This is a genomic window from Enterobacter cloacae complex sp. SYL003 (assembly GCF_049236925.1).
GTDB classification, from domain to species: Bacteria; Pseudomonadota; Gammaproteobacteria; order Enterobacterales; family Enterobacteriaceae; genus Enterobacter; species Enterobacter intestinihominis.
Genome location: NZ_JBMKJK010000002.1, coordinates 343,474 through 400,094, shown reverse-complemented (window position 1 = coordinate 400,094; position 56,621 = coordinate 343,474). Strand labels below are relative to the sequence as shown.

Genomic DNA, 56,621 nt, shown 5'->3' with positions numbered 1-56,621 from the left:
CGAACGTCGATGACGTGGAGGCTGATTTCCCGCGCATCCGCGTGATGGGCACCATCGGCTGGATTGCATCCGGCCTGGCGTGCGGCTTCCTGCCCCAGATGATGGGCTATAGCGACATCTCTGACACCAATATCCCGCTGCTGATGACCGCTGTCAGCTCCCTTCTGCTCGGCGTCTTCGCACTTTTCCTGCCGAATACCCCGCCGAAGAGCACCGGCAAGCTGGATATCAAAGTGATGCTGGGGCTGGATGCGCTGATCCTGCTGCGCGATAAAAACTTCCTGGTGTTCTTCTTCTGCTCATTCCTGTTCGCCATGCCGCTGGCTTTCTACTACATCTTTGCCAACGGCTATCTCACCGAAGTGGGGATGAAAAACGCCACCGGCTGGATGACCCTCGGCCAGTTCTCTGAAATCTTCTTCATGCTCGCTCTGCCGTTCTTTACCAAACGCTTTGGTATTAAGAAGGTCTTGCTGCTGGGCCTGATCACCGCCGCCATTCGCTACGGCTTCTTTGTTTACGGCGGTGCCGAACAATACTTCACCTACGCCCTGCTGTTCCTCGGCATTCTGCTGCACGGCGTAAGCTATGACTTCTATTACGTCACCGCGTACATCTACGTGGATAAAAAAGCGCCCGTGCATATGCGCAACGCGGCGCAGGGCTTGATCACGCTGTGCTGTCAGGGCTTTGGTAGCCTGCTGGGTTACCGTCTCGGCGGCGTGATGATGGAAAAAATGTTCGCCTATAAAGAGCCGGTGAATGGGCTGACCTTCAACTGGGCCGGAATGTGGACGTTTGGTGCAATCATGATTGTAGTGATTGCCGTGCTGTTTATGCTGTTTTTCCGCGAATCGGATAAAGAGATCACCGCAATTGAGGTGGTTGATGGCGATACCGCGCTGACACGAGGGGAAGTTAAATGAAACAAGACCGTATTCTCGGTGCTCTTTACGGGCAGGCGTTAGGGGATGCGATGGGGATGCCGTCTGAACTGTGGCCGCGCAAGCGGGTGAAAGCGCACTTCGGCTGGATCGACCGTTTCTTACCCGGCCCGGCTGAGAATAATGCCGCCTGCTACTTTAATCAGGCCGAATTTACGGATGATACGTCGATGGCGCTGTGCCTGGCCGACGCGATTATCGAATGCGACGGGGAAATTAATCCTGACGTTATCGGTAAGCATATTCTGGACTGGGCGCTGGATTTTGACGCGTTCAATAAGAATGTGCTCGGCCCGACCTCCAAAATTGCCCTGAACGCCATCCGTGACGGCAAGCCGGTGAGCGAGCTGGAAAATAACGGCGTCACCAACGGGGCGGCGATGCGCGCCTCCCCGCTGGGATGCCTGCTACCGGCCACGCGTCTGGCACATTTTGTTGAACAGGTTGCGTTAGCCTCCAGCCCGACCCATAAATCGGATCTCGCCATCGCCGGTGCGGTGGTCATCGCGTGGGCGGTTTCACGCGCTATCGACGGCGAGCGCTGGCAGAACATCGCCGATGCCCTGCCGGGTATTGCCCGTGCGGCACAGGAGGCGAACACCACCACCTTCAGCGCATCGCTTTCCGCTCGTATTGAGCTGGCCCTGAAAACCGTGCGCGAAGCCAACGGTACGGAGACCGCCAGCGAGCAGATCTATCAGCTTATTGGCGCGGGCACGAGCACACTGGAGTCCGTTCCGGCGGCGATTGCGATGGTCGAACTCGCGGGCACCGATCCGAACCGCTGCGCGGTGTTATGCGCCAACCTGGGCGGTGATACTGACACTATCGGCGCGATGGCAACGGCCATCTGTGGCGCGCTGCACGGTGTACAGGCCATTGATCCGGCGCTTAAAAGCGAACTTGATGCCGTAAACCAGCTTGATTTCGGACGCTACTGCGAAAAACTGCTGCACTTCCGGGAGCAAAGGGAGGGCGTATGAGTGCTTTTGCCCGCCGTCTCGAAACCCTTCACGCTACGCGCCCCGTAACGGTGCTCGGCGCGGCGGTCATCGACGTGATTGCCGACGCCTACGCCCTGCCCTGGCGCGGGTGTGATATCGAGCTGAAGCAACAGGGAGTGAATATTGGCGGCTGCGCGCTGAATATCGCCATCGCCCTCAAGCGGCTCGGCATTGCAGCGCAAAACGCGCTTCCCGTTGGCCACGGCGTGTGGGCCGATATTATCCGTAATGCCATGGCGAAGCAGGATCTGCACAGCGCCGTGGAAGCGGAAACGGGCGATAACGGCTGGTGCCTGGCGCTGGTGGAGCCTGATGGTGAACGGACCTTCATGTCGTTTAGCGGTGTGGAGAATCAGTGGCAGCAACGCTGGCTGGATGGGTTGAGCGTGCCGGAGAAAAGCCTGATCTATTTGTCCGGCTACCAGTTGGCGTCGCCCAGCGGCGAGCTGCTGACGGCCTGGGTGGAACGTCTTCAGGATGTGACGCTCTTTATCGATTTCGGTCCGCGCATCGCGGATATTCCCGACCCGCTGATGGCGCGGATTATGGCCCGTAAACCGGTTGTCTCGCTCAATCGGCAGGAGGCGGAACTTGCCGCCGAATGGCTTGGCGTGAACGTGGAACAGCTCGGCACTCAGTGGCAGCAACGGTTTGGCGCTGCGCTAATCGTACGCCATGATAAAGACGGGGCGGTCTGGTACGACGCTGACGCTTCCGGACACGTTCCGGCGTTTCCTGCTACCGTCGTCGATACCATCGGTGCCGGTGACAGCCATGCGGGAGGTACCCTTGCCGGGCTGGCTGCGGGATGGTCACTGCCAGAGTCGGTACAGCTTGGCAATGCCGTGGCCGCCTGGGTAGTCAGCCATCGCGGTGGAGACTGCGCCCCCACGCGCGAGGCCCTACTCCTCGCACACAAAGACGTATAGGTCGCTGCGGCAGTAGCTGATGCTGTACTCAATTGGCCGCTGCTGTTGATCGAGCGCGACTTGCTTGATCACCAGCACCGGTATCTTATCGTCCATCTTGATATGCGCCTGAAACTCGCTGTCCGGCATCCGGGCGCTGACGCGGGAACGGGTGCGCTGCGGAAAGATATTCTGGCTGCGGAAGTAATCATAAAGCGAGACGCCAATGTCGTCCGGGTTGGGAATTAATCCTACCGGTACCCAGGACTCCTCTATCGATACCGCATCGTCATCCACGTAACGGATGCGCTTAAGCAAAAACACATCGCTTTCCGGCGCAAGGGAAAGATGGCGGGCGATCTCTTCCGGGCACTTCACGATGCGTTTATTGACCCACAGGGTGTTGGGCGTTTTGCCACGCAGCACCACCTGCTGAGAAAAGCCGCGCGCCTCTTTCAGCGAATATTCAAAGATATTGTTGATTTGCGTCCCGTATCCACGCGCGCGGGTAACGACGCCAGCCTCTTCCAGCGCCTGCATGGCTTTACGCACCGTAATACGCGACACTCCGGCCAGCTGGCTCAGATCGCGCTCGCCGGGCAAAATATTACCGTGCGCGAGCACACCGCTGCGCACCGCGTTCTTGACCGTTTCGGCAAATTTCAGATACAGCGGCGTGTTGTCCGGTGCGGCAATTCGTTCCTTGAGTTGAGCAATTAACCGGGTATGCGCTTGTTCCATCTCTGTTTTTCTCTGGCATGAGTTTCATGCCAGTATACGGCTTACCACCATGCATGAAAATGGTGAACCGGACCAATACCGTGACCCACTTCCAGAGAATCGGCTTTTGCCAGCGCGCCCGAGAGCCAGACCTTCGCCTCCTGCACCGTATCCGCCCATGTGGCGTGACGAGGACGCAGCGCCGCCAGCGCCGCCGAGAGCGTACAGCCCGTGCCATGGGTGTTTTTGGTCTGGACACGTGGCGCGGTGAAACGTTGCGTGCCATCGTGGGTGAAAAGCCAGTCCGGGCTTTCTGCATCATCAAGATGGCCGCCTTTCATCAGCACCGCGCGACACCCCATCGCCAGCAGCGCATTCCCCTGCTCTTTCATCTCACGTTCGTTTTGCGCGTGTGGCGCATCCAGCAGCGCGGCGGCTTCAGGCAGGTTTGGCGTGATCAGCGCAACCTGCGGCAGCAGCTTTTTACGCAGGGTGTCGACAGCCGAGGCGGAGAGCAGCGGATCGCCGCTTTTGGCCAGCATCACGGTATCAAGCACCACGTTTTTTATCTGGTAGTGTTTGAGACGTTCAGCGACCGCTTCAACAATGTCCGCCTCTGCCAGCATGCCGATCTTGGTGGTGTCGATACGTACGTCGCTGAATACCGAATCCAGCTGCGCGGCGACAAAATCCGGGTCAATGCGATACACCGACTGTACGCCGCGCGTGTTTTGCGCAACCAGCGCGGTGATAACCGAGCACCCGTATGCGCCGAGCGCAGAGAAGGTTTTCAGGTCTGCCTGGATCCCCGCTCCGCCGCTGGGATCGGTTCCCGCTATAGTCAGGGCATTAATGCGCGTCATACCTGTTCCTCCAGCGCGTAAAGCGCGTCCAGAAACGCGGAGACAAAGCTGCCAGGCCCCCGGCTTTGAGTCAGGGCAACTGACCCTGCGCGCTTCATAAAGCCGCAGGCTGCCGCCGCGTTATCAAGCCTGTCGCCAGGCAGCGAGCAGCAGGCGGCGACGACCGCCGAGAGCGCACAGCCAGTTCCTACCACGCGGGTCATCAGCGGGTCGCCCCCCGCGACCGTACGGGTTCGCTGGCCGTCGGTGATGTGATCCACTTCCCCTGTGACGACTACAACGGCGTGGGTCTGGCGGGCAAGCGCCTGCGCAGCGGTCAACGCGCTCGCTGCCGTATCGGTGGAATCGACCCCACGTCCGCCCGCACTCATTCCGGCAAGGGCGAGGATTTCGGAGGCGTTGCCACGAATGGCCGCAGGTTTAAGGGATAATATTTGCTGGCAAAAACGGGTGCGGAACGCCAGCGCGCCAACCGCGACGGGGTCCAGAACCCAGGGTGTGCCCGCGGCTACCGCGCTCTCAATAGCCCGACGCATCGACTGGGCGCGCGGCGCGGTGAGCGTGCCAACGTTGACGAGCAGGGCATCGGCAAGCGCGGCAAACTGTTCCGCTTCCTCGGCTTCGATCACCATTGCCGGGGAAGCACCGAGCGCGAGCAGAACGTTGGCGGTGAAGGTCTGCACGACATCGTTGGTCATACAGTGCGTGAGCGGGGAACGGGTTCGGAATTGATGTAAAACGTGTGAGTCGAGCAGGTCAGGCTGCATGGTTTCGCTCCTGCCGTGCGGAAAGAAGCGATGACCGGGTAGGCATCTGACTTCCCTACGCTGGCATTATCCAGATCAGGTAATACGGGTATTTCTCAGCCTTCACAAGGAAGGGCACCCCGAGTCAAATAAAACAAAATCAAAATCTTGCGATTAATGCTCCTCATTAATCCCTGGTCAGGATAGTAATGCCAGCGGGAAGACTTGTAAACGGCAAAAGCGGCCCTTTAGAGCCGTGAGTGACAGGATGAGTGACAGTTTGTGTGACACAAGTATCCATCCCTTTCTTAGACTCAAGCCGTCTCGAGTATAAGAATATGCAGGTACACTGAGGATCGCAGGAAGTGCAGCCCCGGTATTACTGACTAATGCTATTTGCCACTATTACGGAATACCGGTTTAAGGTACAAAAAAGCCGGGATGCACGTAAAATGACCAGACACATTTTGGGAAGGAGTCTTCAATGGATATCGCGCTGCTCGACAGGGGCTGGAACAGAACATGGTCAGATACAATGGTGAATCTGGAAGCCCGTAAACTCGTCGAAACAGCAAACCGGCTGTCAGCATTCTATTTGGAAAATGGTCTTACACGTATCAAGTTTGTCGAAGAGATAAGGCAGGTCGTAGAGAAAGAATTTGAAACTGCACGACGGGCCAAAACCGATGAAGAATGCATTGCATGCATCAAAAATCTGCGTGCCGAAAGAGATAATCTACAAGAACAAGAACGCCTGTTAAGAACCAGAGCCGCACAACTTTATGCAAAGGTCGAGTTTGTCAGGGAAAATAACAAGATAGTCGGGTATGTGATTTCGGCTGTGAATGTGGTGCTTTCAGGGATGGTTTTCTACGGCGGAATGATCATGATCTCGACGATGACCCCTATTGGAGTCCTCGCTGGTGCACTCTTAGTTGCAGATGGCGCTAACGGTATAACTAAAGAAGTGAATAAATTTTTATCTGAATGACAATCTAACTCTGAAGGTGTGGTCGCTGACAAAGTGATTAATATTGCTCAGTTTATGGGGTTTAAGGCTGAATCTGGTCTGGCTTTTTATAACACTCTAACACTAAGCGCAAACATCTACAGCATTGTTGGATTAGCGCGAAAAGCAGGTGCCTGGCGATTGTTCCGTTGGCTTCCCCACGATTACTACCGTCAAGTCAACACAATGAGCCGCCCCAAGTTAACTATGAAAATAGTAGGCTACGGTATCAACGCTAAGGTTATTTTTGACCTGCTTTCCACCGAATCACCGAATCATTAGCCCCTGTATTTTCTCCAGAACCGCCAGGATTTGTAAGAAAGGACTGGCGGTTGAACAAAAACAGCAATCAGCATTGCTATGAATAAACCGATCCCGGTTGATATGATATATTCTATTTCATTTGAAATAATTACCCAAAGAAACATTGCTGTGAAAGCGCAAAAGATCCAAAGAACTATCCTGAATCGATTAGCTAGATCCTGAATCGCCTCTCCCAACGTGCCGCCATAGCTTTCAACGTTGTTTTTTATCTTCTGTACATCAGATTGAGTAAAGCCAGAACGTAGTAAGGCGTCTTCTGTAACATCCATATTATCTCTCAGCATTTCTTAACTGGCGATGGTATACACAATCATACTGATCAACTTTACAGCAATCCAGCCGAAACTTTGCGGCAGACTCTACCGCCCTTTCCTTAGTCCTGGTAATACCAAGACGTTACAACCAAGCCAAACCATCTATCACGTAACAAACTGATCATAACGGAAAGGTGTGCAAATAGCGTCTGGTAATACCAGAGCCGCTCTTCTCATGACCGACCATCTGTTGCAGATGTGCCAAGTTACCCACCCAGCCAGCTAAACAGGTTGAAATCATGGTGTGCCGGACACTGTGAACTAGCCGCCGCTGTCCATAATCATCACGGTACGGAATACCAAGCTGATCGCGGACATCGGCTAAAATTTTGCCGATCTTCGGCATATTCTTGCCAGACACAGGCGAGAAAATCTTCTCTTTCCATTGATGATTTACAAAATCGAGGAAACCCCACTCGATCAGTTTGGGATGGATCGGCACCTGCCTTGTAACGTACTCGGTTTTACCCTGTCCTCCTTCAGCGATCAGGAGATAGTGCCGCTGGCTAACTTCATCAAATTTGATTTGTGATTTCTCCAGCTTGACGATCTCCCCTCTTCTGGCTCCCGTGTACGCCAACAGCAAGGTGATCCACTTCTGCCACCCGTCAGGCTGCTTGAGCGCCCACCCTACAAACTTTCTCATTTCCGCTGCACTGTAAGCTCCAAACCTCGCTTTCGACGGTGCGGCGACTACTCCATCTGTCGGAGACTTCTCCAGAATATCTTTATTATCAGTCAGGAAGGTTTTGAAGAGCGATTTATAAATCTTCAAATGCTTGTGGATAGACTCAGCGACAACCAAATCTTCAGGCGGGACATCATCACACTCGATCAGTTGCTGAACAGTCATTGACCGATAAGGCTGCACTACACGCTTAGGCAAGTTTTCAACAACTTCCATAAAGCGCTCATTGGCCTGTGAAATTGCCTTCATCCAGTTTTGGGCTTTCTCTTTTTTGTACATATTCCAGGCGCCAGCCAGTGTTAACACATCCTTTGACTGTGCTTCTGTTTGTTCTTCCTCATCTTCTGAAGGCGCAACAAGCTCGCGGTATTCCTGGACAACTATCGGCTGAAGAGTGCGACGTTCTTCACTGAGAAATTGGTGCGCCAGCCAATGTTCATTCTGCTGCTTCAGGCTAGTGCCATACTCGGAAAGACGCTTACCGAAGTGATCCGGTTGGATGGTTCCACGTTGAACCAGTGGAATTACAGGAGAAGCAAAAGACACGAGCAACTGCGCCTGGGTGTGGCTGTCAGTCTCTAACGACTTACGGAAAAACTTATTATCAGGCAGGCGAAAACGAACGTAATAAACCCCGTTACGTTTAATGGTGTAGCGTATGGTCTGGTGTCCCATTTCGTGAGCCTCGATGTGATCGGCTAAACAAAACGGTTCGAAAATCGCAGATAAGCCTTTGATTTTACCTTGGATAATTGCCAGGACTACGCTGGCATTATCCAGATCAGGTAATACGGGTATTTCTCAGCCTTCACAAGGAAGGGCACCCCGAGTCAAATCATCTATAAAACAAAAGCTTAAACAATACTTTGTTATTTAGTGTACCCGCGGTTGAGCCTGCTGACAACCATTTTCACTTTATCTCACTGCCTTATAAGGTACAGACGGGTTCAGGTTACACAAAAAATGAGAAATTCTATTGTTCATTTTCCGGTATTATTTGTACTGAATAAATAACTAACATTGAATTCACATTAAAAATATCTTTATTTAATGTCTACATTGAAAATCTTACGGAAGAATATCTTGCCCTTTATTTAAACACACCCACTCGATAATGTTTACTTTCAGCTTTAAAGGTCGTGATTTTCATTTGAAAACCCCCGTGTAAACCTTAATTTCCATCTCTTAAATAAAAACCGCATAAGTGTTAAAATAAAATTTCATAAAAATCATAAGGTTAAATTAAGCCACCTCGCAAGCGTATCACAACAAATTGATTTTAAAGAAGAAACAATGCAAGAGCATAATTTCTCATCATTCTTATCATTAATAAGAAACATGATCAAAATCAATATTTCTCGTCGCGAAATATCTATAGTTTCGCTCCGTTACCAACATAAATATTAAATACAACTATAAAATTCGACACACTTAAACTTACCCATTCAGCTCTGCTTAAACAAACGTTAGCAATATCGCTAGCGTATATTTTATCTGCCAAACACTGTGAGTCATTTCAAATGAAACCTGTTAGTGAAACCGTCATCGCTGTCGCTATTATCGGTGCTCTTTTTGCTGGTACAATGAACGTAGCTAAAGCTGCTGATGTAAATGTAAATCTTAACGATAATGTTACCAATTCAGGTACTTTTATTCAGGTTCAAGGGACTAACAACACCGCATATAACCTTGATAACATCAAGGCTAGCAACACTCAACAAGACGGACAAATCTATAATCTGCAAGGGGATGTTGAGAAGGCAAACATTGCTATCAATAATGCGCAAGATACTGCTAACACTGCTGTAAATAAAGCTGATGCTGCTCAAGCTGGTGTTAATGCTAATGCACAATTTAACTCTACTTTGAATCAGAAAGTAGATGACAACAAAGCTGATCAGACCTCCACCGACAACAAACAAAATATTTTGATTAATGACATTAAAAACAAAGCAGACACTGCTTTACAAGGTGTTGTTAACAATGGTTCCGATATTAAATCATTGCAAGATGAAAGCGCGTTACAAGGTTCTGTATTGATTAACCATGATCAACGGATCACCGCTTTAGAGAACCAAACACCACCTAAAGACGGTGTTAATGGTAAAGATGGTGTTGACGGTAAAGACGGGGCAACGGGTGCTACAGGCGCTGCAGGTGCAACAGGTGCGCAAGGTTTAAAAGGTGATACAGGCGCACAAGGTATAGCTGGGAAAGATGGTGCTCCAGGTGTTAAGGGTGAGAAAGGAGATAAAGGAGATTCCATCAAAGGTGATAAGGGCGACACTGGCGCTAAAGGTGATAAAGGGGATGCAGGTAAAGCTGGCTCTAACGGAATCACAACTACCATCACTAAGAAAGAAGTTGATACTAAAACTATCAATCTGGTTAAGTCACTCAATACCCAAACTACAGCACAAGCTAAAGATCTGAAAGCTGCTCAACAAGTGTTCGCACAAGCGCAAGCTAACACTAACTCTCAATTCAAGAGCCTGAAAGATGAAGTTGATAGCAATAAGAAAGAAGCCCGTTCAGGTGCTGCTAGCGCTGTAGCTATCGCCTCTATGCCTCAAGTAGAGAAAGAACAGGCTGTCATGTTCTCTGCTGGTGTAGGTAGCTTTAAAGACGAGCAAGCTGTTAGTGTGGGTGCATCCTTCCACGTTGGTAGCAACACCATCGTTAAAGCTGGCGTAAGCGATTCTACAAATAATGATCTTGCTATGGGCGCAGGCATCGGGATTGGCTTTTAAGAAAAACACGTAACTCGACTACATTCATAATAGAGGAAGCTTTTCAGGGCGACAGTACTTCGCTGATGGAAAGTATGATGATGGCCAATAACATGCTCAAACACATTTTTATTTCAGCTGCCCTGTATCTATTGCTTATTTCGGTCGGGGTCTGGATCGGCATTATGTACGTTTCTTATTATTTGTGTCGTTTTTAAGGTGATAAAATGAAAAAATCAATGATGCTAGTGTTAAGCGCTGCCGTACTTGCTGGGTGTATTTCGCCTGCACACGCCATTAGCGCACACTATCGTGCTCAGTTAGAGCGCTCGGGATGCACGCAAATTAGCGCTGGCGATGGATCTTGCGATATCAGCAAAACCAAAGCGGAAAACGCGGCACAACACGAACCAACGGCATCCGTTCACGATCCCCTTCGCGAAGCCTCGTTCTCGTCGGATACGGTTAACGCTACCCTTTCTAACGGCTTTTTTAGCGCTACCGTGAACGGCAAAAAAGCCAGCGTTAAACGTCTGAATGCGAATTTCTATGAGATCCATGGTAACGGTTTTGTGATATCGATAAGCCTGGATGAAAACGGTATTACGGACGCGTCATGGAATAAAACAAAGGGACGTGAACACGGCGTTTTACGCGTTACCCAAAAATAAACAGTCTAAGGAGGCTCTCCGCCTCCTTTTAGCCTGCTAGGCGCACAATTTGCCACACTCTTTCATCTGATTTTACAATGCTGACAATCCATATATAAACCACTGTTTTTATTGAGAATAAACTGCATATTTTTGCCGGAAAATGAGGTTATCCCCTCCCCTGTGCCCTGTGTCACAAAACAGTAAACAAATTAACCATTGAGCCCGGTGACAAAAGGCTCTATATTGGCGGCGTTTTTTTCAGGCCCCATCTGTTTTTTAACTTTTTATTCAATCGTTGCTCATAACGAAGCGGCGGTTGTAGGAGTGATATGATGACGGATAAAGTCCGTATTGACACCGTAGATGCCCACAAAAGCAACGAAACCTATCTGGCCCGTCAGGCCGAGTTTGAATCTAACGTCAGGAGTTATCCGCGCAAACTGCCTTTAGCGATCACGAAAGCAGAAGGCGTGTGGATCACCGATGCAGATAATAAAGAATACCTTGACTGTTTAGCAGGCGCAGGCACCCTCGCGCTTGGCCACAATCATCCTGATGTGCTGAAAAGCATCCAAAATGTCATTACCAGCGGCTTGCCGTTACATACCCTGGATCTGACTACGCCGTTGAAAGACGCGTTTTCAGAATACCTCCTCTCTCTGTTGCCTGGTCAGGGCAAAGAGTACTGTCTGCAATTCACTGGCCCGTCCGGGGCTGACGCCGTTGAAGCGGCGCTGAAGCTGGCGAAAAAAGTAACCGGTCGCAGCGGTATCATCAGTTTCTCTGGTGGTTACCACGGCATGACCCACGGTGCACTGTCCGTCACCGGTAACCTGTCTCCGAAAGAAGCGGTTGACGGTATGATGCCAGAAGTCCAGTTCATGCCTTACCCACACGAGTACCGCTGCCCACTGGGTATCGGTGGTGAAGCGGGCGTGAAGGCGCTGACCTACTACTTCGATAACCTGATCAACGACGTTGAAAGCGGCGTGCGTAAACCTGCCGCGGTGATCCTGGAAGCTGTTCAGGGCGAAGGCGGCGTGAACCCGGCTCCGGCTGAGTGGTTGCAGCGCATCCGTAAAGTGACTCAGGAACACGGCATTCTGCTGATCCTCGACGAAGTTCAGGCTGGCTTTGCCCGTACCGGTAAATTCTTTGCCTTCGAACACGCAGGCATTGAGCCTGACATCATCGTGATGTCCAAAGCAGTTGGCGGCGGTCTGCCACTGGCTGTGCTCGGTATCAAGAAGCAGTTCGATGCGTGGGCGCCTGGTCACCACACCGGTACCTTCCGCGGCAACCAGCTGGCGATGGCAACCGGTCTGACGACGCTGAAGATCCTGAAAGACCAGAATATCGCGGGCAAAGTTGCCGCACAGGGCGAATGGCTGAAAGGCCAGCTGAAAGAGATGGCGAAACGCTATCCGGTGATCGGCCACGTTCGCGGTCTGGGCATGATGATCGGTATTGAAATCGTTAAGCCACATGAAGCCGCCGACCACATGGGTTGCTTCCCGGGCGATGGCGAGCTGTCTGCACTGATCCAGAAGAAGTGCTTCGAAGCAGGCCTGATTCTGGAGCGTGGCGGCCGTAACGGTATCGTTCTGCGTCTGCTGCCGTCACTGCTGATCAGCGATGACGAGCTGAAAGTCTTCCTGGATAAATTCGAGCAGGCACTGCTTGCTGCGGGCGTTCGCCCGGCGTAACCGGAGTTGTTGATTACGATGTCTGATTCAAACCCAATTTTGTTCTCCTCTGCCCAGAGCATTGAAGCTTACCAGCAGGCGATTGAACAAAGCACTCAGGCTGTGATGCAGTGGCTGAAACAACCTGAGATGTACCAGGGCAAAACGGTCGCGGAGCTGCGCGACCGTATTAAGCTGGATTTCAACCCGAAAGGGCTGGGCAACGAAGCGGCGATTGAACGCGCCGTGGAGTTCTTCCTGAAAGACAGTTTGTCCGTTCATCACCCGCAGTGCGTGGCGCACCTGCACTGCCCAAGCCTGGTCGTAAGCCAGGCGGCGGAAGTGCTGATTAACGCCACCAACCAGAGTATGGACTCCTGGGATCAAAGCCCGTCCGCAACCATTATTGAGATCAAGCTGATCGAATGGCTGCGTACCCGCGTGGGTTATCAGGCTGGCGACGCAGGCGTCTTCACCAGCGGCGGCACCCAGAGTAACCTGATGGGCCTGATGCTGGCGCGTGATGCGTTCTTCGCGCGTCAGGGCCACTCGGTACAGCAGGACGGTCTGGTGGGCGATCTGCGCAAAATTCGCGTGCTGTGCTCTGAAAACGCCCACTTCTCCGTGCAGAAAAACATGGCGCTGATGGGCCTGGGCTACCAGTCCGTGGTGCAGGTGAAAACTGATGAATTCTCCCGCATGGATCTCACCGATCTGGCGGCGAAAATCGAACAGTGCAACGCGAACGGCGAACAGATTCTGGCGATTGTGGCCACGGCCGGCACGACGGATGCGGGTGCTATCGATCCGCTGCGTGCTATTGCTGAGCTGGCTGCGAAACAGAATATCTGGGTACACGTTGATGCGGCCTGGGGCGGCGCGCTGCTGATGTCTGAGCAGTATCGTCACTATCTGGACGGCATTGAACTTGTGGACTCCGTAACGCTGGACTTCCACAAGCAGTTCTTCCAGACCATCAGCTGCGGTGCCTTCTTGCTGAAAGAAGCGCGTCATTATGAGCTGATGCGCTATCAGGCAGCTTATCTGAACTCCGAGTTCGATGAAGAAGCGGGCGTGCCTAACCTGGTTTCCAAATCTCTGCAAACCACCCGTCGTTTCGACGCGCTGAAACTGTGGATGAGCCTGGAAGCGCTGGGTCAGGAGCAATACGCGGCAATTATCGATCACGGCGTGACGCTGGCACAGCAGGTTGCGGCTTACGTAAAAGAGCAGTCTGCTCTGGAACTGGTTATGCAACCCCAGCTGGCAAGCGTGCTGTTCCGCTTCCGTCCGCAGACCCAGATGGATGACGCCGGTATCGCCCTGCTGAACCAGAAAATTGGCGATGCGCTGCTGGAATCCGGCCGCGCAAACGTCGGGGTGACCGAGCATAACGGCGTCACCTGCCTGAAGCTGACCCTGCTGAACCCAACCGTGACGCTGGAGGACGTTAAAGTCCTGCTGTCTCTGGTTGAGCGTACCGCGCAGGAAGTGATGGCGAAGTAATGCTTTTCCCTCTCCCATCCGGGAGAGGGTTTATTTTCCCGTCCTGACGCCCCTATCCTTTTTTCCTCGAAGCATAACCGTAGTCATACTGGCTGTACCCCGAGCTGTAAAACAGCGCTGCGGATTTAACAATATCGTTGAGGATTGTGCCGCTGACCTTCACGCCAACGTGCTGTAGACGTTTAACGGTATTCTCAATCTCTTTCACGCTGGTTTTATCGTAACGGGCAACCATTAGCGTTGTTCCGACTGCTCTGGCAACCAGCGCGGCATCATTGACGGCAAGAACTGGGGGTGTATCGATGATGACAATGTCATATTGCTCGTTAACCCAGGACATGATGTCAATGAACCGTTCGCTTAACAGCATTTCTAACGGACGCAGGGGTTCCGGGCCGCAGGTGATGACGTCAATTCCCCCTTTTTCAGCATGCTGAATGACCTCCCCAAAGTCGCGCTTCCCCTCCAGCAGGCAGGATAATCCGTGGCGGTTCTCCAGGCCAAAAATATTATGCACATAACCCTGGCGCATATCCGCATCAATAAACAGCGCACGCTGACCGCTCTGCCCGGCAATGGCCGCCAGGTTCGTCGCCACCAGCGTTTTTCCGCAGTCCTGCGTGGGGCCAGAAATCATCACAATGCGATTCTCAGCCTCCATCATAGTGAAATGCAGACTGGTTCGCAGCCCGCGTACCGCTTCAACAAACATATCAGCAGGTCGATCGACTGGCAGGAAAGGTACATCCGAGGTTTTGTGTGTCCAGCGACGAGAAAACGGATTTTTTCTGCGCAAATGCGTTTTACTCCACAGCCACTGTGAACGTGGTAACGTCGCCAGAACCGGCATCCCCTGCGCTTCCAGCTGTTCGGAAAGCGTGATCCCACGTTTGAACGCCTGACGTACCAGTACGGTCCCCATTGAAAGGATGAGCCCGAACAGCGCACCAAGCGCAATGATTAGCGCTTTTCGCGGTTTTATCGGATCCGGGAGTGTAACCGCCTCATCAATGATCCTCACGTTCCCGACAGCGCTGGAGCGGGAAATATTCAGCTCCTGCTGACGCGTCAAAAGCTGTAAATAAATCGTGCGGCCCGACTCAACATCGCGGCTCAGGCGTAAAATCTCCTGCTGCGTGGAGGGCATAGAGGACACACGGTTATTAAGACGATCCCGTTCCCGCACAAGGGTTTGTCTTTTTTCTTGCAATGCACGGTAAGTAGGGTGACTCTTTTTAAAGAGCTGGGAAATTTCTGCCTCCCGGAACGTCAGCTCATTTAGCTGATTCTCAACGTTCACAACCTGATCCAGGACGGATTTTGCCTCTAAAGACAGATCCACAGAGTCGCGCTGCGCCCGGTAGGCATTCAGCCGCGCTTCAGCCTGATCCAGGTCCGCTCTGATTTTCGGTAACTGCTCCTGTAAAAAATCCAGACTACGCGAATCCTGAGCCTCCTGGCGCGCGATATTTTGCTGTAGATAATTTTCAGCAATCGCATTCAGCACCCGGGCGATTTTGTCAGGATCTTCACCCGTCAGGGTTAAGGTCACAATACCGCTCTGTTTCTCCGATTCCACAACCGTCAGACGCTTCTTCAGTGCATTGATCGTCTCCAGGCGCGTCAACGACTTAAGCGAAAACTGTGTGCCTGGCGTCGCCTCAATCGAGGTCACCCGCAGCACGATCCCTTGCGTAACCAGCGTTTTACCAACCTGGCCGTCTGCCTCAATGTTTTCGCCCGTCAGGTGATACCTTCCCGCTTCCTGTACGGTCAGCGTGAGTTCTTGCGCTTTGCCCTCCACCTGCGGGATCTGGAGTTCGCCTAACGTTATGTTGCCCTGGCCACGCCCTTGCAGACGCTGCCAGAGACGCCCCACCACAGGCAAAACGCGCTGCTTTGCCTGATACGTCAGATCTAATTTGTCGACGGTCTCGCCGAGGATCATGCGAGATTTCAACAGTAAAATTTCAGGGGCAACATCCGGCGAAATATCGGTGCCCAGCTGGCTCAAGCCTTTGAGCAGGCCGTTATCCTGTTTGCTTTCTATTTGCACCATAGCATCCGCCTGATAAACAGGTGGCGTAACCCAGGCATAGAGGCCCGCGCATAAAGTGAAAAGGAAAGTCACGCACAATATCATCGTGCGGTGGTCGATCATTTCGCCGAGCAAACGAACGAGATCGATTTCATTTTGTTCGGGTGCCCCTGCACCATAACTGTCTGTTGTGTAAGACGACATTAATGCTTTATTCCTTTCTGTCCTAAACGACGTGCCCATTCCTGGCTGGCTTTACCCAATAGCCCGAACACATATTCAAACGCTTCACGGCTTTTACGATAGGGGTCTGGGATATCCTGCGGCTCCAGCCACTGCCCAAAAAGCAGCGACTTCCCCCTGTTTTCCGGCGCCATGGCTGCAATGAAGCGAAGATGTTCCGGCTCCATAACCAGGATGAGATCGGATCCCTGCATCAGCCTGCGTGTCAGCCTGCGCGCCACATGACCGTCGAGGGAGATCCCATGCCGCCAGGCCACGTCCTGGGCGCACTCATCCGCCGGATACCCCTCAAGGCCGAGTATTCCCGCCGAGGTGATGTGTCTGTCGGGCAAGTGCTGGCGCAAAAGCCGTTCTCCAATCGGAGAACGGCAGACATTTCCGGTACATACCACGAGTATTGATTCGAACATTATTGCGGCCACGATCTGATATAACGAACCGTTTCGGTGAGGTCATGCACCCCGCTGATTGTCGGAACAAGCTGTGTTATTACGCGATTCCAGCGGGAGAGTGGAGCAGTGGTGACATAGACAATGTCGTAAGGCTCAAGCTGAAACTCGGTGCCCAGCACCATGGCCGAAGCGTCTTTTGCATTCAGTTGATAGATATTCGCAATTTTCCCGGACTCGCGTACCGAGCGGATAACAAAAATACCCGTCGCATCAGCCATATTCTGGTCCAGGCCACCGGCATTGCCGAGCGCTTCGGCCAACGTCATGCCGCTGCGATCCATCTTCAGCGTGCTCTGTTTAACAACTTCGCCCATCACGAATACTTTCAGCGCATCGTTGCGGGGAATAAACAAGATGTCGCCAGGGTTGAGCAGCTTATTCTGGGTTAAATCGCCATGCTGCATCAGGGCATACAGGGAAATTCGGGAATCCTGACCGTTGTGAGTCAGCACCACGTTCCGCCAGTCCGCATCAGCAGTAAGCCCACCTGCGGCATTAACGGCATCCATAACCGTCAGCGGAATGTTGGTGATGGCCTGCTGGCCAGATTTCGCCACTTCTCCCGTAACGTAGGCTTTTTGCGAACGGAAAGCGGCAACGCTGACGTCGACCTGAGGGCTTTCAATGACGTTATCCAGCCGCGCGGTGATCTCCTCGCGCACTCTGGAAACCGTTTTTCCCGCCACGTGCAGTTTACCTACGTAAGGATAAAAGAGCGTGCCATCGGCATTGACCCAGTTTCCCGTATCGCTTGCGCTGCGATACTGTCCCGCGGGCGTAGTCAGCTCCGGGTGATCCCAGACGGTGACCGTCAGGATGTCACCGATTCCAATACGGTATTCCCAGTTTTTGACCTGCTCATCAAGATTAGGATTTGCCTGAGATTTAGCTGCTGCGGGACGTAGTTTCTCAATTAATCCGGGCGTAAGTGGATAAATTTCGATTTGTTTATCTAAACTATTATTGAGATCAGCCGGCGCAATTATTATTTTGCCTGCGGAACTTAACGTTTGGCCGGGAGAAATTACGCACCCCGCCAACTGACTTATTGCTAAGAATATTACAGATAATGCTGTTGTGTTTTTCATTTATATATACTTATCATCCCTGCTCGTAGCGAACGCCCGACGGGGCGCAGCCCTGCGCTAACCCACGCTTGAAATAAGTTTCTTTTCAAGGGAATACTAAAACGTAATCTAAAAGTGAAGACACGAATTGCCCGATCTGTGACGGGCAATTAATTAAAATATAATCTTCCTGAAAATCTTAAAGCCTGTGGCAAAAAAAAGCACGATCTACAGTTTATAAAATTACGGCAACAATGTATTTTCAGAATTAATTCAGCAAAACGATAGTTACAATGAATTATTCCCGTCAGCACGCATTCATATCAAAAATACTCACAACCGCTGGCACTACACAAAACCGTTCACTTTTGTTACATTTTTTTTCAAACACACCCTGTTTTGATACTTAAAATGGGCTGTCTGCCGCACTGTCCCCCGCAGACAAGCGTATCCGTAACGATATCACTGGAGAAAAAATGGCTAAGCGTAAATTGGTGCTTCTGGGTGTATTACTGTCTCTGGCGGGCTCCGCATTCGCAGCCCCGCAAACGGCCGCCGCGCCTTCCGGCATTAAGGCTTATGAAGAGCAGGAGTTCATCGCCGACTTCACCAAATTTAAGATTGGCGATACCGCGCCCGCGCAGTATCAGACGCCAGAGTACACCATCAAACAGTACCAGCTACGTAACCTTCCCGCGCCCGATGCCGGTACGCACTGGACCTACATGGGTGAAAATTACGTTCTGATTGGCGATGCTGATGGCAAAATCTACAAAGCCTATAACGGAGATATTTTCTATCACCGCTGATACGATGATCCGGCCCTGGCAGGAGGACGACCGGCCATTTCTGCGCACGCTGTACCTGCATGCACGACGCGTGGCCTGGCCATGGCTGGACAATTCTGAATGGCAGCTTGAGGATTTTGACGCCGCAACGCGTGACGAGCAGATCTGGGTTGCGATTCACGACGGTCACCGGGTAGGGTTTGCCTCCGTCTGGGAAAATGATAACTTTTTGCACAATCTGTTTGTCGACCCGCAGTATCAGCGTCTGGGAGTTGGCCGTTTGTTACTGGAACAAGTACAGAGGACGTTTACCAGTACAGGCGCGCTGAAGTGTCTGGTGAAGAATGAGCGGGCGGTTGCGTTTTACCAGCGCCACGGCTGGCACATTGAGGCGACGGGGGATTCTCCGGAAGGAGAGTATTATTTGATGCACTATCGGCTTGGGTAAAGTCAGGTGGCGCTACGCTTACCTGACCTACAAAATCGAGGTAGGCCGGGTAAGGCGAAGCCGCCACCCGGCACTAACGCGCAGAGGCGTTATACCGCGCGGAAGGCGATCTCACTCGGGATCACGTCCCCCTGCCAATACAGTTGCGCCGCAACGCGCCCCGCCAGCTGACGATAGATTTCCGTGAATTCGCTATCAGGACGGCTGACCACCGTCGGCTTACCGCTATCCAGATCTTCACGCAATGTGATATGCAGCGGCAGTTGCCCCAGCAGCTGGGTGTGATATTGCGCCGCCAGCTTCTCCGCACCGCCGGTACCGAAGATCGGCTCATGGTGTCCACAGTTGCTGCAAATGTGCATGCTCATGTTTTCGACGATGCCGAGTACCGGCACCTCCACCTTCTCGAACATGACGATGCCTTTTTTGGCGTCGATCAGCGCGATATCCTGCGGCGTGGTGACCACGACGGCGCCGGTGACCGGAATGTTCTGCGCCAGCGTCAGCTGGATATCACCGGTGCCCGGCGGCATGTCCAGCACCAGATAATCGAGGTCAGGCCACATTGTCTCCTGCAACATTTGCAGCAACGCTTTGCTGGCCATCGGGCCGCGCCAGACCATTGCGTTATCGTCCGTGACCAGGTAACCAATGGAGTTGGTCGCCAGACCGTGCGCCACGATCGGCGCCATGTGGGTACCGTCCGGCGAAGTTGGACGCTGGTTTTCAGCACCCAGCATGTTCGGAATGGACGGGCCATAAATATCAGCATCCAGAATGCCGACTTTCGCCCCTTCTGCCGCCAGAGCAAGCGCCAGGTTCACGGCGGTCGACGATTTACCCACCCCACCCTTGCCAGAACTGACGGCGATGATGTTCTTCACGCCGTTAACGCCCGGCTGATTTTTCACGCGCTTGAGCGTGGCGATGCTGTGGCTTAGCTTCCAGTCAATTGCTTTTGCGCCAGTAATGCGCAGCAGCTCAGAGCTGGTTTGCTCTTTCAGGGCATCAAAGGCGCTGGTCCAGACGAACGGCATCTGCAGCTCAATGTGCAGCGTATCGTCCAGCCATGCGACATGATGAAGCGCTTTCAGCGTCGTGAGATTGTGCTTCAGGGTTGGATGCTGAAAATTAGCCAGCGTCCCGGCGACCATTGCTCGTAAGGCTTCCGGTGATTTGGCCTGGGATTGAGAACTCATCCCGACTCCTTTGTTCTTGTGAATAAGACCTTAGATGAACAAGTTTACCTGAAAGGCCGTGGTTTGTGCTTACTTAATAATGCCCCTTTTGGTAATATCGAAAACCCTTTTCACAGTTAAAAGAAGTAATGCCTACTATGACTCAAGTCGCGAAAAAAATTCTGGTAACGTGCGCCCTGCCGTACGCCAACGGCTCAATCCACCTCGGCCACATGCTGGAGCATATCCAGGCTGATGTCTGGGTCCGTTACCAGCGAATGCGCGGCCACGAGGTGAACTTCATCTGTGCGGACGATGCCCACGGCACCCCAATCATGCTGAAAGCGCAGCAGCTGGGAATTTCCCCGGAACAGATGATCGCCGAAATGAGTCAGGAGCATCAGACCGATTTTGCTGGCTTTGACATCAGCTATGACAACTATCACTCCACGCACAGCGACGAGAACCGCGAGCTGTCAGAGCTGATCTACACCCGTCTGAAAGAGAACGGTTTCATTAAAAACCGCACCATCTCTCAGCTGTACGATCCGGAAAAAGGCATGTTCCTGCCGGACCGTTTCGTCAAAGGCACCTGTCCGAAATGTAAATCTCCGGACCAGTACGGCGATAACTGCGAAGTGTGTGGCGCGACCTACAGCCCGACCGAGCTTATCGAGCCGAAATCCGTGGTTTCCGGCGCCACGCCGGTGATGCGTGACTCCGAGCACTTCTTCTTCGACCTTCCGTCGTTCAGCGAAATGCTGCAGGCGTGGACCCGCAGCGGCGCGCTGCAGGAGCAGGTGGCGAACAAGATGCAGGAGTGGTTTGAATCCGGTCTGCAGCAGTGGGATATCTCCCGCGATGCGCCATACTTCGGCTTCGAAATCCCGAACGCGCCGGGCAAATATTTCTACGTCTGGCTGGATGCGCCAATCGGCTACATGGGCTCCTTCAAGAACCTGTGTGACAAGCGCGGCGATACCCTAAGCTTCGACGAGTACTGGAAGAAAGATTCCACCGCCGAGCTGTACCACTTCATCGGCAAAGACATCGTTTACTTCCACAGCCTGTTCTGGCCAGCGATGCTTGAAGGCAGCAATTTCCGCAAGCCGACTAACCTGTTCGTACACGGCTACGTAACGGTCAACGGCGCGAAGATGTCCAAATCTCGCGGGACGTTTATTAAGGCCAGCACCTGGCTGAACCACTTCGATGCGGATAGCCTGCGCTACTACTACACCGCGAAGCTCTCTTCCCGCATCGACGATATCGACCTGAATCTTGAAGATTTCGTGCAGCGCGTGAACGCGGACATCGTCAACAAGGTGGTGAACCTGGCGTCCCGTAACGCAGGTTTTATCGCTAAACGCTTTGACGGCGTGCTCTCTGCCGAACTGGCCGATCCTGAGCTGTATAAAACCTTCACCGACGCCGCCGCTGCGGTTGGCGAAGCCTGGGAAAGTCGTGAATTTGGTAAAGCCATTCGCGAAATCATGGCGCTGGCAGACGTGGCCAACCGATATGTCGACGAGCAGGCGCCGTGGGTGGTGGCGAAACAGGAAGGCCGCGACGCCGACTTGCAGGCGATCTGCACCATGGGTCTGAACATGTTCCGCGTGCTGATGACCTGGCTGAAGCCGGTTCTGCCGCAGCTGGCAGCCCGCGCGGAAGCATTCCTGAACACCGAACTGACCTGGGATGCCATCCAGCAGCCGCTGCTCGGCCACAAGGTAAACACCTTCAAGGCGCTGTATAACCGCATCGAGATGAAACAGGTTGACGCGCTGGTGGAAGCATCAAAAGAAGAGGTGAAAGCGGCTGCCGCGCCGGTGACCGGCCCGCTGGCGGACGATCCGATACAGGAGACCATCACCTTTGATGATTTCGCCAAAGTCGACCTGCGCGTGGCGCTGATCGAAAACGCGGAGTTCGTGGAAGGTTCTGACAAACTGCTGCGTCTGACGCTGGATCTGGGCGGCGAGAAACGTAACGTCTTCTCCGGCATTCGTTCCGCGTACCCTGATCCGCAGGTGCTGATCGGTCGTCAGACCGTGATGGTGGCAAACCTGGCGCCGCGTAAAATGCGCTTCGGCATCTCTGAAGGGATGGTGATGGCCGCAGGCCCGGGCGGAAAAGACATCTTCCTGTTAAGCCCTGACGAAGGCGCGAAGCCGGGTCAGCAGGTGAAGTAATAAATAAGCCGGATGAGAATCCGGCTTTTTTTTGCCCGGCGGCGCTACGCTTGCACGGGCCAACGAGTTTTTAGCCGGGTAAGGCGAGGCCGCCACCCGGCTAAAAATCACCCCTTCTGGTTATGCACCCGCTGCGTCAACCCACGCAGGAAATAACGCAGAAACTGATCCCCACACTCGCGGTAATTTTTATGATCCGGCGCGCGCATCATGGCGGTGATTTCCGGCATCGACACGCGAAATTTCTGCTCGGTCATGATCGCCAGAATGTCGTCAGTTTTCAGGGAGAACGCAATACGCAGCTTTTTCAGCACCGTGTTGTTATTCACCCGACGCTCAAGCGCCAGCTCAGGCGCAGATTCATCTTTGCCGCGCTTGTCGTAGATCAGGCCGTTCAGGAAGCCCGACAGAATGATGTCCGGGCAGCGAACAAAACCCTCTTCATCTTCTTTAGTCATCCAGGTGTCGAACCCGGCGGACGTGGATTCCATGTCGGAGAGCGCAAGAATGCGCACCATGTCATTATTGTTCGCTTTCAGGGTGTAGCGCAGGCTACGAAGAATATCGTTACTTAGCATAGAGCCTTCGAATGTCGATGATGCAATGGCGCGCAGTGTACCAGTTTTACAGCCCTATCGCCTCTTTCAAACTTTTCAGATAGCGACGACTGACGGGCACGGTTTGCCCTGCACGTAGCACCAGTTCGGCCTGGCCGTTATCTTCCAGGCGGATCTCCTTCAGGTGCGCCATGTTCACCAGATACTGTCGATGACAGCGGATCAGCGGCGTGCGGCTCTCCAGCGTGCGTAACGTAAGCTCGGTAAAGCCTTCGTTGCCTTCAGCGCTGGTGACGTATACCCCGCTCAGACGACTGCTGACAAAGGCAACGTCGTCCATTTGCAGGAGGTAAATCCGGCTGTGCCCGGTACAGGGGATAAACTTCAGGGGCTGCTGATGCTCCGGCAGCAGCGTCACGTCCTGCGCGGTACGCTCCTGGCGCAGACGGGTCAGGGTCTTTTCAAGGCGTTTCTCTTCAATCGGTTTCAGCAGATAATCAAACGCGTGCTCTTCAAACGCCTTTACCGCGTACTCATCAAAGGCCGTCAGAAAGACGATATAGGGACGGTGCTCCGGGTCGAGCATGCCGACCATCTCCAGACCGCTGATGCGCGGCATCTGAATATCGAGGAACAGCACGTCCGGGCGCAGTTTATGCACAGCACCGATGCCTTCAATGGCATTGGCGCATTCCCCCACGACCTCAATATCACTCTGCTCCTGCAACAGGACACGCAGGTTTTCCCGTGCTAACGGCTCATCATCAACAATCAGCACTCTTAACATGCGTTCTCCTCCAGCGGCAATCGTAAGGTAATTCGGGTATAGCGGTCTGGCTCACAGGCGACGGTGATACCGCAGTCATCACCAAAATGTGCGCGCAGGCGCTTATCCACCAGGCTCATGCCCAGACCGCCTGACGCGGAGACTTCATACAGCCCCGCGTTATCTTCAATATCCAGCACCAGATGGTGGTTAAAACGGGAAGCGGAAATCATGATTTCTCCGGTTCCCAGCAGCTGCGACGTCCCATGCTTAATGGCGTTCTCCACAATCGGTTGCAGGGTAAAGGCCGGAAGATGCTGATACGCCAGCTCATCCGGGACGGATAACGACACCTGTAATCGTGACTGGAAGCGCGCTTTTTCAATTTGCAGATAGGCGTTTACGTGCTCAATCTCGTCCGCGAGGGTGACGATCTCCGAGGGACGCTTCAGGTTTTTGCGGAAAAATGTCGACAGAAATTGCACCAGCTGCGCGGCCTGATCGCTGTCGCGGCGGATCACCGCCTTCAGCGTGTTGAGCGCGTTAAACAGGAAATGCGGATTCACCTGAGCGTGCAAGAGCTTAATTTCTGACTGCGTCAGCAGCGCTTTTTGCCGTTCATACTGCCCCGCCAGGATTTGCGCCGAAAGCAGCTGGGCGATCCCCTCCCCCAGCGTGCGGTTGATGGAGCTGAACAGGCGATTTTTGGCTTCGTAAAGCTTAATGGTGCCCATGACGCGCTGGTTTTCGCCCCGCAGGGGAATGACCAGCGTAGAGCCAAGTTTGCACTGCGGATGCAGGGAACAGCGGTACGGCACTTCATTCCCGTCGGCATACACCACTTCACCCGTTTCAATAGCGCGCAAAGTGTAGGCCGAGGAGATCGGCTTACCTGGAAGATGGTGGTCGTCCCCGGTACCGGTAAACGCCAGCAACTTTTCGCGATCGGTAATCGCCACGGCCCCGATATCCAGCTCTTTATACAGCACCTGCGCCACCTTCATGCTGTTCTCCTCGTTGAATCCCTGCCGCAGGATCCCTTCCGTCGACGCCGCAACTTTTAATGCGGTGGCAGAAAATGCCGAGGTGTATTTTTCGAACATGGCGCGTTTGTCGAGCAGAATGCGCATAAACAGCGCCGCACCTACGGTATTGGTGACCATCATCGGTGCGGCAATGCTGCTGACCAGATGTAACGCATCGTCAAACGGGCGCGCGATCAGCAGGATGATCGCCATCTGCGCCATTTCCGCCACGAAGGTAATCGCCCCGGCGGTAAGGGGACTGAACACTTTATCCGGCCGTCCGCGCTTAATCATATAGCTGTGGACGAGACCACCGAGTAGCCCTTCGACAATGGTGGAGATCATGCAGCTTAGTGCCGTCATACCGCCCATCGAATAGCGGTGCAGGCCGCCGGTTAACCCCACCAGACCGCCCACGACCGGGCCTCCGAGCAGCCCGCCCATTACCGCGCCAATGGCGCGCGTATTGGCGATGGAATCTTCAATATGGAGACCAAACCAGGTCCCCATAATGCAGAATATGGAAAATACGACGTAGCAGAGGAATTTGTGCGGCAGACGGACGGTGACCTGCATCAGCGGAATGAACAGGCGCGTTTTGCTCATCAACCAGGCGATGACAAGAAACACGCACATCTGCTGAAGCAACAGCAGCACCAGATTAAACTCGTACATACTCACAAACCGCACATTCTAAAAACGCGTAACATACACTGATGGCGGTTAACTTTCTTTGAAACGTGCCAAAAAAGCGATAAATCGTGTCCGTCATCACACCTTTTGCCGGAGATAACCTGTCTTTCGTATAATTTGTACAAAAAAGAATCAAATCTTCCTGGTTCCGCAAAGTGGGTCTACAGTTAAGCTGGGGACGCGCAAGCCTGGGGGCGAAAATGGCGCTTTACACGATAGGTGAAGTGGCACTCCTGTGTGATATCAATCCCGTTACGCTACGGGCGTGGCAGCGACGGTATGGATTGCTTAAGCCGCAAAGAACGGACGGCGGGCACCGCCTGTTTAACGATGCGGATATTGACCGGATCCGCGAGATCAAAAGCTGGATCGACAATGGCGTACAGGTAGGCAAGGTGAAGTCGCTTCTGAGCCAGGACGATCCTGATACGCAGCATCTCTGGCGCGAGCAGCAGGAAACGCTGCTGAGGCTGTTGCAGACCGGCAATTTGCAGCGTCTGCGCGGCTGGATCAAAGAACAGGGTCGAGACTACCCCGCGCAAACCCTGATCACCCATCTTTTTATCCCCCTACGGCGTCGGCTTCAGTGTCAGCAAACCACCTTACAGGCACTGCTCAGCATGCTTGATGGCGTGCTCATTAACTATATTTCCGTCTGTCTTGCCTCAGCGCGGAATAAAAACAGCAAAGATGCGCTGGTGATCGGCTGGAACGTCCACGATACCACCCGGCTGTGGCTCGAAGCCTGGATTGCCACCCAGCAGGGCTGGCGCGTTGACGTGCTTGCACACTCCCTGGCACAGCTCAGGCCGGAACTGTTTGAGGGGCAGACGCTGCTGGTCTGGTGTGGCGAAGTCCCCTCCGCTTCCCAGCAGCAGCTCCTGACGGAATGGCGCGAACATGGTTATCCCGTTTACTCGCTGGGGCCAAATGCGTTGTAACGGCATTTAATGGTTCATTAACAGCTGCGCTTCACCGTATAATTGTTCCGTTAACAACAGGAGCACATGATGAAGGCAACGAAACTGGCCGTAATTACCCTTTTCGCACTGATGGCCGTCAGCGGTATCGGTGGCGTTATGCTTGCAGGTTACTCGTTTATTGTTCGCGGCGGTGTTGGCTGAGGTATCCGGCCAGGCGTTCAAACAGGCGATCCACCACAATCGCCGCCAGCGCAACCAGAACCGCCCCCTGAATAATATAGGCCGTGTTAAACCCGCTTAACCCGATAATGATCGGCGTCCCCAGCGTATTGACCCCGACCGTCGATGCGATGGTTGCCGTACCAATGTTGATGATCACGGACGTCCGCACACCGGCAATAATCACCGGTGCGGCCAGCGGCAGTTCAACCTTCAGTAGCCGCTGCCAGGCGCTCATTCCCATCCCTTCCGCTACGCTCAGCACCGATGCAGGCACCGCCGCAATGCCCGCCAGCGTCCCTTGCAGAATGGGCAACACGCCGTACAAGATCAGCGCAATGATGGCAGGCTCCTGCCCAAAACCGATCGCCGGCACGGCAATCGCCAGCACGGCCACCGGCGGGAAGGTCTGCCCCGTTGCGGCGATGGTCTCCACCAACGGACGGAACTCCCTGCCCGCAGGCCGCGTCACCGCAATACCGGCACCTGTGCCCAGCACGATGGCAATCACGCTTGACACCGCCACCAGCCAGAAGTGCGCCAGGGTGAGATTAACAAAGCTCTCCTGCTGGTACACCGGGCGCGGCAGCCCGGGAATAAGCACATTAAACAGCGCCGCGCTGTGCGGCATCAGGTAGAGTAAGGCGATAAACAGCCCTGTCAGCCAGAGTAACGGATCACGGACCCACTTCACGCGTCACCTCCCCCGCCAGCAGATCGCGAAAATGGATCGTCCCGCATGGTGTCCCCTGCCCGTCCGCAACGGGTAACACCTCACACTGCCGGGCGACAAACGCCGAAAGGGCATCGCGCAGGCTCATCCCGTCATGCAGCGGTTCACCACCGATTTGCGCATCCTGCGGACGCAGATAGTCCCTGACGGTGCGCAGCGAGAGCAGCCTGACACCCAGCTCGCTGCGGCCAAAGAACTCACGCACAAAATCGTTTGCCGGCGACGTTAACAGCTCAAGCGGCGTACCCTGCTGGACGACTTCGCCGTGATCCATCAGTACCAGACGATCGGCCAGCCGCAGTGCTTCGTCGATATCATGCGTCACCAGCACGATGGTGCGCCCGAGAATACGGTGGATGCGGCTCATCTCGGCCTGAAGTGCGCCGCGGGTGACCGGATCCAGCGCGCCGAAGGGCTCATCCATCAGCAGTACCTGCGGGTTAGCGGCCAGCGCGCGCGCCACCCCGACCCGCTGCTGTTGTCCGCCGGAAAGCTGGTGCGGGTAGCGGTCGCGAAGCGACGCGTCCAGGCCCAGCAGCGCCATCAACTCGTCGACACGCTCATTGATCTTCCCCCGGGACCATTTTTCCAGCTGTGGCACGGTGGCAATGTTCTGCGCCACCGTCCAGTGGGGAAACAGGCCGATGGACTGAATGGCGTAGCCCATACGCCGCCGCAGCTCCAGCACCGGCAGGCTGCGGATCTCCTCTCCGGCAAAGCGAATCGTCCCGCTGTCGTGCTCCACCAGCCGATTGATCATCTTCAGCGTCGTCGATTTTCCCGACCCCGACGTCCCGATCAATACCGAGAACGCCCCCTCGGCAAAATGCAGATTGAGATGGCTTGCCGCCGGACGGCCCGCAAAGGTTTTACTCACATCATGAAATTCAATCATTGGCTCTTCTCCTGAGCAGCGCGAGCCACAGGGCAAATAAGGCATCCAGCACGACCGCCAGCGCAATCGTGGGCACAACGCCCAGCAACACCAGATCCAGCGCGCTGCTGAGCAGCCCCTGGAACACCAGCGCCCCAAAGCCGCCCGCCCCGATCAGCGCGGCAATCACCGCCATCCCCACGGTTTGCACCGTCACCACCCGCAGGCTGCGAACCAGCAGCGGAAGCGCAAGCGGCAGCTGTATTTTCCAGAAACACTGGCGCGCACTCATCCCCATCGCATGGGCGCTTTCCAGCACGTCGGGCGGAACCTGGCTTAAGCCCGCCACCACGCCGCGCACCAGTGGCAGCAGCGCATACAACACAAGGGCAATCAGCGCCGGGGTCAGCCCGGTTCCGGCAATGCCTGCCGCGGCCAACGCAGGGAAGGATTTAACCAGACCGGCGAGGGGGGCAATCAGCAGGCCAAACAGGGCAACGGAGGGGATGGTCTGAATAACGTTGAGCACGGTAAAGACGGCACCCTGGCGGCTGGGATGTCGGTAGCACCACATGCCCAGCGGCACGCCCAGCAGCAGCGCCGGGACCAGCGTCCCGAACAGGATCGTCAGATGTTGCGCCAGTGCGTTGTCAAACACCTCCTGGCGGTTGACGTACTCTTTTAACAGCGAGAGTTGATTCAGATCGCCGCTGAAGAGGATCAGCAGGGGAATAACCCAGAATTGCGCGTTCAGCAGCCAGCGCCACACAGGTATCGGCGTCAGGCGGCGAATGGCATCGCTACAGGCCAGCAGGCAGAGTGCCAGCCACAGCCACAGGCCGCTGCCAATCGACGTGCGCGCCAGCGGGCTTTCAACCGAGGCCATCTGCGTTGCCGCCTGTCCTGCGCTCCAGAACAGTACGATAAACAGCGCTTCGCTGAGCAGAAGCGTCAGCCACAGCGCGGTTCGCCCCGGCCAGAAGGCTAAGACTACGGTACTCGCCAGCGCCGCGCCCAGCAGCAGCGGCGTAAATGCCCAGATCTGCCACAGCGCGCGCGGTTCGCCCGACACCAGACGGTTTGGCGCGACATTCACAAAAGGTAACGCGACCGCCACGATGGCCACACAGACCAACAGCAGCAGGACGCGGTTATGACATTTTATTGGCACAGCCTTATCCCGTTACTTCACAAGCCCTTGTTGTTTCAGGAAGTCGGCAGCCACTTTTTTGGCATCCAGCCCCTCTACGGCAATGCTGGCATTCAGCTGTTGCAGCGTTTTCGCATCCAGTTTTTCAAACACCGGTTTGAGCCAATCGTCGATATCCGGGTAGGCTTTCAGCACCGCCTCGCGCACGACCGGGGTTGGGGCGTAAATTGGCTGAACGCCTTTCGGGTCGGTCAGGGTTTGCAGACCAAGCGCCGCGACCGGGCCGTCGGTGCCGTAAGCCATCGCCGCGTTGACGCCGGAGGTTTTCTGCGCCGCCGCCTTAATGGTCACCGCCGTGTCGCCGCCCGCCAGAGAAAGTAGCTGTGCCTGATCGAGCTTGAAATCATAAGCTTTTTCAAACGCTGGCAGGGCATCAGCGCGCTCGATAAACTCTGCCGAGGCCGCGAGCTTAAACTCGCCCTTCTCTTTTAGGTAGCGGCTGAGATCGTCAAGCGAGGTGAGCTTGCCTTTCTCGGCGATATCTTTGCGCACCGCGATGGTCCAGGTGTTGTTGGCCGGTGCCGGTGTAAGCCAGACCAGCTTATTTTTTTCCGCGTCCAGCTTTTTGACTTTTTCGTACCCGGCTTTGGCATTTTTCCAGGCCGGATCGTTTTCATCCTTGAAGAAGAATGCCCCGTTGCCGGTGTATTCCGGGTAGATATCCAGCTCGCCGGAAGTGATAGCACCGCGCACGACAGGCGTAGTGCCAAGCTGCACTTTATTGACCGTTTTCACGCCGTGGCTTTCGAGCACCTGCAAAATGATATTGCCGAGCAACGCGCCCTCGGTATCAATTTTGGAACCCACCTTAACCGGCTCTGCGGCCTGTAACGGCAGGCTCAGCGCCACCAGAAGCACCGCCGACCCTGTTATCCCCTTAATAATCGTCATTCTGCTTTCCTCATTATTTTGTGGCCTTTTTCATAGGCTTGAGAGAAAAGCGTAGCTTAAAACAGTGAATTTAACCGTTTTTCGTACCAGATGAGAGGCATCCCCCGCCAGGCGGGGGATGGGGAGGAAGGTAAGATTATTGGAGTTCGAACTCGGCTTTGTTCACGCGGGCGGAATCCACGCCGATGAAGACGTTGAATTTGCCAGGCTCGGCATCGTATTTCATCTGCTGATTCCAGAACTTCAGCGCATTTACGTCAATCGGGAAGCTGACCGTTTTGGTTTCGCCCGGTTTCAGGTTGACCTTCTCGAAGCCGCGCAGCTGTTTCACCGGACGGCTCATGGAGGCCGTGACATCCTGAACGTACATCTGGATCACCGTCGCGCCTTCGCGTTTGCCGCTGTTGGTCACTTCCACGCTGGCGGTCACTTTGCCGTCACGCTTCAGGGTCGGCGCCGACATTTTCACGTCAGAGACCTTAAACGTGGTGTAGCTCAGGCCATAGCCAAACGGATAGAGCGGGCCGTTAGCCTCGTCGAAGTAACGGGACGTGTACTTGTTCGGCTTGTCGGCGTTGTACGGACGACCGGTGTTCAGGTGGCTGTAGTAAACCGGGATCTGCCCGACGGAGCGCGGGAAGGACATCGGCAGCTTGCCGGACGGGTTGTAATCGCCAAACAGCACGTCGGCAATGGCGTTACCGCCTTCGGTACCGGCGAACCAGGTTTCCAGAATGGCGTCAGCCTGCTGGTCTTCTTTCACCAGCGCCAGCGGACGCCCGTTCATCAGCACCAGCACCAGCGGCTTGCCGGTGGCTTTCAGGGCCGCGATCAGGTCACGCTGGCTTTGTGGGATAGTGATGTCGGTCCGGCTGGAGGCTTCGTGCGCCATCCCCTGCGCTTCACCTACCACGGCGACCACCACGTCGGACTGCTTCGCGGCGTTAACCGCTTCGTCGATCATCTCTTTCGGCGTGCGTGGATCCACCTTCACCGCTTCCTCGTACTGGTTGAGGAAGGTCACGATGTCTTTATCGTCGGTGACGTTTGCGCCTTTGGCGTAAACCACTTTTGCATTATCACCCACGGCGCTCTTAATGCCTGTCAGCACGGTAACGGACTGATCCGCCACGCCTGCGGCGGACCAGCTGCCCATGACGTCACGCTTGCTGTCGGCCAGCGGACCGACCACGGCAATGGTGCCGGATTTTTTCAGCGGCAGCGTGTCGAGACGGTTTTTCAGCAGTACCAGGCTTTCGCGCGCCACTTCGCGGGCTTCTTTGCGGTGCAGGCGGCTTTCAGCATTGGTGTCCGCCGGATCAGATTCCTTCGGCCCCAGATGGCTGTAAGGATCGTTAAACAGCCCCATGTCATATTTCACGTTCAGCACGTGGCGAGCGGCATCGTCCAGCTCCGCCATCGTCACCTTGCCGCTCTTCACCAGCCCCGGCAGGTATTTGCTGTAGTATTCGTCGCTCATGCTCATGTTGATGCCGGACTTGAGCGCCACGCGTACCGCATCTTCCGGGTCAGACGCTGTGCCGTGCTTTATCAGCTCTTTAATCGCCCCGTGATCCGAAACGGTGATGCCCTTGAAGCCCCACTGGTCGCGCAGCACATCTTTCAGCAGCCACGAATCGGAGGTGGCAGGCGTGCCGTTGAGAGAGTTCAATGCCACCATCACCGCGCCGCTGCCCGCGTCCAGCCCCGCTTTGTACGGCGGCATATAGTCGTTAAACAGGCGCTGCGGGCTCATGTCCACGGTGTTGTACTCTTTGCCGCCTTCCACCGCGCCATAGGCGGCGAAGTGCTTGACGCTGGTCATCACCGAGTAACGATCTGCCGGACTTTTGCCCTGCATCGCTTCCACCATGGTTTTGCCCATCGTGGCGGTTAACCAAGTATCTTCCCCAAAGCCCTCCGAAGCACGGCCCCAGCGCGGATCGCGGGAGACGTCTACCATCGGCGCCCAGGTCATGTTCAGGCCGTCGTCTGCGGCTTCATATGCCGATACGCGCCCGACGGTTTTCACCGCATCGAGGTTAAAGGAGGAGGCTAAGCCGAGGCTAATCGGGAAGACGGTACGCTGGCCGTGCACCACGTCGTAGGCGAAGAACAGCGGAATTTTCAGGCGGCTCAGTTCCATCACCTGATCCTGCATTTTGCGGATATCCTGGCGGGTAACGGTGTTAAAAATGGCTCCTACCTGCCCGTCTTTGATCATCTCGCGAATGGCTTCTTTCGGGTTATCCGGGCCGACGCTTATCAGGCGCAGCTGGCCGATTTTCTCATCGACCGTCATCTTTTTGAGTAAATCCGTGACAAAGGTGTCGCGGGCTTCAGGCGTGAGCGGGTGATTACCAAACAAATCCTCTGCCAGCGCAGGTTGCAGCGCCAGGCTGACGGCGACACCTACATAACATAGCCATTTCATGTTGTTATTCTCTCTCATCAATAACCGCGGGAAGCACCCGGCCAGACCGTGCGAAAAGCGCAGTGTGCCACAAAGCCTGAAAACCTTGCAGGGTTATTCTCTGATTTTTCTCATGAATACCCGACCGCTCAACGGCTAATCGCGCTATGCTTTACAGCGAGAAATTTGCCCCACCACAAGGAGTGGAAGATGTCTTCTGTTCGAACTAACGATAACACTACTTTTATTAACGAACTGTCGCGCCTGGTTGGTCACTCTCACCTGCTTACCGACCCGGCCAAAACCGCCCGCTACCGTAAGGGCTTTCGCTCCGGCCAGGGCGACGCGCTGGCGGTGGTCTTCCCCGGTACGTTGCTCGAACTGTGGCGCGTGCTCAGCGCCTGCGTTGCGGCAGACAAGATTATTTTAATGCAGGCTGCTAACACCGGCCTGACTGAAGGCTCCACGCCGAACGGCAACGATTACGATCGTGACATCGTGATTATCAGCACCCTGCGCCTCGACAAACTGCACCTGCTGGACAAGGGTGAACAGGTACTCGCCTTCCCCGGCACCACGCTCTACTCGCTGGAAAAGGCGCTTAAGCCGCTGGGTCGCGAACCGCACTCGGTGATCGGCTCTTCGTGCATTGGTGCCTCGGTGATCGGCGGGATCTGCAATAACTCCGGCGGCTCGCTGGTGCAGCGCGGCCCGGCCTACACAGAGATGTCGCTGTTTGCCCGTATCGATGAAAACGGCAAGCTGACGCTGGTTAACCATTTGGGGATCGATCTGGGTGTAACGCCAGAGCAGATCCTCAGCAAACTTGACGATGACCGCGTGAAGGACGAAGACGTTCAGCACGATGGCCGTCACGCGCATGACCACGATTACATCACCCGCGTGCGCGATATCAATGCCGATACGCCAGCGCGCTATAACGCCGATCCGGATCGCCTGTTTGAATCCTCCGGCTGCGCGGGCAAGCTGGCCGTTTTTGCGGTGCGCCTCGATACCTTCCCGGCAGAGAAAAAGCAGCAGGTGTTTTACATTGGCACCAATCAGCCGGAGGTGCTGACGGAGATCCGCCGTCATATTCTGGCCGAGTTCACTCACCTGCCGGTGGCGGGCGAGTATATGCACCGGGACATTTATGACATCGCTGAGCGCTACGGCAAAGATACCTTCCTGATGATCGACAAGCTCGGCACCGACAAAATGCCGTTCTTCTTCACCATGAAGGGCCGCACCGACGCGATGCTGGAGAAAGTGTCGCTGTTCAAACCGCACTTCACCGACCGCTTTATGCAGAAACTGGGCAACGCCTTCCCGGCGCATTTACCGGAGCGGATGAAGACCTGGCGCGATAAGTATGAGCACCACCTGCTGCTGAAAATGGCCGGGGACGGAATTGCCGAAGCGCAGAGCTGGCTCACCGAGTTCTTCAAAACTGCCGACGGGGATTTCTTCGCCTGCACGCCGGAAGAAGGCAGCAAAGCCTTCCTGCACCGCTTCGCCGCGGCGGGTGCGGCTATCCGTTATCAGGCTGTGCATTCCGAAGAGGTAGAGGATATTCTGGCGCTGGATATTGCCCTGCGTCGCAACGATACCGAGTGGTTTGAACATCTGCCGCCGGAGATTGACAGCAAGCTGGTACACAAGCTCTATTACGGCCACTTCATGTGCTATGTCTTCCACCAGGATTACATCGTCAAAAAAGGGGTGGATGCGCATGCGTTGAAAGAGCAGATGCTGGCGTTGCTGCACGAGCGTGGCGCGCAATATCCTGCCGAGCACAACGTGGGGCATTTGTACAAAGCGCCGGAGACGCTTAAACAGTTTTATCGCAAAAATGACCCTACAAACAGTATGAACCCCGGCATTGGTAAGACAACGCGGAAGAAATACTGGAAAGAGAGTGCCGAAACAGAGAAGCAAAATACGCAAGCCTCTGATGAACGCCTATAGCCAAATTTAAGAGATTGTTAAGCTCTCCTCAATCGTACTAGAGTATCTGCCTGTTGCCAGAGAAACGTTTCTCTGGCTTTCCAAACAAGGAGCGGGCAGAACATGTCGGCTGTAGAGATTTTACCCGAAACTGAAATCGAGGTGCGCGACGCCCTTCCTGACGATGCACATGCCATCTCGGCGATATACGCCTGGCATGTGCTTCATGGCCGTGCGTCCTTCGAGGAAGTTCCCCCCACCGTCGATGAGATGCGTCAGCGGATGAAGAGTGTGACCGACAGCGGTTTACCGTGGCTGGTTGCGCTGTATCGCGGCATTGTCGTCGGCTACTGCTACGCCACGTTTTATCGTCCACGTCAGGCCTACCGGTACACCCTTGAGGAATCCATCTATGTGGATGCCAGCACCACCGGGCGCGGGTTTGGCTCGGCGCTGATGGATGCCCTGATTGCACGGTGTGAGCAAGGTCCCTGGCGGCAGATGATTGCTGTGGTCGGTGACGGAAACAATAATGCGGGATCGTTACGGCTGCATAAAAAACATGGCTTCGAGGTTGTCGGTCAACTGCGCAGCGTGGGGTATAAGAAGGGCGACTGGCGGGATACGTTGATCATGCAGCGTCCACTCAACGATGGTGACTGGACGCTGCCGGAGTAGGCGCTTTCGCCCGGTGGCGCTCCGCTTACCGGGCCTACGTATCGGGGCCGCTTTAGGGCCGTAGGCCGGGTAAGGCGAAGCCGCCACCCGGCACAGACAGGCGACTCAGTCGTTCTGCGCCGTCGCCATCTGTTCCGCTTTCTGCTTTTTATACGCCAGCGCTGAAGCCGGCACCGGTTGCACTTTCCCGGTTTCAATCCAGGTGCGCAGGCGGCTGGCATCCGCAAAGTGGGTATATTTGCCGAAGGCATCCATCACCACCAGCGCCACTGGTTTACCGTTAAACACGGTGCGCATCACCAGGCAGTGCCCTGCCGCATTGGTGAATCCGGTCTTGGTTAACTGAATATTCCAGTTATCGCGATACACCAGATGGTTAGTGTTGCGGAACGGCAGCGTATACGCCGGGTTCGAGAATGTCGCCATCTCCTCACGCGTGGTGCTGAGCTGACCAATCAGCGGGTATTGCTTACTGGCGATCAGCAGCTTGGTTAAATCACGCGCCGTCGAGACGTTATGGATCGACAGACCGGTTGGCTCCACGAAATGGGTATTTTTCATCCCCAGCGCTTTGGCTTTGGCATTCATCGCGCGGATAAACGCGTCGTAACCGCCAGGATAATGGTGGGCAAGGCTCGCCGCCGCGCGGTTCTCTGAGGACATCAGCGCCAACAGCAGCATATTTTTACGGCTGATTTCACTGTTCAGACGCACGCGAGAGTAGATCCCTTTCATCTCTGGCGTGTGGCTGATATCCACTTTTAGCTTTTCGTCCAGCGGCAGTCGTGCATCAAGCACCACCATCGCGGTCATGACTTTGGTTATGGAAGCGATCGGGCGCACCAGATCCGGGTGACTGGCGTAGATCACCTTGTTGGTATTCAGGTCAACGATCATCGCGCTGCCGGACGCAATCTGGGGTTGCGCAGCAGCGGTGGCAACTGCGGGCGTTTTGGCGATGGCTGGCGCGGTAGCGGAGACGCCCAACAGTAGCGCAAGACTAAGGAGTGACACTCGAAATTTCAGCATGATGAGACTTCTGATAATGATTCACGCACGTTATGACGTACACCGCCTGTGTCGACGGATAAACACAGGCTGGCTTCGGCATCATAGCGGTCACCGTGCGTTGTCGCCAGCGGAGAATCATAACCAGATGCTGCATTGCTGGCATTTACGCCAGCAATGCAGGGGACTTAAAAGAGACGGTATCCATAACCCCAAAGAATAACTGTCAGGGCCAGTAGCGCCTCAAGGACCAGCACGCCGATGGCAAGCGTAGAGCTGGAGAAGCTCAGGCCCTCTTCTTTATTGATGTTGAGGAAGGTTGGCACTCCTACATACAGCAGATAACCGGTGTAAAAGAGGGCAACCGTACCGATCAGCGCGCACAGCCAGACCAGTGGATAGAGCGCAACAATACCGCTTAAGAACAGCGGGGTCGCGACGTATCCGGCGAAGACCATACAGTGTGCCAGCGACGGGCGCTGCGGATAGTTGCGCGCCATCCAGTGGATGACCCGCCCCATTACCGCCACCCCGGCCAGCATCAGGCCATAAAACAGAATGGCCAGGTACAGTCCGGTAAACCAGGAAAGCTGAACCACGGTGCCATCACCAAAGTTCCAGCCTATTTGCGTAGTACCAATAAACGCGCAGACCACCGGCACCGCTGCCATCAGCAGGACGTGGTGGGTGTAGTGATGCGCGACCGTTTCGTTCTCGTTACGGATGACCTGCATTTCACGATCGGGATGGGAGAAAAGTCCCCAGACATGGTTCATAACGCCCCCTTGTTGTCGGCCCGTCAGCGATAGCTAAAGTATAATGCAGGCTTTAGATTATTTTATGTACAGTGGGAAATTTCCGTTGATTGCCGCGTGGTTGATGGATGGGGTATATGATTAACGCAGGCACAGTAAGGGAGACGACATTTACTTAATGGATATCAACGGTCTTATTGAACAATATGGATACGCCGCGCTGGTCATCGGCAGCGTGGCAGAGGGTGAAACCATCACGCTGCTGGGCGGAGTGGCCGCACATCAGGGATTGCTGAAATTCCCGCTGGTGGTCGCCGCCGTCGCACTGGGCGGTATGATTGGCGACCAGCTGCTCTACTTTCTGGGTCTGCGCTTTGGTCCGACGCTTTTACAACGTTTTGCTAAGCATCAAAAGAAAATTCGTCGTGCTCAGCGGCTTATCCAGCGGCATCCCTATATGTTTGTGATTGGCACCCGCTTTATGTATGGCTTTCGCATCATTGGGCCAATACTGATTGGCGCGAGCCGCTTACCGCCGAAAATTTTCCTGCCGCTGAACATTATCGGGGCGATTGCCTGGGCGCTGATTTTTACCACGCTTGGCTACGTGGGTGGCGAAATGATAGGCCCGTGGCTGCATAATCTCGATCAGCATCTTAAACACTGGGCCTGGCTGATCCTGGTTGTTGCGGTGGTGATTGGGGTACGGCTGTGGCTCAAGCATCGTGAAAAGCGGCGGGATGAAGAGTGAGTGCGGCCTGCTGCCCCTCACCCTACCCCTCTCCCCAAAGGGGAGAGGGAACTCTATACACCCTCTCCCCTTTGGGGAGAGGGCTGGGGTGAGGGGAATGTTTATTCTGCTGGCTTAAACTGCGGATTCGCCAGCATAAAACCGCCGTCGACGATAAACGACTGCCCGGTGGTGTAGCTGGCGTCGCTGTCACACAGCCACGCCACCAGGCTGGCTATTTCTTTGGTATGCCCTGGCCGTGCCAGCGGGATTTCCGGCATTGAACCTTCTTTCACTTCGCTGTCGTCCATATCATTCATCGGCGTGGCGATCGCACCAGGCGCAACGGCGTTCACCAGAATCTTATGTTTAACCAGCTCCAGCGCCATCGATTTTGTTAACCCGCCCAGCGCATGTTTGGCCGCCGTATAGGCGCTGGCGTCCGGCAATGGCGTATGTTCATGCACCGAGGTGATGTTCACGATCCGCCCCCCTTCTCCCTGCTTCACCATCTGACGCGCCGCGATTTGCGAGCAGAGAAACGCGCCGTCCACGTCAACGGTAAATATGTGCCGCCAGTCGTCAAACGACAGGTCCAGAAATGGCGCTTTGTTCATCGCCCCGGCATTGTTTACCAGCACATCCAGCCGCCCGAAACGCGTAATCAGGGTTTCAATGGCCTTTGCGCCTTCCGGCAAATTGCTTAAGTCGAGCTGGATGGCCTCGGCACGCTGCCCGCGCGCTTCAATTTCACGGCAGGTTGCCAGCGCCCCTTCCTCATCTGAATGCCAGGTCACCCCGATATCAAACCCGCGTTCGGCCAGCATCAGGGCCGTCGTTTTGCCAATTCCTGAATCCGATGCGGTAACAATTGCGACTCGCGTCATACTCACCTCCTGAAAATCTGCAAAGAGGTAAGTATAGATAATGCGCGATTTTAGCTGTGATGATATCCGCCACCCAGCGCGGAGGTGAGCTGGAGCGTAGCATCCACGTACTGACCTTTCAGCATCAACCCGGCAATACGCTCTTTGAGCGCCGGAATTTTTGCTTCACTCACCCGGGAGCCGGCAATGATCCCCGCGCTGAAGCGCGCCTGTGCCAGCGCAACGACGCGCGCCGCATCTTTTTCGATCTGCTGCTGGTGCTGATTTTTGGCGGTCAGGGTTTCCACTTCGCTGGCCGTCCGGGCAACCTGGTTTACGGCGTCCACTACGGCCTTGTTGTAGTTCGCCACGGAGAGGTTGTTTTGCGCCTGGGCGATATCCAGGTTCGCATTCAACCGACCACTGTCAAAAATTGGCAGCGTCAGCCCCGCGGATACGCCCATTTGCTGGGCAGATGAGCGGAACAGGTCGCTAAGGTGCAACGCATCCTGCTGCAAGAACGCCATCAAATTGATGTCAGGGTAGAACGCGGCTCTGGCGGCATCCACTTCGCTCATGGACGCTTCGATATACCAGTGCGCCTCCTGCAAATCCGGGCGGCGAGCCAGCAGCTCATAACCGAGCGTTGACGGCAGCGACGCCTCTGCGTCAGGTAAGGCATGCCGGGCGAGCGTGACTGAAGGGGTATTGGTCAATGCATTCAGACGCGCCTCAATGGCCTTCATTTTGCCGTGCACGTCAGCGAGCTGTTCATCGGTTTTGCTGGCATTGATATCTGTTTCAACGCCTTCCACCGAGGAGGTAATGCCGTGCTGATAAAGCTCACGATCGGCACCGATGATATTTTCCTGCTCCCGTTTGATCTGCGCGAGCACGTCACCCACCGCGGCCTCGGTCTGCCAGTCCCAGTACAGCCGCGCGACGCTGCTGGCGAGCAGCTGTCGGGTCTGCTCCAGCTCCGCTTTTTGCGCATTCACTTTACCGATGCGGGCCTCAATTTGGGCGCGGTTTTTACCCCATAAATCCAGATCCCATCCGGCCGTCAGACCAAAGGTGCCGTTGGTGTACCAGGGTCCGGTTGTCCCCGCCGCCGGGTCAGTCAGGGCGAATGGCCCCATCAGCCCCTCTGCCGACATCTTTTGCCGTTCCACATCTGCGGAAAAATCCATTTGTGGACCATCAGCAGCGACAGCGGCTTTCGCCTGTGCTTCTGCCAGGGTGATGCGCTGCCGGGCAATTTGCATATCCGGTGCATCCGCCAGCGCTTTAGCAATCAGCGCGTTAAGCTGAGGGTCATTAAAATCTTTCCACCATTCGTTTTTTGGCCAGTCGGCATGACTTAGTTGGGTATTTACAGCAGCGGCGGCGGCTTGCGTTTTCACTGGAGAGACCGTGGCATGTTCCGGCGCGCAGGCGGACAGCATAAAAATAAGGGGAGCACTCAGAGATAAAGTAAGAGAACGTTTCATTACGCCATAAACTCAAAAAAAATAAAGGCGCAACTTACGCTTACTGACGTTCCGTTTTTTAGTAACGCGTGGCAATCCGCATATTGTTATACATTTTCATATCCGGAAATTTATTCCCCAAGCGAATGATTTAATTTCACCTATTCATACCAATTATGAATTGACTGCTACACTTACTGACGACAGACATACGCAGGAGAGGCGAATGAAAATATTATTGTGGGCTATTTTGATTATATTTCTGATAGGGCTGCTGGTGGTAACCGGCGTATTCAAAATGATTTTCTGATACGTTTGCCCGGCTCCGCGCCGGGCAAACGTATTCACACTTCACTCAGTGCTTCGACTGGATCACACGGGCAATATCCGCCGACGTCTGTAGCGTACGGATCTCCTGAAATAATCCCAGCGCGTCGTCGTACTCTTTCCGTAAATAACTCAGCCACTGCTTAATGCGCGCGACATGATACAACCCGGTATCGCCCTGCTTTTCCAGCCGCGTGTATTTTTGCAGGAGTTTCACCACGTCCGCCCACGGCATCCGCGGCTCATTGTATTTCACCACCCGGCTGAGGTTCGGCACGTTCAGCGCACCGCGGCCAATCATCACGGCATTACAGCCGGTCTCTTTGAGGCAGGCCTGCGCGCTCTCATAATCCCAGATTTCGCCGTTAGCAATCACCGGAATAGTAAGCCGTTTGCGGATCTCGCCAATCGCCTGCCAGTTAATGCGCTCGGCTTTATAACCATCCTCTTTGGTTCGCCCGTGCACCACCAGCTCGGTGGCGCCTGCCTGCTGCACCGCGTCGGCAATTTCAAACTGCCTGTCGCCGCTGTCCCATCCCAGACGCACTTTGACCGTCACCGGTAGATGCGATGGCACCGCCTCACGCATGGCCTTTGCGCCGCGATAAATCAATTCCGGATCTTTGAGTAACGTCGCCCCGCCGCCGCTGCCGTTGACCAGCTTTGACGGACAGCCGCAGTTAAGATCGACACCGTACGAGCCAAGCGCTACCGCGCGGGCGGCGTTTTCCGCCAGCCACTCAGGATACTGGCCGAGCAGCTGGACGCGCACCAGCGTACCGGAGGGGGTGCGGCTCTGACGATGCAGTTCCGGACAGAGACGATAAAATGATTTTTCTGGCAGCAACATATCGACCACGCGCAAAAACTCCGTCACGCAGAGATCGTAATCGTTCACCTCGGTAAGCAGCTCGCGCACGAGAGAGTCGAGCACGCCTTCCATCGGGGCCAGTAAAACACGCATTCTGAGTACCTGTGAAAAAAGACGCGCTATAGTAGCTGCTCTCTATGTATGTTGAAAGCCCGGCGTTCCATTCTGGAATGTCTGGTATGCCCAAAATTCATGATGTGATCCGTGGCACATTTTCAGGTTTAATTGTATGATGAATACGTCTCAGCAAGGACTTTCACCATGAGCAAATCACTGAATACTATCTGGCAATACCTTCGCGCCTTCGTCCTGATTTATGCCTGCCTGTACGCCGGCATTTTTATCGCGTCGCTGCTGCCTATTACCATCCCCGGCAGCATTATCGGCATGTTGATCCTGTTTGTGCTGCTGGCATTACAGGTGCTGCCCGCGAAATGGGTCAACCCGGGGTGCTTCGTTCTCATTCGCTATATGGCCCTGCTTTTTGTGCCTATCGGCGTTGGGGTTATGCAGTATTACGATGTGCTTAAGGCGCAGTTCGGCCCGATAGTGGTCTCCTGCGCCATCAGTACGCTGGTAGTTTTCCTGGTCGTCAGCTGGAGCTCACACATTGTGCATGGCGAACGTAAGGTCATCGGGGAGAAAACAAAAAAATGATGGCGAATATCTGGTGGTCCCTGCCGTTAACTCTGGTGGTGTTCTTTGCTGCGCGTAAGCTTGCGGTTCGTTTCAAAATGCCGTTGCTCAACCCGCTGCTGGTCGCCATGGTGGTGATTATTCCTTTTCTGCTGCTCACCGGCATTTCTTATGAACGTTACTTCGCCGGGAGCAAGATCCTCAACGATTTGTTGCAGCCTGCCGTGGTGGCGCTGGCGTTTCCTTTATATGAGCAACTGCATCAGATCCGCGCGCGCTGGAAATCCATCATTACCATCTGCTTTGTGGGTAGCCTTGTTGCGATGATCACTGGTACCTCGGTGGCCTTATTGATGGGCGCATCGCCGCAGATCGCCGCCTCTATCCTGCCTAAATCCGTTACTACGCCGATTGCCATGGCCGTGGGCGGCAGCATCGGCGGCATTCCGGCCATCAGCGCCGTGTGCGTGATTTTCGTCGGTATCCTGGGCGCGGTGTTTGGTCATACGCTGCTGAATATCATGAAAATCCGGACCAAAGCGGCGCGCGGTCTGGCGATGGGTACCGCCTCGCACGCGCTGGGCACCGCACGCTGCGCGGAGCTGGATTATCAGGAAGGGGCATTCAGCTCGCTGGCGCTGGTGATCTGCGGGATTATAACCTCCCTGCTTGCGCCGTTTATCTTCCCGATTATTCTGGCAGTAATGGGCTAAAATTTGCGATGCGTCGCGCAAATTTCATTTTCATTTCATAAGTTGCATACATAATGAGATTTGGATCACATATAAAGGCCGTACGGCTCCGTACACTACCGATCCATTAACCTTGATGAGGCAACGTCATGCATCCACGTTTTCAAGCTGCTTTCTCTCAGCTTGCAGAGAATTTGCAATCAGCCCTGGCTCCGGTTCTGGCGGATGCGCATTTCCCCGCCCTGCTGACGGCAGATCAGGTCACGACGCTTAAACAGGCAACGGGGCTGGACGAAGACGCGCTGGCTTTCGCCCTGCTTCCGCTGGCGGCTGCTTGCGCCCGCGCTGACCTTTCCCATTTTAACGTAGGCGCAATTGCGCGCGGCGTGAGCGGGACCTGGTACTTCGGCGGGAACATGGAATTTCTCGGTGCGACCATGCAGCAAACCGTTCATGCGGAGCAGAGTGCCATCAGTCACGCCTGGCTGCGCGGCGAAAAGGCCCTGCGCGCCATCACCGTCAACTATACCCCTTGCGGCCACTGCCGCCAGTTTATGAATGAGCTGAACAGCGGTCTTGAACTGCGTATCAACCTGCCGGGACGCGCGCCGCATACGCTGGGTGATTACCTGCCGGATGCTTTTGGCCCTAAAGATCTTGAGATCAAAACCCTGCTGATGGACGAGCAGGACCACGGTTACGCGCTATCAGGGGATGCGCTCAGCGAAGCGGCCATTGCCGCCGCCAATAAAAGCCACACGCCATACAGCAAATCACCAAGCGGCGTCGCCCTTCAGTGCCGCGACGGCCGCATCTTCACCGGCAGCTATGCAGAGAACGCCGCGTTTAACCCGACGCTGCCTCCGCTCCAGGGCGCCCTGAACCTGCTCAGCCTGAACGGGTATGACTACCCGGATATTCAGCGCGCGATCCTCGCTGAAAAGGCCGATGCACCGCTGATCCAGTGGGACGCGACCGCAGCCACGCTGAAAGCGCTGGGCTGTTCAACCATCGACCGCGTGCTGCTGGCATAATCTGTTCGGCGGGCAGATTTGCCCGCCAGTCTGACGAAAAACCCCTCAGTTGAATCGCTGTTTCTTGCGCTAACCAGGCGGGTACAGTAGCCTGAGGGAAATTTCATCATCGGTACGAGCCATCTGCATGTTAAAGCGCGTGTTTTACAGCCTGTCTGTCCTGGTCGGCATACTGCTGTTGATCGTGCTGGGTCTCGACCGCTGGATGAGCTGGAAAACAGCTCCCTACATTTTTGATGACCTACAGGACCTCCCCTACCGCCAGGTTGGCGTGGTGCTTGGCACCGCCAAGTATTACCGCACCGGCGTCATCAATCAGTATTACCGGTATCGTATTCAGGGCGCACTGAACGCCTATAACAGCGGCAAGGTGAACTATCTGCTGTTAAGCGGCGATAACGCCCTGCAAAGCTATAACGAGCCGGTGACGATGCGCAAAGATTTGATTGCCGCAGGCGTCGACCCGGCCGATATCGTGCTCGACTACGCCGGATTCCGCACGCTTGATTCCATCGTGCGTACCCGCAAGGTGTTCGACACCAACGATTTCATCATTATCACCCAGCGTTTCCACTGCGAGCGGGCGCTATTTATCGCCCTGCATATGGGGATCCAGGCCCAGTGCTACGCCGTGCCGTCGCCAAAAGATATGCTGAGCGTACGCGTACGTGAGTTTGGCGCCCGTTTTGGCGCGCTGGCTGACCTGTACCTGTTCAAGCGTGAACCGCGCTTTTTAGGCCCGCTGGTGCCGATCCCAACGATGCACGAAGTGCCTGAAAATGCGCAAGGTTATCCGGCGGTGACGCCGGAGCAGCTGCTGGAAATGCAGAAGAAGTAATAACTGATGTCGGGTGGCGGCTTCGCCTTACCCGACCTACGATCGCGATTTTGTAGGCCCGGTAAGCGTCGCGCCACCGGGCAAAAAAAGGCCCGCTACGTGAGCGGGCCTTTCCATTCTGAAGAACTTATTTCTTACGCGCGTACTTCAGTGAATCCAGGGCAACCGCGAAGATAATGATCGCGCCCTTGATGATGTACTGCCAGTACGGGTTCACGCCGATGTAGGTCAGGCCGTAGTTGATCACGGTGAAGATGATCACACCGGTCACCACGCCCAGCACGGTACCCACGCCGCCGCTGAAGGAGACGCCGCCGACCACGCAGGCCGCAATCGCATCCAGTTCGTACATAAAGCCGAGGTTGTTGGTGGCAGAGCCGATACGGCCTGCTTCCAGCATCCCGCCGAAGGCGTAGAACACACCGGACAGGGCATAAATCATCAGCAGGTTCAGAGCCACGTTGACGCCGGAGACTTTCGCCGCTTCCGGGTTACCCCCGATAGCAAAGATGTTTTTACCGAAGCGGGTTTTGTTCCACAGGATCCAGACGAACGCCACCGCAATCAGCGCATAGAAGGTGATATAGGAGAGACGGAAGCTGCCCAGCGCAACAAACCCCTGCGTGAAGGTCGAGAAGCCGCTTTCGAAGCCAGAGATTGGAGACGCGCCGACGAAATCGTAGTACAGGGAGTTGATACCATAAACGATGATCATCGTGCCAAGCGTGGTGATGAATGGCGTCACGTTCAGGTAAGCAATGATGATGCCGTTAATCAGGCCAATTACCGCGCCGATGGCGCATACGATCAGGATCACCACGAAAATCGGCATGGTCGCCATCTCCGGGAACACCTTGTTGGCGTTTTCCATCGACTGCAACAGGGTTGCCGCAATAACCGCCGCCAGACCCACCTGGCGCCCTGCCGAAAGGTCTGTCCCCTGGGTAACGATGAGCCCTGCCACGCCCAGTGCGATGATAATACGTACGGAAGACTGGGTCAGAATATTACTTAAGTTCAGCAGACTTAAGAACGTTGGGTCCTGGAAAATAATTATCGCCAGCAAGACTAAAAGAACAACGTAAATACCGCCTTCTTTCAGATAAGTGAGAAAACTTTTTTTATTTAACGCACTCATGAGGAGCCCCTGATCTTAAAGGTGCAAAGACGCAAGACGCAAAATTTCATTTTGCGTTGTCGTTTTGGTTTCAACAATACCGGCAACGAGACCATTGCTCATAACCAGAATACGGTCTGTGATCCCTAACAATTCCGGCATTTCGGAAGAAATAATAATGATCCCTTTATCTTTTTTCGCCAGCTCTGCGATCAGCTGGTAAATCTCGAATTTTGCACCCACGTCGATACCGCGCGTAGGTTCATCCAGCATCAGTATTTCAGGCTGGGTTAACAGCCAGCGACCAATAATGACTTTCTGCTGGTTCCCTCCCGAGAGTGAGCCAATTTGCGTGCGGTGGCCCGGCGTTTTCACGCGCATGGAGTCAATCACCCACTGGGTATCGCTCTTCATGCGGGAATTATCCAGCAACCCGACCTTGTTTTTGTAATTGCGAATATTAGAAATTAACGAGTTAAAGTTAATATCAAGATAAGCGTAAATACCGGTGGAACGCCGCTCTTCCGTCACCAGCGCAAAACCATTATTAATGGCTTCATTGGCGTTGTGGTTGTTGATTTTCTTACCGTGCAGGGTAATGGTGCCCTCGGCTTTCTCACGGATACCAAACAGGGTTTCCACGATATCGGTGCGCTTAGCGCCCACCAGCCCTGCGATACCAAGGATCTCGCCCTTGTGCAAATCGAAAGAGACATCGCGGATGGACGGCTGACGCAGTGAGGTCAGGTTACGCACCTCCAGAATCACTTCGCCCGGCTTGTTTTCTTTATCCGGGAAGCGCTGGTTCAATGAACGGCCAACCATCATGGCGATGATCTTGTCCATGTCCAGCCCTTCCAGCGGCTGGGTGGCAATCCACTGGCCATCGCGCAGGATGGTAATTTCATCGCACAGCTGGAAGATCTCTTCCATTTTATGTGAGATATAGACAATGCCGCAGCCGCGATCTTTCAGCTTACGGATGATGGTAAAAAGGTGGTTAACCTCTTTTTCCGTTAATGACGATGTCGGTTCATCCATGATCACGATTTTCGCATCATAGGAGAACGCTTTGGCAATTTCGATCATCTGCATCTGGGAAACGGATAATGTCCCGACGCGTGCGCGCGGGTCAATATCAATATCCAGCTCATCGAAAATGGCTTTGGTGTCGCGATACATTTTATCCTGATCGACAAAGACACCTTTGGTTGGATAGCGGCCCAACCACATATTATCCATAACTGAACGTTGCAGAACCAGGTTTAATTCCTGGTGTACCATCGAGATACCGTTCTCCAGCGCTTCTTTCGCTGAATGGAAGTCGATCTCTTTTCCCTGAAAAAGAATGCTGCCAGAATCTTTTTGATAGATCCCAAAAAGGCATTTTAATAATGTTGATTTACCCGCACCGTTTTCACCCATTAACGCATGAATAGAGTGAGGACGAACTTTTAAATTAACATTATCGAGCGCCTTAACACCGGGGAATGACTTGTTAACACCGGTCATTTCCAACAAGTATTCACCGGACGACTGAGTAGTTGTGCTGACCATAATTATACCTTGTTGGCCTCGCATATCGCGTTATAAAAGGGCGCAACGAATTGCGCCCAGTGAAGACAATTCAGTTAACTTATTTACCGATAAACTCAGCCAGGTTGGACTGGTCTACGCCCACGTAAGGAACGCGAACGATTTTGTTTTCAATTTTCCAGCTGGTGCCGTCAGCAGCGCCTTTACCATCAGCGAGGTTTTTCGCCAGATCGAAGGTGGCTTTCGCCTGGTTGTTAGCATCGTTCAGCACGGTACCGGCCATTGCGCCAGATTTCACCAGCGCCAGCGCTTCTGGCAGAGCATCCACACCGAATACAGGAATGGCGGATTTGTTGTGTGCTTTCAGCGCTTCAACTGCACCCATTGCCATTGCATCGTTGTTGGCGATGACCACTTCAATTTTGTTGGCGTTCGGGCCAGAGAGCCACGCATCCATCTTATCTTTCGCCTGAGCGGTGTCCCACATTGCGGTGTCTAACGCCAGCTGCTGGGTTTTCAGGCCCTTGTCGTTCAGCTCTTTAATAACGTAGGTGGTACGTGCTTCAGCATCCGGATGGCCCGGTTCGCCTTTCAGCAGAACGAACTGAATCTGACCATCTTTGTTCATATCCCAGTTTGGGTTCGCCGCCCAGTGTTTCGCAATAAGATCGCCCTGGATAATCCCGGACTCTTTGGAGTCAGTACCCACGTAATAGGCTTTATCGTAGCTGTCCAGCGCTTTACGGGAAGGCTCTTTGTTGAAGAAGACAATCGGCACGTTCTGGCCGCGTGCTTTCTCGATCACCGTACCTGCCGCAGCCGGGTCAACCAGGTTAATAGCCAGCGCTTTCACGCCTTTTGCCAGAAGAACGTCAATCTGATCGTTCTGTTTAGACTGGTCATTCTGGGAGTCATTCATCAGCAGCTGCACGTCTGGCGCTGATTTAGCATCTTTTTCAATTGCTTTACGCACAACGGACATGAAGTTGTCGTCGTATTTATAGATAGTCACGCCAATACGGGTATCCGCTGCGTGTGCTGCTGCGCCAAAAAGCATGCTTGCCATGACAGCAGACAGAGTCAACACCTTCTTATTCATGGTATCTCCGGTTTTTTTTATGCAGGGTAGTTCTTGTGAAAAACGGTCGGCGGGCAGATGTTAATAAAACGTTACTGATCGCCGAAGTTCACTTATAAAATGTCCAGCTTCCGTGTTCGGTAACGCTCCAGAAATGCGTTTTATTCGTTGTTTGAGGCATTCTGGTAACGGTAAAAGTGAATAATCACCGTTACATTGTGTTTCAGCCCCTAAAACGCTGACATCATAGACAGCGGCTTGTTAAGATACTGTGAATTTACTCACAGATTGAAAACGGTTACATCACGTGATGTTATCAGTTAGTGATCGGAGCCACAGTTTGTCGGATAGCGACCGAATGGCGGCGTACTAAAGTCGGCATAAAACAATGCGTTGCGTCAGGATCTAACAGCCCTGCCGCCCCCTGTAACGCCAGCTCTGTCGCCAGTTTCGCCATCGACGCAATGGGGTAACGCACCGTTGTCAGCTGCGGATCGGTGTAACGGGCAATCGGAATATCATCAAAACCGATCAGCGATAAATGCTGCGGCACCGCAATGCCATTATCTTTCAGCGCGGTAAGCGCACCTGCCGCCATGCTGTCGTTATAGGCAAACACGGCGGTCAGCTGAAGGTTACGCCCCAGCAGTTCAACCATTGCCGCTTCACCGCCCTGCATGTCCGGCGAACCGGTACCAACCCAGCTCTCCAGCGGCGCAATGCCCTGTTCTTTCAGGGCGTTTTGCCAGCCCTCGCGGCGCATCATGTCGTCTTCAATACCGTGGTTTGAAGCCAGATAACCAATGCGCTGATGGCCGTTGCTGATGAGCATCCGCGTCGCCATCATCGCGCCGCTGATGTTATCCAGACCGACACAGCGGTGCGCATAACCGGGGACGATACGGTTGACCAGCACCATACCGGGGATCTGCTCCATAAACCCGGCCAGCTCTTCATCGCTCAGGGCTTTTGAGTGCACGATCAGGGCGTTACAGCGCTGGCGGATCAGTACCTCAATGGCATAACGCTCTTTTTCAGCCTCGTGATAGCTGTTGCCAATCAGCACATATTTCTGGTGCTGCTGGGCAACGACGTCCACCGCTTTGACCAGCGCGCCGAAGAAGGCGTCCGACACATCCATCACCACGACACCAATGGTATCGCTGACCTGCGTCGCCAGCGCCTGATCATTGGCGTTTGGCCGGTACCCCAGCTGGGTCACGGCTTTCATTACGGTTTCACGCGTTTCAGGGCTGACCAGTGTACTGTTGTTCAGCACGCGGGAGACAGTAGCAACAGAAACACCCGCCTGGCGGGCGACGTCACGAATGGTGATCATATTCACCACCCTTAAAAGGATTGCAGCAACTCACAGACACCCCCTGTGTTTAGCAAGGTGGCTATTCTGGCAGCGAGAGAGAGGAGACTACGTGAAGAAGCTCACACAGATGAAAACGCTTACATCCGTTTTGTTAATGATTGTGATCCAGATCGTTATCTGGATGTATTACGCAATGACACGCCCGACGCAAGGGCGGTTAACCGTCGCCATACCCACTCCAGCGGGCCCTGGCGGAAAAAACGCAGCCAGATAACTGAAAACACCACGTTAACAATCCAGACCGGAATAACAAACGCCAGCAGCGTCAGGCGGTCGAATTTCATAAACAGGCCGAATCGGTAGAAAAGCGTGGTGCATATCAGCGTTTGCAGGATGTAATTGCTTAACGCCATCCGTCCAACGCAGGCCACCGCACTGACGATCCACAGGCGAGAAAGCCGGGGCCAGAAGCCATAGATCAGCGCCGCATAGCCAATGGTCTGGAACGGCGCGCTCAGCTCTCGCGGCACCTGCAACAGGAAGGCGCACCAGCGGTAATCCCACTGAAGATGCCACTGTAAGATCACCGCCGGAAGGTTAATCATCACGCCGAGCAGTACCAGGCCAGCGCCTGTGAGACGATAGTGTCGCAGGCTAAATTCTCCTTTCAGCCAGCCGGTGCGCATCAGGGCTGCGCCCATCAGCATCATCCCCGCCAGCTGCCAGCCGTATTGCGCCCCCAGCGCCAGCAGGTTATCGCCGAGCATATCGGCCCGGTTGCCGATCGCTTCCATGCCGCCTTTCAGCTTCCAGAACTGCTCATATTGCAGATTGGCCGCATCCGGGATCCACGAACGACTGGTGGAAGCATCGGCAATCATGCCAAGCAGCAATAACACGGTCAGTCCCATGACATAGAGCATCACGCCAGTATTAAAGAGGCTTTTTACACCGGGCGCGTCGCGGATCAGCCGCCAGCAAATCAGGCCCACCAGACCATACGCGAGTAGAATATCGCCGTCCCAGAAAAGCAGCCCGTGAATAAAACCGAGGATAACCAGCAGCGTTAAACGCGACTGGATCCAGCGCGTACCGCGTTTGAGGAGAAGCTGAAGTCCCGCGCCAAACAGAAGCGCAAAGAGGGTCAGAAATTTAACCTGTGCGAAGAGATCAAGGATTGCCCACGTCCAGGCGTCGCTGCGCGTGATGTCGCCATACCATGCAGGGTTCAGATAGGCGGCCTTCGGCAGACCGAAGGCGCTGATATTCAGCAGCAGGATACCGAGAATGGCGACGCCGCGAACAAAATCGAGCGTGACGTTTCGCTCCATGGTCCCTGCCCTGTCTGATTAGTTGTGGTGGCGCACGGCGCGCAGAAACTCCTGGCGGGTGTTCTGGCTCGATTTGAACAGGCCGCCCAGCGAGGTGGTGGTAGTCGCGCTGGTTGCATCACGCACGCCACGCGCTTTCACGCAGTAGTGAACCGCGTCGATAGACACCGCCACGTTGTTAGTCCCCAACAGGGTTTGCAGTGCGGTCAGGATCTGCTGCGTCAGACGCTCCTGCACCTGAGGACGCTGGGCAAAGAACTGCACGATGCGGTTGATCTTGGACAGGCCAATGACCGTATCTTTTGGAATATAGGCCACCGTCGCTTTACCATCGATGGTCACAAAGTGATGCTCGCAGGTGCTGGTCAGCGTGATATCGCGTACCGTCACCATCTCATCGACCTTCATCTTGTTTTCAATGACGGTGATTTTCGGGAAGTTCGCGTAATCCAGGCCGGAGAAAATTTCGTCGACGTACATTTTCGCGATGCGGTGCGGCGTCTCCATCAGGCTGTCGTCGCTCAGATCGAGATTCAGCAGTTGCATGATCTCCGTCATATGGCCGGCGATCAGACTCTTGCGGGTAACATTGTCCAGCTCCTGCACGGGCGGGCGCAGTGGCGTTTCAAGACCGCGCGCAACCAGCGCTTCATGGACAAGGGCTGCTTCTTTACTGAGTGATGACATTCTTTTCTCCTGCAGGTGTGGCGTCTTTTGCCCTCGTTGTGGCAAAAGTGTGCGCTCATTGTGCGTGAGGCGACGCACATAATCCAGTATTCACGTCGATAATTATTGCAATTGCTGTTGCCTTTCAGCCTGACGGTTCCAGACTAACGCTCCGCCAGCGAACAGCGCGATCCCCGCCAGCCCCAGCGCAGGTTCCAGCCGGTGCGTGAGCCAGGTCGAGAGTGCCGACGTGACCGGACCAATCAGCTGACCAATGGCATACCCGGTGGTGAGCAGTCCCGCCATATAACGCGTATGATCTGGCGCCAGCTCGCGACCGTACAAAAGAGAGAGCTGCACGGCGCAGAGGAACCCGCCGCCCACCAGCAGCCCACCCGTCAGCAAGCCGCCTATGCCCGGCAGCAGCCAGGCCGCCAGCACGCCAATCCCCTGTAACCACAGAACAATCGCCAGCCTGCGGTTAGCGCTTGATGTATGCCGCAGGGCAATGCTGAGCGCAATTCCCACCACCGAGGCGGCGCCAAATATCGGCCAGACAAACTGGGCAAACAGGCTGCCGGGGAAACGCACCGCCGCCATTTGCGATAAAAAGGTCGCCGGGAGGATATAGCCGAACCCTGCCAGGCTGTAGCTCCAGACCAGACGCTTGAGATCTGCGGTCAGCAGCAGCGGTTCAGGCGCGGTACCGGGCCGATGGAGCTGCCCGGACCGCGGCAGGTAGCGCGCCACCAGCACAATCAGCACCAGCGCCAGTACGCCGTAGATTTGCCATGCCGCGCCGGCAGACAGGGATCTCGCCTGAATATAGACCGCCAGCAGGCCACTCAGGGCGATGCCGGCCCCGGGTCCGGCAAAGACGGCTGCACTAAGCCCCGGCTTGCCCAGCTGCCCCAGCCGCTCGTTGGTCCAGGCGGCAATCAGCACCATCGACCAGCCGCTCATGCAGCCGATCACAAAGCGCAGCAGACCGTGAACGACAGCATTATCTGCCGCCGCAGAGAGCAGCGTCAGCGCCACCGCGCCAGTGATGCCAAGCCAGAGACGCGTTTCAACGAAGCGATGAGCGCGCATAGCATCCCATGCCCCCACCAGATAGCCCAGGTAGTTCATTGCCGCCACCAGCCCCGCGCTGGTGAGCGTGAGTTGCCCGGCGGCAATCATCAGCGGCACCTGAGGCGTGAAGGCGAAGCGCCCTATCCCCATCGCCACGACCAGAACCACAAATCCGCTGAGCGCGATACGCAGCGCCATGATCGCTCCAATTGTTAAAGAAAAGTAAATTTATGATGCAACATCTCGCCGTCCTGCGAAAGTGAAAGTTGCTCACATGTCAATGAAAACTCTGTATTATACATTTTATGAATAGTCTTTCGGATAAGGAGCCCTGCATGGAACTGCTCGAAGAGCATCGTTGTTTTGAAGGTCGACAGCAGCGCTGGCGGCACGACTCCACCACGCTGAACTGTGCTATGACGTTCAGCATTTTCCTGCCCCCTGCGGACAATCCACCGGTGCTGTACTGGCTTTCAGGCCTGACCTGCAACGACGAAAATTTCACCACCAAAGCGGGCGCCCAGCGTATTGCCGCCGAACTGGGCATTGCGCTGGTGATGCCAGATACCAGCCCGCGTGGCGATGACGTGGCCGACGATGCCGGATACGATTTGGGTAAAGGCGCCGGGTTCTATCTCAACGCCACGGAACAACCCTGGGCGAGCCATTACCGCATGTATGACTACATTCGCGATGAACTCCCTGCCCTGGTGCACTCTCAGTTCGCGGTCAGCGAGCGCTGCGCGATAAGCGGACATTCGATGGGTGGCCACGGGGCGCTGATAATGGCGCTGAAAAATCCGGGGAAATACACCAGCGTGTCCGCATTTGCGCCGATTGTGAACCCAACGCAGGTGCCGTGGGGGCAAAAAGCCTTCACGCACTATCTGGGTGAGGATGCAGAGAAATGGCAGGAATGGGACAGCTGTGCGCTGTTGCTGGCAAGCCAGCCAGAAGACGCTATCCCGATGCTGGTGGATCAGGGTGATGCCGATCAGTTCCTCGCCGGGCACTTACAGCCTGCGGTGCTGGCGGAAGCCGCGCGCCAGAAGGACTGGCCGCTGACTCTGCGCATACAGCCGGGATACGATCACAGCTATTACTTTATGGCGTCCTTTATTGAAGATCATCTTCGCTTCCATGCGACACATTTGTTCGCGTAAATACAGCTGTTTGCCCGATAGCCTCTCGCCTGTCGGGCCTTTCCCCTCATTTACATAATCCTATCCGCTTGAATCCAGCCTGTTTTCCGTCGCCCTCACTCAAACACAAATGATTTCAATTATCATTTGTGTTTACAATTCTACATTCTTTTGTACAATTCCAGGCTCTTCTCCATCTCAAAGAGTTCTTACAAGACAAAAACATACAGTTCTCAGGGTTATCCCGATGGAGTTTTATTCATTTTTATACGGAATGTACAAATGACAATACCGCGCATTAAGCTCCTGGCCGTCGCCATTGGCGCTGCCACATGTTCCCCCTTCGTTCACGCAGCCGATCAGGACACCGTTGTCGTCACCGCGACGGGTTTTGAACAAAAAATCCAGAATGCCCCCGCCTCCATCTCTGTGATTTCAAAACAGCAGATTGAAGATAAAGCCTACCGTGATGTTACCGATGCCCTGAGAGACGTCCCGGGCGTTGTCGTCACTGGCGGCGGGAGCAGCAGTGATATCAGTATTCGCGGCATGGCCTCTCAGTACACCCTGTTCCTGGTGAACGGCAAACGCGTCAGTACGCGAAGCACCCGCCCCAACAGCGACAACTCGGGTATTGAACAAGGCTGGCTGCCGCCGCTGGAGTCCATTGAGCGCATCGAGGTCATCCGAGGCCCGATGTCCTCGCTTTACGGCTCCGATGCTATGGGTGGCGTAATTAACGTCATTACCAAAAAAGTCTCGAACACTAAAGCCTGGACCGGTTCGTTGCATGGCGATGCGACCTTCCAGGAAAACAATGATTCCGGCGATATCTTCCAGACCAACGCCTACGCTTCTGGTCCCCTGATCGACGGACTGCTGGGCGCAAAAGTGACGGGGCTGTTGTCACGCCGCGCAGAAGATAAAATCGTGAACGGCTATAACGAGCAGAAAATGCGTAACGGTGGCATTACGCTGAACTTCACGCCGGACGAGAAGAACGATTTCGACCTCGACTTTGCTCGCGAGCTTCAGGACAGAAACAGCACCCCGGGGATGTCGAAAGCGGCTGAAACCTGCCGGGGAACAACCTGTACGCCAAATACCAAAAGCGACTCGCGCTATGAGCACACGACCTACTCCTTAACGCACAGCGGGTATTACGACGACTTCAATACCACCAGCTATATCCAGCAGGAAGAGACCAATAATCCAGGTCGCAAAATGCGCTCCTATAACACCACCTTCAACAACCAGAACCAGATTTTCCTCGGCGATCATACGTTGACCCTCGGCGGGCAGTATCGTTATGAGAAACTGCGCGACAAGGGTAATCAGCTGGAAGCTGCTGACGGACTGAACAAACTGACGCGCTGGAGCTGGGCCCTGTTTGCCGAAGATGAATGGGCAATGACGGAAAGCTTTACGTTGACCGGCGGCCTGCGTATGGACAAAGACCAAAACTACGGTACTAACTGGACGCCGCGCGGTTACGGCGTATGGCACCTGGCCGATCAGTGGACGTTGAAAGGCGGTGTTTCTGCTGGCTATCGTGCGCCGGATCTGCGTCAGTCGTCTGCCAGCTGGGGCCAGGTGACAGGTGGCGGCCGTCTTGACGGTATCATCGTCGGCAACCCGGATCTGAAACCCGAGAAGAGCCTGAGCGAAGAGCTCGCCCTGCTCTGGGATAACAACGATAACCTTAATGCCGGTGTGACGCTGTTTAATACCGACTTCAAGGATAAAATTACGGAAGTTCGCCGCTGTAACAGCAGCGCCGATCCCGCCTGTACGATTGGCGATCATAGCTATGATTTCGTCAGCGATCGCGTCAACGTGGACAAAGCCAATATGCGCGGTGTGGAGTCCTCCTTCGGCTGGAAAATCACGCGCGATGTGAACTGGACTGCAAACTACACCTATACGGAATCCGAGCAGAAGAGCGGCCAGTTCTCCGGCAAGCCACTGAACAAAATGCCAAAACACATGTTCAACACCACCCTGGACTGGCAGGCGACGCCCGACGTCGGCTTCTGGAGCCGTCTGAACCTGCGCGGTAAAACGTCTGAGTACCTGAGCCGCACGTCTATGTCTCAGGGCACACCGTCCTACACTCAGGTGGATGTCGGTATGCGCTACAACGCCAACAAAAACCTGCTGGTTACTGCCGGTGTATATAACATGCTCGATAAGCAGATTGACTACGATACGTATGACACCGTGCTAGATGGCCGTCGCTATACCGTTGGCATGACTTACAGCTTCTGATCTGCCCATAAAAAAGCCCGCTCGATTGAGCGGGCTAAAAGAGAGGAAGTGCGGTTATTGTTTAAATCGTTCCGGGAAATCCATTTCACTGTAGCGAACGAAGCGCGTTCCTTTCGTCAGTTTGTAGCCAAACCAGATGATCAGGAACAGCGGAATGCCAATATAGGTGGCCGTGACGGCGCCCCAGTCAATGGTGTCCGCAAGGAAGGCCTCATAGTTCTGGCCCAGGGTAATGATCAGGCACAGAACGAAGGCGAAGATCGGCCCCAGCGGGAAGAACCCTGACCGGTACGGCAGGTTATTCAGATCATGACCCTGCTTGACGTACCCGCGACGGAAACGGTAGTGGCTGATGGCAATGCCCAGCCAGGCAATGAAGCCCGTCATACCAGAGGTGTTAAGCAGCCACAGGTAGACCGTCTGGTTGCCGAACA

52 protein-coding genes, 1 pseudogene and 1 riboswitch (2 of these 54 only partly in view) are annotated in these 56,621 nt (G+C 54.7%); of the genes and pseudogenes, 23 read left to right on the top strand and 30 right to left on the bottom strand.

Going from position 1 to position 56,621, the window contains the following annotated elements; all coding sequences use genetic code 11:
- The 3 genes in view from ACOT1A_RS04425 to ACOT1A_RS04415 are tightly spaced (each overlapping or abutting the next) and all read left to right on the top strand, a layout consistent with a single transcriptional unit that may run on beyond the window.
- Positions 1-926, top strand: the 3' portion of a protein-coding gene (locus ACOT1A_RS04425) for a nucleoside permease (RefSeq protein WP_276169859.1). Its footprint begins 352 nt before the window's first position; 926 of the gene's 1,278 nt are visible here — the last part of the coding sequence; the start codon falls outside the window, past its left edge; the stop codon is at positions 924-926.
- Positions 923-1,927 carry an ADP-ribosylglycohydrolase family protein gene (locus tag ACOT1A_RS04420; protein ID WP_022648656.1) on the top strand — a complete coding sequence of 335 codons (1,005 nt, stop codon included), beginning with the start codon at positions 923-925 and terminating at the stop codon, positions 1,925-1,927. The genes ACOT1A_RS04425 and ACOT1A_RS04420 overlap by 4 nt, the downstream gene beginning before the upstream one ends.
- On the top strand, positions 1,924-2,877 hold the full coding sequence (locus ACOT1A_RS04415; RefSeq protein ID WP_045308644.1) for a PfkB family carbohydrate kinase: 954 nt from the start codon (positions 1,924-1,926) through the stop codon (positions 2,875-2,877). The genes ACOT1A_RS04420 and ACOT1A_RS04415 overlap by 4 nt, the downstream gene beginning before the upstream one ends.
- Here ACOT1A_RS04415 and ACOT1A_RS04410 read toward each other — a convergent pair.
- From ACOT1A_RS04410 to thiM, 3 genes are read right to left on the bottom strand one after another with little or no spacing between them, the layout of a single operon-like run.
- Complete coding sequence (locus tag ACOT1A_RS04410; protein ID WP_022648658.1) at positions 2,851-3,597, bottom strand: GntR family transcriptional regulator; 747 nt, start codon at positions 3,595-3,597, stop codon at positions 2,851-2,853. The genes ACOT1A_RS04415 and ACOT1A_RS04410 overlap by 27 nt on opposite strands.
- Positions 3,598-3,638: 41 nt before the next feature.
- Positions 3,639-4,439 carry a bifunctional hydroxymethylpyrimidine kinase/phosphomethylpyrimidine kinase gene (gene thiD / locus ACOT1A_RS04405; protein ID WP_023300565.1) on the bottom strand — a complete coding sequence of 267 codons (801 nt, stop codon included), beginning with the start codon at positions 4,437-4,439 and terminating at the stop codon, positions 3,639-3,641.
- The gene (thiM, locus tag ACOT1A_RS04400; protein ID WP_023306588.1) at positions 4,436-5,206 is read right to left on the bottom strand and encodes a hydroxyethylthiazole kinase; all 771 of its coding nucleotides are present in this window, start codon (positions 5,204-5,206) and stop codon (positions 4,436-4,438) included. Before thiM ends, thiD begins: the two co-directional genes overlap by 4 nt.
- Positions 5,207-5,241: 35 nt before the next feature.
- A riboswitch (TPP riboswitch) is annotated at positions 5,242-5,338 on the bottom strand.
- Positions 5,339-5,669: 331 nt separating this feature from the next.
- Here thiM and ACOT1A_RS04395 point away from each other — a divergent pair.
- Positions 5,670-6,476, top strand: a pseudogene (locus tag ACOT1A_RS04395) (DUF4225 domain-containing protein).
- On the opposite strand, the gene ACOT1A_RS04390 reads toward ACOT1A_RS04395, so the two are convergent.
- Both ACOT1A_RS04390 and ACOT1A_RS04385 read right to left on the bottom strand, forming a co-directional pair.
- Positions 6,473-6,787, bottom strand: a complete 315-nt coding sequence (locus ACOT1A_RS04390; RefSeq protein ID WP_232934171.1) for a hypothetical protein — start codon at positions 6,785-6,787, stop codon at positions 6,473-6,475. The pseudogene ACOT1A_RS04395 and the gene ACOT1A_RS04390 overlap by 4 nt on opposite strands.
- A gap of 166 nt (positions 6,788-6,953) precedes the next feature.
- Positions 6,954-8,195 (bottom strand): tyrosine-type recombinase/integrase, encoded by a 1,242-nt coding sequence (locus ACOT1A_RS04385; protein WP_276169860.1) that lies wholly within the window; start codon positions 8,193-8,195, stop codon positions 6,954-6,956.
- Between the two features lie 845 nt (positions 8,196-9,040).
- On the opposite strand from ACOT1A_RS04385, the gene ACOT1A_RS04380 reads away from it, so the two are divergent.
- The 4 genes from ACOT1A_RS04380 to ACOT1A_RS04365 all read left to right on the top strand — a co-directional run bounded on the left by ACOT1A_RS04380 (position 9,041) and on the right by ACOT1A_RS04365 (position 14,093).
- On the top strand, positions 9,041-10,270 hold the full coding sequence (locus ACOT1A_RS04380) for a YadA C-terminal domain-containing protein (protein ID WP_276169861.1): 1,230 nt from the start codon (positions 9,041-9,043) through the stop codon (positions 10,268-10,270).
- A 206-nt stretch (positions 10,271-10,476) separates the two neighbouring features.
- Entirely contained in the window at positions 10,477-10,920 is a 444-nt protein-coding gene (locus tag ACOT1A_RS04375) for a hypothetical protein (protein WP_022648666.1), read from the top strand.
- Between the two features lie 311 nt (positions 10,921-11,231).
- On the top strand, positions 11,232-12,608 hold the full coding sequence (locus ACOT1A_RS04370) for a diaminobutyrate--2-oxoglutarate transaminase (protein ID WP_032623920.1): 1,377 nt from the start codon (positions 11,232-11,234) through the stop codon (positions 12,606-12,608).
- An 18-nt stretch (positions 12,609-12,626) separates the two neighbouring features.
- Entirely contained in the window at positions 12,627-14,093 is a 1,467-nt protein-coding gene (locus ACOT1A_RS04365) for a pyridoxal phosphate-dependent decarboxylase family protein (RefSeq protein WP_038416407.1), read from the top strand.
- 52 nt (positions 14,094-14,145) lie between these two features.
- Here the strand turns inward: ACOT1A_RS04365 and ACOT1A_RS04360 are convergent, their stop codons facing one another.
- Genes ACOT1A_RS04360 through ACOT1A_RS04350 form a run of 3 tightly spaced genes read right to left on the bottom strand, consistent with a single transcriptional unit; the run spans position 14,146 to position 17,914 of the window.
- Entirely contained in the window at positions 14,146-16,335 is a 2,190-nt protein-coding gene (locus ACOT1A_RS04360; protein ID WP_421625506.1) for a polysaccharide biosynthesis tyrosine autokinase, read from the bottom strand.
- On the bottom strand, positions 16,335-16,784 hold the full coding sequence (locus tag ACOT1A_RS04355) for a phosphotyrosine protein phosphatase (RefSeq protein WP_022648670.1): 450 nt from the start codon (positions 16,782-16,784) through the stop codon (positions 16,335-16,337). The genes ACOT1A_RS04360 and ACOT1A_RS04355 overlap by 1 nt, the downstream gene beginning before the upstream one ends.
- Positions 16,784-17,914 (bottom strand): polysaccharide export protein, encoded by a 1,131-nt coding sequence (locus tag ACOT1A_RS04350; protein ID WP_276169863.1) that lies wholly within the window; start codon positions 17,912-17,914, stop codon positions 16,784-16,786. The genes ACOT1A_RS04355 and ACOT1A_RS04350 overlap by 1 nt, the downstream gene beginning before the upstream one ends.
- 455 nt (positions 17,915-18,369) lie before the next feature.
- On the opposite strand from ACOT1A_RS04350, the gene ACOT1A_RS04345 reads away from it, so the two are divergent.
- Together ACOT1A_RS04345 and ACOT1A_RS04340 are read left to right on the top strand one after the other, a co-directional pair.
- Positions 18,370-18,702 carry an RcnB family protein gene (locus ACOT1A_RS04345; protein ID WP_022648672.1) on the top strand — a complete coding sequence of 111 codons (333 nt, stop codon included), beginning with the start codon at positions 18,370-18,372 and terminating at the stop codon, positions 18,700-18,702.
- A complete protein-coding gene (locus tag ACOT1A_RS04340) occupies positions 18,653-19,129 on the top strand; it encodes a GNAT family N-acetyltransferase (protein ID WP_032622520.1) in 477 nt (158 codons plus the stop codon). Before ACOT1A_RS04345 ends, ACOT1A_RS04340 begins: the two co-directional genes overlap by 50 nt.
- A gap of 89 nt (positions 19,130-19,218) precedes the next feature.
- Here ACOT1A_RS04340 and apbC read toward each other — a convergent pair whose 3' ends face one another.
- Positions 19,219-20,328: an iron-sulfur cluster carrier protein ApbC gene (apbC, locus tag ACOT1A_RS04335; RefSeq protein WP_023300574.1), complete on the bottom strand. Its 1,110-nt coding sequence runs from the start codon at positions 20,326-20,328 to the stop codon at positions 19,219-19,221.
- A gap of 137 nt (positions 20,329-20,465) precedes the next feature.
- Here apbC and metG point away from each other — a divergent pair, with 137 nt between their 5' ends.
- Positions 20,466-22,499: a methionine--tRNA ligase gene (gene metG / locus ACOT1A_RS04330; protein WP_023300575.1), complete on the top strand. Its 2,034-nt coding sequence runs from the start codon at positions 20,466-20,468 to the stop codon at positions 22,497-22,499.
- A 107-nt stretch (positions 22,500-22,606) separates the two neighbouring features.
- Here metG and ACOT1A_RS04325 read toward each other — a convergent pair whose 3' ends face one another.
- Genes ACOT1A_RS04325 through ACOT1A_RS04315 form a run of 3 tightly spaced genes read right to left on the bottom strand, consistent with a single transcriptional unit; the run spans position 22,607 to position 25,522 of the window.
- The gene (locus ACOT1A_RS04325) at positions 22,607-23,077 is read right to left on the bottom strand and encodes a DUF1456 family protein (protein WP_015572337.1); all 471 of its coding nucleotides are present in this window, start codon (positions 23,075-23,077) and stop codon (positions 22,607-22,609) included.
- A 46-nt stretch (positions 23,078-23,123) separates the two neighbouring features.
- Positions 23,124-23,843, bottom strand: a complete 720-nt coding sequence (gene btsR / locus ACOT1A_RS04320; protein ID WP_022648676.1) for a two-component system response regulator BtsR — start codon at positions 23,841-23,843, stop codon at positions 23,124-23,126.
- Positions 23,837-25,522, bottom strand: coding sequence for a sensor histidine kinase (locus ACOT1A_RS04315; protein WP_063199057.1), 1,686 nt, complete (start codon positions 25,520-25,522; stop codon positions 23,837-23,839). Before ACOT1A_RS04315 ends, btsR begins: the two co-directional genes overlap by 7 nt.
- Before the next feature lie 218 nt (positions 25,523-25,740).
- Here ACOT1A_RS04315 and mlrA point away from each other — a divergent pair, with 218 nt between their 5' ends.
- Positions 25,741-26,481, top strand: coding sequence for an HTH-type transcriptional regulator MlrA (gene mlrA / locus ACOT1A_RS04310; protein ID WP_022648677.1), 741 nt, complete (start codon positions 25,741-25,743; stop codon positions 26,479-26,481).
- 69 nt (positions 26,482-26,550) lie between these two features.
- Complete coding sequence (locus tag ACOT1A_RS04305) at positions 26,551-26,664, top strand: protein YohO (protein ID WP_022648678.1); 114 nt, start codon at positions 26,551-26,553, stop codon at positions 26,662-26,664.
- On the opposite strand, the gene ACOT1A_RS04300 is transcribed toward ACOT1A_RS04305, so the two are convergent.
- The 5 genes from ACOT1A_RS04300 to bglX form a co-directional block, all read right to left on the bottom strand.
- The gene (locus ACOT1A_RS04300; protein ID WP_276169864.1) at positions 26,639-27,376 is read right to left on the bottom strand and encodes an ABC transporter permease; all 738 of its coding nucleotides are present in this window, start codon (positions 27,374-27,376) and stop codon (positions 26,639-26,641) included. The two genes, ACOT1A_RS04305 and ACOT1A_RS04300, sit on opposite strands and share 26 nt — an antisense overlap.
- A complete protein-coding gene (locus tag ACOT1A_RS04295; RefSeq protein ID WP_022648680.1) occupies positions 27,360-28,310 on the bottom strand; it encodes an ABC transporter ATP-binding protein in 951 nt (316 codons plus the stop codon). The genes ACOT1A_RS04300 and ACOT1A_RS04295 overlap by 17 nt, the downstream gene beginning before the upstream one ends.
- Positions 28,303-29,460 (bottom strand): ABC transporter permease, encoded by a 1,158-nt coding sequence (locus ACOT1A_RS04290; RefSeq protein ID WP_023300579.1) that lies wholly within the window; start codon positions 29,458-29,460, stop codon positions 28,303-28,305. The genes ACOT1A_RS04295 and ACOT1A_RS04290 overlap by 8 nt, the downstream gene beginning before the upstream one ends.
- 12 nt (positions 29,461-29,472) lie before the next feature.
- A complete protein-coding gene (gene osmF, locus ACOT1A_RS04285) occupies positions 29,473-30,390 on the bottom strand; it encodes a glycine betaine ABC transporter substrate-binding protein OsmF (protein ID WP_048965838.1) in 918 nt (305 codons plus the stop codon).
- Between the two features lie 136 nt (positions 30,391-30,526).
- The gene (bglX, locus tag ACOT1A_RS04280) at positions 30,527-32,824 is read right to left on the bottom strand and encodes a beta-glucosidase BglX (protein WP_048965839.1); all 2,298 of its coding nucleotides are present in this window, start codon (positions 32,822-32,824) and stop codon (positions 30,527-30,529) included.
- Positions 32,825-33,013: 189 nt separating this feature from the next.
- On the opposite strand from bglX, the gene dld reads away from it, so the two are divergent.
- Positions 33,014-34,771, top strand: coding sequence for a D-lactate dehydrogenase (gene dld, locus ACOT1A_RS04275; RefSeq protein WP_038416416.1), 1,758 nt, complete (start codon positions 33,014-33,016; stop codon positions 34,769-34,771).
- A gap of 102 nt (positions 34,772-34,873) precedes the next feature.
- Complete coding sequence (locus tag ACOT1A_RS04270) at positions 34,874-35,428, top strand: GNAT family N-acetyltransferase (RefSeq protein WP_022648685.1); 555 nt, start codon at positions 34,874-34,876, stop codon at positions 35,426-35,428.
- Positions 35,429-35,533: 105 nt separating this feature from the next.
- Here the strand turns inward: ACOT1A_RS04270 and pbpG are convergent, their stop codons facing one another.
- Positions 35,534-36,457: a D-alanyl-D-alanine endopeptidase gene (pbpG, locus tag ACOT1A_RS04265; RefSeq protein ID WP_006811291.1), complete on the bottom strand. Its 924-nt coding sequence runs from the start codon at positions 36,455-36,457 to the stop codon at positions 35,534-35,536.
- 167 nt (positions 36,458-36,624) lie between these two features.
- A complete protein-coding gene (locus ACOT1A_RS04260) occupies positions 36,625-37,212 on the bottom strand; it encodes a Yip1 family protein (protein WP_003859296.1) in 588 nt (195 codons plus the stop codon).
- Positions 37,213-37,369: 157 nt separating this feature from the next.
- On the opposite strand from ACOT1A_RS04260, the gene ACOT1A_RS04255 reads away from it, so the two are divergent.
- A complete protein-coding gene (locus ACOT1A_RS04255) occupies positions 37,370-37,942 on the top strand; it encodes a DedA family protein (protein ID WP_276169865.1) in 573 nt (190 codons plus the stop codon).
- 101 nt (positions 37,943-38,043) lie between these two features.
- Here the strand turns inward: ACOT1A_RS04255 and ACOT1A_RS04250 are convergent, their stop codons facing one another.
- Positions 38,044-38,808 (bottom strand): SDR family oxidoreductase, encoded by a 765-nt coding sequence (locus tag ACOT1A_RS04250; RefSeq protein ID WP_022648687.1) that lies wholly within the window; start codon positions 38,806-38,808, stop codon positions 38,044-38,046.
- Between the two features lie 50 nt (positions 38,809-38,858).
- Complete coding sequence (gene mdtQ / locus ACOT1A_RS04245) at positions 38,859-40,277, bottom strand: multidrug resistance outer membrane protein MdtQ (protein WP_276169866.1); 1,419 nt, start codon at positions 40,275-40,277, stop codon at positions 38,859-38,861.
- Positions 40,278-40,482: 205 nt separating this feature from the next.
- Here mdtQ and yohP point away from each other — a divergent pair, with 205 nt between their 5' ends.
- The gene (gene yohP, locus ACOT1A_RS04240) at positions 40,483-40,566 is read left to right on the top strand and encodes a small membrane protein YohP (protein ID WP_000698460.1); all 84 of its coding nucleotides are present in this window, start codon (positions 40,483-40,485) and stop codon (positions 40,564-40,566) included.
- A gap of 45 nt (positions 40,567-40,611) precedes the next feature.
- Here the strand turns inward: yohP and dusC are convergent, their stop codons facing one another.
- Complete coding sequence (gene dusC, locus ACOT1A_RS04235) at positions 40,612-41,547, bottom strand: tRNA dihydrouridine(16) synthase DusC (protein ID WP_023306604.1); 936 nt, start codon at positions 41,545-41,547, stop codon at positions 40,612-40,614.
- A gap of 168 nt (positions 41,548-41,715) precedes the next feature.
- Here dusC and ACOT1A_RS04230 point away from each other — a divergent pair, with 168 nt between their 5' ends.
- The 4 genes from ACOT1A_RS04230 (at position 41,716) to sanA (ending at position 44,654) form a co-directional block, all read left to right on the top strand.
- On the top strand, positions 41,716-42,111 hold the full coding sequence (locus ACOT1A_RS04230; RefSeq protein ID WP_022648690.1) for a CidA/LrgA family protein: 396 nt from the start codon (positions 41,716-41,718) through the stop codon (positions 42,109-42,111).
- Positions 42,108-42,803, top strand: a complete 696-nt coding sequence (locus ACOT1A_RS04225; protein ID WP_022648691.1) for a CidB/LrgB family autolysis modulator — start codon at positions 42,108-42,110, stop codon at positions 42,801-42,803. The genes ACOT1A_RS04230 and ACOT1A_RS04225 overlap by 4 nt, the downstream gene beginning before the upstream one ends.
- Positions 42,804-42,931: 128 nt before the next feature.
- A complete protein-coding gene (cdd, locus tag ACOT1A_RS04220) occupies positions 42,932-43,816 on the top strand; it encodes a cytidine deaminase (protein ID WP_022648692.1) in 885 nt (294 codons plus the stop codon).
- Between the two features lie 127 nt (positions 43,817-43,943).
- Complete coding sequence (sanA, locus tag ACOT1A_RS04215) at positions 43,944-44,654, top strand: outer membrane permeability protein SanA (protein WP_022648693.1); 711 nt, start codon at positions 43,944-43,946, stop codon at positions 44,652-44,654.
- A gap of 127 nt (positions 44,655-44,781) precedes the next feature.
- Here sanA and mglC read toward each other — a convergent pair whose 3' ends face one another.
- From mglC to ACOT1A_RS04180, 7 genes are all read right to left on the bottom strand, one after another.
- Positions 44,782-45,792, bottom strand: a complete 1,011-nt coding sequence (mglC, locus tag ACOT1A_RS04210; RefSeq protein ID WP_022648694.1) for a galactose/methyl galactoside ABC transporter permease MglC — start codon at positions 45,790-45,792, stop codon at positions 44,782-44,784.
- Between the two features lie 15 nt (positions 45,793-45,807).
- Positions 45,808-47,328: a galactose/methyl galactoside ABC transporter ATP-binding protein MglA gene (mglA, locus tag ACOT1A_RS04205; RefSeq protein WP_003859320.1), complete on the bottom strand. Its 1,521-nt coding sequence runs from the start codon at positions 47,326-47,328 to the stop codon at positions 45,808-45,810.
- Positions 47,329-47,407: 79 nt separating this feature from the next.
- Positions 47,408-48,406 carry a galactose/glucose ABC transporter substrate-binding protein MglB gene (mglB, locus tag ACOT1A_RS04200; protein WP_022648695.1) on the bottom strand — a complete coding sequence of 333 codons (999 nt, stop codon included), beginning with the start codon at positions 48,404-48,406 and terminating at the stop codon, positions 47,408-47,410.
- A gap of 295 nt (positions 48,407-48,701) precedes the next feature.
- A complete protein-coding gene (gene galS, locus ACOT1A_RS04195) occupies positions 48,702-49,724 on the bottom strand; it encodes an HTH-type transcriptional regulator GalS (protein WP_421625505.1) in 1,023 nt (340 codons plus the stop codon).
- Positions 49,725-49,879: 155 nt separating this feature from the next.
- Positions 49,880-51,037 (bottom strand): DUF418 domain-containing protein YeiB, encoded by a 1,158-nt coding sequence (yeiB, locus tag ACOT1A_RS04190; RefSeq protein ID WP_046619122.1) that lies wholly within the window; start codon positions 51,035-51,037, stop codon positions 49,880-49,882.
- Positions 51,038-51,055: 18 nt separating this feature from the next.
- Positions 51,056-51,724: a GTP cyclohydrolase I FolE gene (gene folE, locus ACOT1A_RS04185; RefSeq protein WP_017383384.1), complete on the bottom strand. Its 669-nt coding sequence runs from the start codon at positions 51,722-51,724 to the stop codon at positions 51,056-51,058.
- Positions 51,725-51,826: 102 nt separating this feature from the next.
- Complete coding sequence (locus ACOT1A_RS04180; protein WP_126291179.1) at positions 51,827-52,975, bottom strand: YbfB/YjiJ family MFS transporter; 1,149 nt, start codon at positions 52,973-52,975, stop codon at positions 51,827-51,829.
- Between the two features lie 137 nt (positions 52,976-53,112).
- On the opposite strand from ACOT1A_RS04180, the gene fghA reads away from it, so the two are divergent.
- Positions 53,113-53,940 carry an S-formylglutathione hydrolase gene (gene fghA, locus ACOT1A_RS04175; RefSeq protein WP_126291177.1) on the top strand — a complete coding sequence of 276 codons (828 nt, stop codon included), beginning with the start codon at positions 53,113-53,115 and terminating at the stop codon, positions 53,938-53,940.
- Between the two features lie 261 nt (positions 53,941-54,201).
- Positions 54,202-56,187: a ligand-gated channel protein gene (locus ACOT1A_RS04170; protein WP_126291175.1), complete on the top strand. Its 1,986-nt coding sequence runs from the start codon at positions 54,202-54,204 to the stop codon at positions 56,185-56,187.
- Between the two features lie 54 nt (positions 56,188-56,241).
- Here ACOT1A_RS04170 and ACOT1A_RS04165 read toward each other — a convergent pair whose 3' ends face one another.
- A protein-coding gene (locus ACOT1A_RS04165; RefSeq protein WP_022648700.1) for an amino acid permease crosses the window boundary here: on the bottom strand, positions 56,242-56,621 show its end. The gene runs 1,090 nt beyond the window's last position; the window shows 380 of its 1,470 coding nt (coding positions 1,091-1,470); its start codon lies off the right edge, out of view — the gene reads right to left on this strand; it ends in the stop codon at positions 56,242-56,244.

Excerpts from the sequence above, each read along its gene's own strand:
- ACOT1A_RS04420 (WP_022648656.1), top strand. The coding sequence starts at position 923 with ATGAAACAAGACCGTATTCTCGGTGCTCTTTACGGGCAGGCGTTAGGG.
- ACOT1A_RS04415 (WP_045308644.1), top strand. The coding sequence starts at position 1,924 with ATGAGTGCTTTTGCCCGCCGTCTCGAAACCCTTCACGCTACGCGCCCC.
- ACOT1A_RS04410 (WP_022648658.1), bottom strand. The coding sequence starts at position 3,597 with ATGGAACAAGCGCATACCCGGTTAATTGCTCAACTCAAGGAACGAATT.
- thiD (WP_023300565.1), bottom strand. The coding sequence starts at position 4,439 with ATGACGCGCATTAATGCCCTGACTATAGCGGGAACCGATCCCAGCGGC.
- thiM (WP_023306588.1), bottom strand. The coding sequence starts at position 5,206 with ATGCAGCCTGACCTGCTCGACTCACACGTTTTACATCAATTCCGAACC.
- ACOT1A_RS04390 (WP_232934171.1), bottom strand. The coding sequence starts at position 6,787 with ATGGATGTTACAGAAGACGCCTTACTACGTTCTGGCTTTACTCAATCT.
- ACOT1A_RS04385 (WP_276169860.1), bottom strand. The coding sequence starts at position 8,195 with ATGGGACACCAGACCATACGCTACACCATTAAACGTAACGGGGTTTAT.
- ACOT1A_RS04380 (WP_276169861.1), top strand. The coding sequence starts at position 9,041 with ATGAAACCTGTTAGTGAAACCGTCATCGCTGTCGCTATTATCGGTGCT.
- ACOT1A_RS04375 (WP_022648666.1), top strand. The coding sequence starts at position 10,477 with ATGAAAAAATCAATGATGCTAGTGTTAAGCGCTGCCGTACTTGCTGGG.
- ACOT1A_RS04370 (WP_032623920.1), top strand. The coding sequence starts at position 11,232 with ATGATGACGGATAAAGTCCGTATTGACACCGTAGATGCCCACAAAAGC.
- ACOT1A_RS04365 (WP_038416407.1), top strand. The coding sequence starts at position 12,627 with ATGTCTGATTCAAACCCAATTTTGTTCTCCTCTGCCCAGAGCATTGAA.
- ACOT1A_RS04360 (WP_421625506.1), bottom strand. The coding sequence starts at position 16,335 with ATGTCGTCTTACACAACAGACAGTTATGGTGCAGGGGCACCCGAACAA.
- ACOT1A_RS04355 (WP_022648670.1), bottom strand. The coding sequence starts at position 16,784 with ATGTTCGAATCAATACTCGTGGTATGTACCGGAAATGTCTGCCGTTCT.
- ACOT1A_RS04350 (WP_276169863.1), bottom strand. The coding sequence starts at position 17,914 with ATGAAAAACACAACAGCATTATCTGTAATATTCTTAGCAATAAGTCAG.
- ACOT1A_RS04345 (WP_022648672.1), top strand. The coding sequence starts at position 18,370 with ATGGCTAAGCGTAAATTGGTGCTTCTGGGTGTATTACTGTCTCTGGCG.
- ACOT1A_RS04340 (WP_032622520.1), top strand. The coding sequence starts at position 18,653 with ATGGCAAAATCTACAAAGCCTATAACGGAGATATTTTCTATCACCGCT.
- apbC (WP_023300574.1), bottom strand. The coding sequence starts at position 20,328 with ATGAGTTCTCAATCCCAGGCCAAATCACCGGAAGCCTTACGAGCAATG.
- metG (WP_023300575.1), top strand. The coding sequence starts at position 20,466 with ATGACTCAAGTCGCGAAAAAAATTCTGGTAACGTGCGCCCTGCCGTAC.
- ACOT1A_RS04325 (WP_015572337.1), bottom strand. The coding sequence starts at position 23,077 with ATGCTAAGTAACGATATTCTTCGTAGCCTGCGCTACACCCTGAAAGCG.
- btsR (WP_022648676.1), bottom strand. The coding sequence starts at position 23,843 with ATGTTAAGAGTGCTGATTGTTGATGATGAGCCGTTAGCACGGGAAAAC.
- ACOT1A_RS04315 (WP_063199057.1), bottom strand. The coding sequence starts at position 25,522 with ATGTACGAGTTTAATCTGGTGCTGCTGTTGCTTCAGCAGATGTGCGTG.
- mlrA (WP_022648677.1), top strand. The coding sequence starts at position 25,741 with ATGGCGCTTTACACGATAGGTGAAGTGGCACTCCTGTGTGATATCAAT.
- ACOT1A_RS04305 (WP_022648678.1), top strand. The coding sequence starts at position 26,551 with ATGAAGGCAACGAAACTGGCCGTAATTACCCTTTTCGCACTGATGGCC.
- ACOT1A_RS04295 (WP_022648680.1), bottom strand. The coding sequence starts at position 28,310 with ATGATTGAATTTCATGATGTGAGTAAAACCTTTGCGGGCCGTCCGGCG.
- osmF (WP_048965838.1), bottom strand. The coding sequence starts at position 30,390 with ATGACGATTATTAAGGGGATAACAGGGTCGGCGGTGCTTCTGGTGGCG.
- bglX (WP_048965839.1), bottom strand. The coding sequence starts at position 32,824 with ATGAAATGGCTATGTTATGTAGGTGTCGCCGTCAGCCTGGCGCTGCAA.
- dld (WP_038416416.1), top strand. The coding sequence starts at position 33,014 with ATGTCTTCTGTTCGAACTAACGATAACACTACTTTTATTAACGAACTG.
- ACOT1A_RS04270 (WP_022648685.1), top strand. The coding sequence starts at position 34,874 with ATGTCGGCTGTAGAGATTTTACCCGAAACTGAAATCGAGGTGCGCGAC.
- pbpG (WP_006811291.1), bottom strand. The coding sequence starts at position 36,457 with ATGCTGAAATTTCGAGTGTCACTCCTTAGTCTTGCGCTACTGTTGGGC.
- ACOT1A_RS04260 (WP_003859296.1), bottom strand. The coding sequence starts at position 37,212 with ATGAACCATGTCTGGGGACTTTTCTCCCATCCCGATCGTGAAATGCAG.
- ACOT1A_RS04255 (WP_276169865.1), top strand. The coding sequence starts at position 37,370 with ATGGATATCAACGGTCTTATTGAACAATATGGATACGCCGCGCTGGTC.
- ACOT1A_RS04250 (WP_022648687.1), bottom strand. The coding sequence starts at position 38,808 with ATGACGCGAGTCGCAATTGTTACCGCATCGGATTCAGGAATTGGCAAA.
- mdtQ (WP_276169866.1), bottom strand. The coding sequence starts at position 40,277 with ATGAAACGTTCTCTTACTTTATCTCTGAGTGCTCCCCTTATTTTTATG.
- yohP (WP_000698460.1), top strand. The coding sequence starts at position 40,483 with ATGAAAATATTATTGTGGGCTATTTTGATTATATTTCTGATAGGGCTG.
- dusC (WP_023306604.1), bottom strand. The coding sequence starts at position 41,547 with ATGCGTGTTTTACTGGCCCCGATGGAAGGCGTGCTCGACTCTCTCGTG.
- ACOT1A_RS04230 (WP_022648690.1), top strand. The coding sequence starts at position 41,716 with ATGAGCAAATCACTGAATACTATCTGGCAATACCTTCGCGCCTTCGTC.
- ACOT1A_RS04225 (WP_022648691.1), top strand. The coding sequence starts at position 42,108 with ATGATGGCGAATATCTGGTGGTCCCTGCCGTTAACTCTGGTGGTGTTC.
- cdd (WP_022648692.1), top strand. The coding sequence starts at position 42,932 with ATGCATCCACGTTTTCAAGCTGCTTTCTCTCAGCTTGCAGAGAATTTG.
- sanA (WP_022648693.1), top strand. The coding sequence starts at position 43,944 with ATGTTAAAGCGCGTGTTTTACAGCCTGTCTGTCCTGGTCGGCATACTG.
- mglC (WP_022648694.1), bottom strand. The coding sequence starts at position 45,792 with ATGAGTGCGTTAAATAAAAAAAGTTTTCTCACTTATCTGAAAGAAGGC.
- mglA (WP_003859320.1), bottom strand. The coding sequence starts at position 47,328 with ATGGTCAGCACAACTACTCAGTCGTCCGGTGAATACTTGTTGGAAATG.
- mglB (WP_022648695.1), bottom strand. The coding sequence starts at position 48,406 with ATGAATAAGAAGGTGTTGACTCTGTCTGCTGTCATGGCAAGCATGCTT.
- galS (WP_421625505.1), bottom strand. The coding sequence starts at position 49,724 with ATGATCACCATTCGTGACGTCGCCCGCCAGGCGGGTGTTTCTGTTGCT.
- yeiB (WP_046619122.1), bottom strand. The coding sequence starts at position 51,037 with ATGGAGCGAAACGTCACGCTCGATTTTGTTCGCGGCGTCGCCATTCTC.
- folE (WP_017383384.1), bottom strand. The coding sequence starts at position 51,724 with ATGTCATCACTCAGTAAAGAAGCAGCCCTTGTCCATGAAGCGCTGGTT.
- ACOT1A_RS04180 (WP_126291179.1), bottom strand. The coding sequence starts at position 52,975 with ATGGCGCTGCGTATCGCGCTCAGCGGATTTGTGGTTCTGGTCGTGGCG.
- fghA (WP_126291177.1), top strand. The coding sequence starts at position 53,113 with ATGGAACTGCTCGAAGAGCATCGTTGTTTTGAAGGTCGACAGCAGCGC.
- ACOT1A_RS04170 (WP_126291175.1), top strand. The coding sequence starts at position 54,202 with ATGACAATACCGCGCATTAAGCTCCTGGCCGTCGCCATTGGCGCTGCC.